This is a genomic window from Methanogenium sp. S4BF (genome assembly GCF_029633965.1).
Taxonomy (GTDB): domain Archaea; phylum Halobacteriota; class Methanomicrobia; order Methanomicrobiales; family Methanomicrobiaceae; genus Methanogenium.
The window spans coordinates 922,480-979,448 of sequence record NZ_CP091277.1 but is presented as its reverse complement, the minus strand read 5'-3'; the positions used below and the strand labels follow the sequence as shown (position 1 = coordinate 979,448).

The window sequence follows — 56,969 nt, the reverse complement described above, 5'->3', positions numbered from 1 at the left end:
TCCTGCCCACCGGGGTTCCCCGGGGAAAGCCCCGGAGGTTCGTATTGGTATGATGGAAGATGCCGGAAAGCTAAAAATTCCATTCACTACCGGGATATTAATCGGGATTGGTGAGAGCGCAGAAGATCGTATTGAATCACTGGAAGTAATACGGGATCTCCATAACCGATATGGCCATATTCAGGAGGTCATTATTCAGAATTTCTGTCCGAAAGAGGGTACTCCGATGGAATCTGCTTCGTATCCGGGAGTTGAAGAGATGTGCGGTATCATCCGTTCTGCGCGGGAGATCCTGCCGGACGATGTGATGGTCCAGATCCCTCCAAACCTTGCTGATGCCTCGTATCTTATTTCCTGTGGAGTTGATGATCTGGGTGGTGTTTCACCTGTCACCATTGATTATGTCAACCCGGAACATCCGTGGCCGCAGATTGATGAACTGAAAGAGATTGTCGGAGATAACATTCTGAAAGAACGTCTTTGCATCTATCAGCGGTTTGTTGACAGGGGATGGTATGATGACCGTCTGAATGAAATAATTCAAAGGCTTAGTAACATAATTGAGATACGGAATACAACAGAATTTGGAGATAATGAATTACATGGATGATGACCAGCTTGTCTATGAGGGAAAGGCAAAATCAGTTTTCCGGACGCCCGTTGCGGGAGAACTGAAAGTAGTATTCCGGGATGATATTACTGCATTCAATGGAGAGAAAAAGGATACACTCGCAGGAAAAGGAGAATATAATGCGCGTGTTTCTGCATTTTTCTTTGAATATCTTGAAAAGAACGGGATTCCAACACATTTCATCCGGATGCAGGACGAAAGAACCATGATTGTCCGGGAACTCACCATGATTCCCCTGGAAGTCATTGCACGGAATGTGGCCGCCGGTTCAATCGTTAAAAAATTCCCGTTTACAGAAGGGCAGCGCATTGAACCGCCTGTCATTGTCACAGACTATAAATCTGATGAACACGGGGACCCCTCGATAAATGACGACCTCATTCTCGCTCTTGGCTTCCTTTCGGCTGACGGTCTGCGGGAAGTCCGTGAGATGACACTGAGGATAAATGCACTCCTGAAAGAATTCTTTGCGAAAGCGGGGATTGAACTTGTGGATTTCAAGATTGAATTCGGCAGGTCCGGTGACACCATCTATCTGGGTGATGAGATAAGCATGGACTCGATGCGGTTATGGGATCTCGCAACCGGAGAATCACTGGATAAGGACGTATACCGGTTTGGAAAGGGCGATGTGCTTTCGGCATATGGCAAAGTTGTTGAAAAAATACTGCAGGAAAACTAAAGGTTGGAAATAGCATGACAATTACCGTAAAAATTACAATTTCACTGAAGGAAGGAATGCTGGACCCTGAGGCACGGGCGATTCAGCATGCACTGTCAAATTTGGGGTTTAAAACCGCTTCACTCTCGACAGCACGGGTATTTAATGTAGGGATTGATACAGACTCATCTGAAGAGGCTGTAAGTATGGCCGCTGAGATGTGTGATCGCCTCCTTGCAAATCCTGTCATCCACTCATATGAAATTGAGGCAGTTGAATGAGGTTCGCTGTTCTGCAGTTTGGCGGCAGTAACTGTGATCAGGATGCACACCATGTAATCGAAGATGTCTGCGGTGTTGACTGTGATCTGGTGTGGTACAAAGAAGGGTTTTCCCGTTCCTATGATGCAATCGTGATTCCCGGGGGTTTTTCATATGGCGATTACCTCCGTGCCGGCGCGATTGCAACACGAACGCCGGTGATGCAGGACGTCCGACAGCATGCAGCGGCCGGAGGTCTTGTGCTCGGTATCTGTAACGGAGCTCAAATAGGTGCGGAAAGCGGTCTGGTACCCGGGGTATTCACCACAAATGAGTATCCTAAGTTCATCTGCGAGTGGGTACATCTGAAAGTTGAAAATACCACCTCACCTTTTACCTCACGGTATACGAACGGTGAAGTTATCCGCATTCCTATTGCGCATAAGGAAGGGCGATACGTTGCACGTGAGGGAGTTGCACAACAGCTTCTGGATGAAGGCAGGGTGGCGTTCCGGTTCTGTGATGCGTCAGGCGCCTGCACTCCGGAGAGCAATCCAAACGGTTCAGCGTTAAATATCACCGGCGTGCTGAGTGAAGATCAGAATGTCCTTCTGATGATGCCTCATCCTGAACGGGCGGCTGAGTCTGTGCTTGGCTCAGAAGACGGTAAAAAGCTGTTTGATTCAATGATTGATTACTGTGAAAGGAGATAGTGAGATGACGGGGAACACTGATGCAGAGACTGAGGATCAGCTTCAGGAAGCGATTCTTGCATGGGCACGGAAGTATGCTGCTTCCCGCGACTGGATTGTAAATCCAAATGAAAAACAGCTTGGAGCTGTCGTTAAGGGGCTTGCGCGGAATACCATCAGGTTTGATGAGCAGTACTGCCCCTGCCGCATGAGAACCGGGGATCTTGAAAAGGATCGGGAAATCATCTGCCCCTGCATATACCATGAAGATGAAGTCAGAAATGATGGATACTGCCACTGCCGTCTGTTCTTTGGCAATGAGGAATAATTTTTTTAGGTTTATCCATGTCTGAATTCCGGCACATCGATGCATTAATTCCATTCAGACCGGTTAATCCGAAGACCCGTCTTTCCGGAGTGATGGACCAGGAAGAACGGGAAGCATTTGCCCGTGCCATGCTTGGGGATGTACTGTCTGTCCTTCAGGAGGCAGGCTGTTCCCCCCGTATCCTTTGTACGGTTCCGTTTGACTACCGTGATGTACGGACGCATATCGATAACCGGGATCTCAATGAGGCACTGAATGCATATCTTTCCCGGCAGGAGACACCGGTGCTGATAATTATGTCTGATCTCCCTCTTATAACACCGGATGCAATCAGGCGCCTTGTCGGATGCACTGCTGATATTGGTATTGTCCCCGGGCGAGGCGGCGGGACAAATGCTTTGTTCATCAGAAAGCCGCATGCATACCATGTTGATTATTATGGTGCATCATTCTGTGATCATGTCCGTATTGCAGAAGATGCCGGATTGAGTTACGAGGTCATCGACTCTTTTTTTATGTCAACAGATATCGATGAAAAAGAGGATCTGGTTGAGATCTTAATCCATGGAAATGGGCGGTCCCGCCGGTTTCTCAGAGAGATTGGAATTACACTATCACTTGAACAGGGCAGAGTTGGCATTCAGCGCAGCTCCCATGAATAAGCATTCTTCAGCAGCTATTTCCGGTATTCCGGATACTTCACATACTTTTAATGAGAGCCCCTGAATAACTGCGGCAGGGACGGCTTCATCTGCTTCACCCATCACCAGTTCAGCAGCGGAAGCGAGATTGTCTGCGACCGCCTTTTTGGTAACCATCAGTTTGCGTCCGAAGAGATCCTGCTTGCCGACCTCATCTTCCACTGCCAGGGTGCCTGCGCATCCTATTGCAACACCACTGCACCCCAGACGCATAGCATGCGTTCGTGAGTCTGCGATGATGACGATTATTCTGCATCCGGTTTTCTCAAGGATTCTGGCACGGATTGTCTCTGCACTTTTATTGGGGTTGCGCGGCAGGCAGACCACTGTTCCCGGGGGAGCATTTGATCCGTCAATACCTGCATTCGGGAGAAGTGTCCCGTTCTTCATGCAAAGAAGGAATCCGGGAATGCCGCCGATGATTGTATCACTTTCCTGAATGACTGCTTCTGCAAGATGAGGGTCCATCTGATAGGTTTCAGCGTATCTGACAGCCTCCGGCGAGGGTGTATTTTCTGAAAGGGTGACCAGCGCCCCTTCAGCAGTTGCGACAGCATTTTCTGCAATTACCATGACATCGCCGTCCTCCAGTGTCAGACCTGTCGTAAGGAGTGAATTCAGAAGGATCTCAGAGATATCGTCGCCTGGCACAACAATGCCTGTTTTCAGACCGGTTACGGTAAATTGTATGTCCATTGGATCAGATCCGTTGATTGAGTTTCTGGTGCACACGGATAATGTCTGCGGTCTCGCGGATGTCATGTGCGCGGATTAATGAGGCGCCTTTATCCATAAGGGTGCAGGTCACTGCCAGTGTCCCTGCAAGTCTGTCTTCAGGGCTTCTTCCGGTAAGGTCGCCAATGAATGACTTTCGTGAGACTGCCGCAAGAAGGGGCCGTTGTAATTCGTGAAAATCAGAAAAATGACGGCAGAGTTCCCAGTCGTCTTCGAAGGTACGCTCAGGAATCCATTTTCCTATTGCCGGATCAAGAATAAGCTCTTCAATCCCGTTTTTTTCTGCGCGCCCGATAACCGCAGAAAGGGCTGCCAGTGTGGCGTTCACGCCTTTGACATCACCGGGGACAATTTCTGAAGCCATGCTTATTACCGCCAGTCCGGAATCCCCTGCAATCCGGGCATATTCCGGATTTGCAAGTCCGTGGATATCGTTAATTGCAGCAATGTCATACCGGAGTGCTGCATTCAGGACTTCCGGGTGCATGGTGTCGAGTGAGACGGGAATTCCCGTTCCTTCAATCTGCGTTAGCACTTCTGTTACCCGTTCCCGTTCTGTGTGAACCGGGATCTGGGGTGAATTCGGTGCTGTGCTGCGTGCACCGATGTCAATGATATCTGCACCGTCCTCTGAAAATTTTTGAACGGTGTGTAATACTGACCCGGGTGGTACAAAAGATTTGGAAAAGAATGATTCCGGACTGGCATTAATGACCGCCATCAGCCGCACGGGGGCATCTTTTCCGACAGTGATATTTCCGATTCTGCAGGTCAGCATAAATGATTTTTCGCTGCTTTAAACGTATTTTCCATCAGGGTTGCGATTGTCATCGGACCAACGCCCCCGGGAACCGGTGTGATGGCAGATGCAATAGTACTGACGGTGTCAAAGTCAACATCGCCGCAGAGCTTGCCATTTTCGTCCTGGTTGATGCCAACGTCTATCACAACTGCTCCGGGAGACACCATATCCTTGGTGATGAAGCGGGCTCTGCCAATAGCACTGACAATGAGGTCAGCCCTTCGAACTTCCTCTGCAAGGTTTTTTGTTTTGGAGTGACAGATGGTCACGGTTGCATCGGCGTTCAGCAGAAGGGCGGCCATTGGCCGTCCTACATCAACACTTCTGCCAATGACGACTGCGTTCAGTCCTTTTGGCTCGATGCTGTATTCTTCAAGCAGAGTCATTATGCCGCCAGGTGTGCATGGCACAAAAGCAGGACGCCCTGAGAAGAGCGCTCCGATGTTTTCAGGGTGAAATCCATCAACATCTTTTTGCGGAGACACCGATTCAATGACCGCTTCCGTATCGATGTGGCCGGGGAGAGGAAGCTGGACGAGGATACCGTCCACGGATGCATCAACGTTTAGTGATTTGACATGTGCAATCACTTCATCCGTCGTTACATCTTCCTTTAGAACAACGCCAATTGAGCGTATGCCTACTTCATCGCATGCCTTGTGTTTCATCCTGACGTACATCTGTGAAGCAGGATCTTCACCGACGATTACCGTTGCAAGTCCGGGTGAGAGTCCGGAGTCTTTGATCTCACCTTTCAGATTCGCGAGACGCTCCTGTGAAACTTTTTTTCCATCAATCAGCATACTGCATCAGGGTAGAGAGGGTAGCCGGAAGCAAGTGCCTCCACTTCAGCCTTGACATCAGCCTTCAGCTGAACATTGTCCTTGTCTTTCAGAACACGGCCGATGAAGATGGCAATCTGCTTCATTTCGTCTTCCTTCATGCCGCGTGATGTTACAGCCGGTGTGCCTATCCGGAGACCACTGGTGACAAACGGACTGCGTGTTTCACGCGGAATGGTATTTTTATTGACGGTGATTCCTGCTTCTCCGAGTGCATTTTCGGCTTCGAGGCCGGTGATGCCGAGGTTTGTCAGATCAAGAAGAATCAGGTGGTTGTCGGTTCCGCCTGAAACAAGGTCGAATCCTTCTTCGAGCATTGTTTCTGCCATCGCACGTGAATTTTTCACAATCTGCTTTGCGTAGTCTTTAAACTCGGGTTTCAGTGCCTCCCCGAAACAGACTGCCTTTCCGGCAATCACATGCATCAGGGGGCCGCCCTGCATTCCTGGGAAGACAGACCGGTCTATGTCCTTTGCGTATTCCTCATTGCACATGATTGCGCCACCACGCGGACCACGAAGGGTTTTATGGGTGGTGGTGGTTGTGAAATCCGTTACCCCAACGGAGGTCGGATGTTCTCCTCCTGCAATCAGACCTGCAATGTGGGCAACATCTGCCATGCAGTAGGCACCCACTTCTTCAGCAATCTCCTTGAATGCCTTGAAGTCGATGGTGCGTGGATATGCGCTTGCGCCACAGACAATCATCTTCGGTTTCTGTTTACGAGCCTGTTCAGCAATGGCAGCATAATCAAGGGTTTCGGTTTCTGAGTCGACGCCATAATGTGAGACAGAATACCACTTGCCGGTGATATTTACCGGTGACCCGTGAGAAAGGTGGCCGCCCTGTGCGAGGTCCTGACTCATCATCAGATCGTTGTGCTGCATGTATGCGAAGTAGACCGCCTGATTGGCCTGGCTTCCTGAAACAGCCTGTACATTTGCATGTTCAGCGCCATACAGTTCGCAGAGACGGTCGCGCGCAAGGTTTTCAACCATGTCATGATATTTACAACCGCCATAATACCGCTTGCCGGGATATCCTTCGGCGTACTTGTTGGTCATAATAGAACCGACAGCTTCGAGAACCGCTCTTGATACTACATTTTCTGAAGCAATCAGCTCAAGACCATTGATCTGACGCGATCGCTCCATTTCAATAATATCATAGACCTCTGGATCAGATTCAGCCAGATAAGACATATGCAAAAATGTTGACCTGAAAAGAGTATATATGTTGTTACGATTGGCGCCTCTCACCAGAAATTTATCCTGATTTATGCGTTTTCCCGGAAACCTTTCATACATAACGGAACATAAGGGTTATTAGATTATCTGTGAAATGATTCACTTGGGAGAGGTTATGGCACAGAATCAGAGGGAGATTAATCGGCTCAGGCATATTATTGAAGAGAAGGACAGGGAGATTGAGATGCTCAGAGAAAATGAGGATGATTCTGGCAGGATGGATCCCGGAATCACAGAAGAGTTTTCCCAAAGGGTTCAGGAACTTGAGGGACTGGTTAAGGGACTGACAGAAGGTTCCGGCAGGATGGATACCCGAATCGCGCAGGGGTTTTCCCAAAGGGTTAATGAACTGGAAGGGATGGTTAAGGGGCTGACTGAAGAACTGCTTGATCTCAAGGCAGAGGTACGAAAACTTGGAAAGGTCCTTGAGGGCAAAGAGGAATTGAAGCCGAAACCTGAGGTCCGGCGGGCGCGTCCTGCCCCTGAAAAGATGGTGAAGAGGCCCGAAGAGTCATCCCAGCCTGCAATTCGGCCTGTGGAGCCGGAATTAGGGACTGCAACCATTATGCAGCCTGATGGTACCCTTGCACAGGAGCCACGAAGAAATGATGATCTCATCGTTGCCGGAAACCGTCCTGCAAATGTATATCAGTCTAAGGTCAACCGTGAATATCGTGGCAGAGAAGAAAAGAAGCCTCTCATCTATGCAGATGAAGATGACACTGTCGAAATAAAGAAGAAATAGTTGGGAGTCTGCTCTTTGTATATCACTGAACTTGAGATTGATAATTTCAAGTCTTTTGGGAAAAAGACCAGAATCCCCTTTTTTGAGGGTTTTACTGTCATATCAGGACCAAATGGTTCTGGGAAAAGTAATATAATCGATAGTATCCTGTTCTGTCTTGCACTCTCGAGTGCACGGGGGCTCCGCGCTGAGAAGCTGACGGATCTGCTCAATGTAAATACCGGAAAAAATACTGCTGAAGTCTCAATTACGTTTTCGGATAATACAAAAATTCGCAGGAAAATAAAAAAGACTGCGCATGGATATTACAGTTATAATTATCTCAATGACAGACTCTGCAAACAGGGGGAAATTGTTGATTTTCTGGCAAAATATGGGATAAAAGCGGAGGGTTATAATGTTGTTATGCAGGGGGATGTCACACGGATTACTGAGATGACCGACAATGAGCGGCGGAAAATTATCGATGAGATTGCCGGTGTTTCAGAGTTTGACAAGAAAAAAGAGCAGGCACTTGGTGAACTTGAGGTTGTCCGTGAAAGAATTGAGCGTGAAGAACTTGTTCTGACGGAACTGATTCGCCGCCTTGGTGAACTTGAAAGTGAACGGGAACAGGCAATAAAATACCGGGAATGGCAGACGAAACTGGATGAACTGAGGGAATGCCGGTCTGCCGCTCTTCTGAATGAACGTACGCGTGAATTAGTTTCTCTGAATGAGATTATTGCCAGCCATGAGGCTGATTTGGGGAAAGCGGGAGAGAAAAAAGGTCTTGCAATCGAAGATGGCACTGTTATTAAACAGAAAATTAATGCAGTATCTGAAGATATCAACCGAAAGACCGGCAGTGAATATTTAGAGATTCTTGAAAAGATTGAGGCGGCAAAAGGAAATATCCGTTCATTGAATGAATTCATTGAACGGAACAATGCTGAGAAAAAAGGAAACCTGGAATCGCTTCAATCGATTTATACGAATTCAAAACGGGCTGAAACAAGTATTAAAGAACGTTCTGATGAAATTCGCGCTCTCTCAATAGATAGATCTAATCTCAATATGGATCTGTCCCGGTTCAGAGAGGAACTCAGGAAAATTGAAGAGTCCCTCTCTGCTGAGAGTGATGAGGTGTCTGGTGCCCGGGACCAGTTGTTTGCGTTCCAGAATACGATTGCTGAATTAAAGGAGGGACGTTCAGATCTGATCGGGGAGCGGGACCGGATGATTGAGCGGAGCCGTTTCCGGACGTCTGAAAATGAACGTCTGAACAGGAGAGTCGAACAGATTAAAAGTGAACAGTATGACAAGGAGCAGCAGTGTTCTCAATATGAATCTCTGATTAAAAATCTCGAATCTCAGAAATCAGCAGTGCAGGAACGTATTGCACGGACGGAATCACTTCTCATGAAAAATCGTTCCGCACTGGATAAAGTCCGGCGGGATATCCAGTCAAAAGAACGGGACATGATGCGTATGGAGGCGCAGCAGCAGGCAGCCGGAGGTGCGGGCGGTCGTGCCCTTGAAGCTATTCTTGGAATGGATGGGGTGTATGGTACTGTTGCACAACTGGGAAAGGCTCCTCCGGAGTACGCCACAGCTCTTGATATCGCTGCAGGCGGGCGTCTCAATCATGTTGTTGTGGAGACGGATGCCGTTGCGTCTTCTGCCATTGCGTATCTCAAGGAAAACCGGTTGGGCAGGATGACATTTTTGCCCCTGAATAAGCTGAAACACCATTCACTGCCGCCATTAAGAGGGGCTTCTCCCGCTGTTATCGATTATGCTGAGAATCTTCTTGATTTTGACCCTCTGTTTGAACCGGTATTCCGGCAGGTATTCTCAGGTACGGTGGTTGTCGACCGTCTTGAAAATGCACGAAGGATGATTGGCACATACCGGATGGTTACCCTTGGGGGTGAACTTCTGGAAAAAGGGGGTGCCATGACCGGCGGGTCAATAAAACAGCGGTCCGGAGGCTTTGGCGTTGCCGTTGGTGATGAACTCCGGAAACTTGAAGCAGAGCTTATGGGTCTGCGTTCTGAATATCATGATCTTGAATCAGCTGTTGGCAGATATTCTGATGAAGCTGAGTCTGCACGTCGTGAGCGGAGCACAGCAGACGATGAACTTGCCCGCTATCGCATGCTCTATGATGAGTACAGAAACAGAATTGCGGCACTTGCTGATGAACTGAATGGGATTATCAAATCTCAGCAGGACTCTTCGGATACATCAACAAATGGTGGCCGGGTTCTGGCCGATGTCGAGGGCGAAATTGAGGAGATGAATGCCCGCATCTCTCAGGTTTCAGGTGACATTGAGGAGCTGAAAGCCCGACTGAACACAACGAATATTCCTGCTCTGTCAGAAAGCCGTGAACGTCTCTCGCGTGAATGCTCGGATCTTGAGCGCCGCCTCAAAAATAAGGAGGCGGATATCCATGATAAGCAGCTCGAGCGTCAACATTTCAAAAATCGTCTGGAGGAGTTTACCGGACAGCGTGAGACGATAGAGAAGCGGAACAAATGCATCGATGATGAAATTGCCAATGCAAATCTCAGCATAGAAGGCAAGACAGTCGAGATCACTTCACTTGAACAGCGAAAACAGTCGTTTTCGGATGAAATAAGTGAACTTCAAAAAGAGCATGACGCCCTGACCGAATCTCTTCATGATGTGGAGCGGCGGATTCTGGGAATCGATGCCGGGATCGAAAAAATAAGGCTGCAGATTTCATCTTTGAGTGAACGCAAACTCACGGTTCTTGAGGAAATTGAGAGTCTGAAAGAGGAGGTGGGTGATCGGCAGACAGAAATGACCCTCCTGGAGATTGAAAAGGGCATTGATTCTGCGGAAAGGGCACTGAAAAGAATTGGTGCTGTCAATATGCTTGCAATTGAAGAGTATGATCGGGTTGACAAACGTGTCCATGAACGAACAGAAAAAAAAGAGGTGCTTTCGAATGAACGCACTCTGTTGATTGAGCGCATTGAGCATTATGGAAAGATGAAGTATGATGCGTTTATGGAGGCGTACACGGCAATCGATCTGAACTTCAGGAGAATTTTTGCAGATTTGACCCGTGGCTCCGGTCAGCTTGTCCTTGATAATGAGGAGGATCCGTTTTCCGGCGGTATGACATTTGCTGTCCAGCCGCAGGGCAAAAAAGTTCATCTGCTGAATTCCCTCTCCGGGGGGGAGAAGTCACTTACCACGCTTTCGTTCATATTTTCCATTCAGCAGTATATGCCTGCGCCATTTTATGCGCTGGATGAAATTGACATGATGCTGGATGGTTCTAATGTGGAGCGAGTTTCAACGATGATTCAGGAATTATCGACCGGTGTGCAATCGATATGTGTATCTCTCCGAAAACCAACAATTGAACGGGCTGATCAAATTATCGGGGTGACTGCCCGTCCGGATAAATCAACGTATGTTACCGGTGTAAAAAGCAATGCATGAAGAGCCGGTTGAAATACTTGTTTCGATGGCGGAGTCCGGAGAAATTGATCCCTGGAATATTGATATCGTCGAAGTAACGGATCGGTTTCTGGGTGAACTAGAGCGGATGAAGACGCTGGACCTCAGGATATCCGGGCGGACCTTATTTTTTGCATCATTTCTTCTGAGAATGAAATCAGAGTATCTCGAAGAATCCGAGGAGGATGAATCTGATTTTATTGAAGATCCTTTGGATTTGCCAGATGACTTTGGGTATGCTCTGGATTTTTCATTCGATGATGGTTCTGAGCCCATTGAAAAGCTTGAACGTGAAATTAAAAGAAGGATTGGCAGAAAAGGAAAGCGGAAAAGTCCGGTTACCTTATATGAGCTCATAAAGGAACTGAAGACTGCTGAAAAGATGGAACGCAGGCGTTCGCGGAAAAAACGTGCGTTTCCGGATGTCATCTTTGATGCTGCCGACATTGTTTCTGTTGCGCATGAGGAGGATCTTCAGGATCTGGCGGTATCTGTCTATTCCTGTTTTGAGGATATGGAAAGCACGGGTGGGCCGATTACGCTTTCATCTTTGAGTTCCGCTATGGATGCGGATTACCGTGTGGTCTATCTTCCGTTATTGTTTCTGATGCTTGAAGGCAAATTGATCATATGGCAGGAAGAGTTTTTTGGGGATATCTACATTGAAAAGTGGCGCGCAGATGCATTTGCTGAATAATTATCCCTTTTTTTTGTGAATGGGGTGATATCTGCTCATATTGAAATTATTTTGGGCGTTTTGAATTGAAACGCGAGAAAGATTTTTTTTTGTTTTTGATTTCTGTGTGTGAGACAATGGAAATATTTCGGCATTGTATCTCATCAAAATATTGTTTTATTTTGGAATGGGTGGTTATTTGCCCTTTAATTGAATTGATCCGACTTTTGGGTTTCGTTTTTTGATTGTGTGAAATTTGAAAATTAAATAAATAGGTTTATCTCCGTGAAGGTGCCATGTTGTTAGGTCGATTGTTTGAGACATTCGAGGGCTGAACTGCCTTTGTTTGATCTGCTGACAATAAAAATATCCAAGGAATACAAATCTCTGGAGTCGTCCGGCAATCCGCCGGCTGCTGCAGGGATTTAACACAGGATTCCAATCGGAAATGCAAGGGTTTATAATCCTTCAATTCCTATATTGTAGTCCGAGATTTTGATGGAGAACCAAAATCGCTCGAATGGGAGTGTTGGTTCTGACGTTGGCACTGGCAATGCGGAAATTTGTTTAGTAACCGCTAATATCCTTTAAAAAATAAGCCGAAAGTAAGTGTGCTTTGATGAGTAAAACTGAGGTATCAGTTTGCCTACTTCAAGAAATTAATTCTGGTTGATCCTGCCAGAGGTCACTGCTATCGGGGTTCGATTAAGCCATGCGAGTCGAGAGGGTTCAGACCCTCGGCGGACTGCTCAGTAACACGTGGATAACCTGCCCTAAGGTGGAGGATAACCCCGGGAAACTGGGGATAATACTCCATAGATTAGAGATACTGGAATGTTCTTTAGTCGAAAGTTCCGGCGCCTTAGGATGGATCTGCGGTCGATTAGGTTGTTGTTGGGGTAACGGCCCAACAAGCCTGTAATCGATACGGGTTGTGGGAGCAAGAGCCCGGAGATGGAATCTGAGACACGATTCCAGGCCCTACGGGGCGCAGCAGGCGCGAAAACTTTACAATGCAGGAAACTGTGATAAGGGAACCCCGAGTGCCCGTATACGCGGGCTGTCCAGGTGTCTAAAAAGCATCTGAAGAAAGGGCCGGGCAAGACCGGTGCCAGCCGCCGCGGTAATACCGGCGGCTCGAGTGGTGGCCACTATTATTGGGCTTAAAGCGTCCGTAGCTGGACCGATAAGTCTCTTGGGAAATCCGCCGGCTTAACCGGCGGGCGTCTAAGAGATACTGTTGGTCTAGGGACCGGGAGAGGTGAGAGGTACTCCGGGGGTAGGAGTGAAATCCTGTAATCCCCGTGGGACCACCGATGGCGAAGGCATCTCACCAGAACGGCTCCGACAGTGAGGGACGAAAGCTGGGGGAGCGAACCGGATTAGATACCCGGGTAGTCCCAGCCGTAAACTATGCGCGTTAGGTGTACTGGTGACCACGAGTCACCGGGGTGCCGAAGGGAAACCGTGAAACGTGCCGCCTGGGAAGTACGGTCGCAAGGCTGAAACTTAAAGGAATTGGCGGGGGAGCACCACAACGGGTGGAGCCTGCGGTTTAATTGGACTCAACGCCGGAAAGCTCACCGGATAGGACAGCGGAATGATAACCGGGCTGAAGACTCTGTTTGACCAGCTGAGAGGAGGTGCATGGCCGTCGTCAGTTCGTACTGTGAAGCATCCTGTTAAGTCAGGCAACGAGCGAGACCCACGCCAACAGTTGCTAGCTTGTTCTCCGGAACGAAGAGGACACTGTTGGGACCGCCTCTGCTAAAGAGGAGGAAGGAATGGGCAACGGTAGGTCAGCATGCCCCGAATTATCCGGGCTACACGCGGGCTACAATGGGCAGGACAATGGGTATCGACACCGAAAGGTGAAGGCAATCTCTTAAACCTGTCCTAAGTTCGGATTGTGGGCTGTAACTCGCCCACATGAAGCTGGAATCCGTAGTAATCGCGTTTCAACATAGCGCGGTGAATGCGTCCCTGCTCCTTGCACACACCGCCCGTCAAACCATCCGAGTGAGGTTTGGATGAGCCTGTGGTTTTTGCCGCAGTCGAATCTAGGTTTCGCAAGGAGGGTTAAGTCGTAACAAGGTAGCCGTAGGGGAATCTGCGGCTGGATCACCTCCTAAAGAACTGGGTAAGCGGTTATTAAACAAAACGTAAAATTGTCGGTGTCAACAGGATATGGGCTTATAGCTCAGCTGGAAGAGCGCGGCGTTTGCAACGCCGAGGCCAGGGGTTCAAATCCCCTTAAGTCCATTGCCTGGTAATCAGAGTGGTTAGTAATAACCATTTAATCTGAAACACCAGGCTCCCATGCACCCGGAGACGTGAGTCATCGGGGAAGGGCCGAGAGTCTAACCGACTCTTTGAGGCTGTGTAAAGGTGTGCACATTGGACGTTAAATGAGTTTTAACGGACACAATCAAAAAAGACAAGCTGATACAAACCTGTCAGTGGATGGCTCGGTTCGAGTGCCGATGAAGGGCGTGCCAAGCTGCGATAAGCTCCGGGTAGGCGCATGGAACCTATGATCCGGAGATTCCCTAATGGGACCTCCTGCTTCTTTAAGAAGCGATCCGTAAGGATTGGGAACCCCCCGAATTGAAACATCTCAGTAGGGGGAGGAAGAGAAATCAAACGAGATGTCGTGAGTAAAAGCGATCGAAAACGACAGAGTTCAAACCGAATCCCTTCGGGGACATGTGGTGTTGTGAGCCTTCCGTTTAATCAAACATCCGAAGCGGAAATATTTCTGGAACGGTTTGCCACAGAGGGTGATAGCCCCGTACGCATACCGATGTTTGATGAGGAAGTGTCTCGAGTAGTGCGGGTTGGAATTCTCGCATGAACCTGGGGGTCATCAACCTCCAAAACTAAATACTCCTCGAAACCGATAGCGCATTAGTAGCGTGAGCGAAAGCTGAAAAGTAACCCTGGAAAGGTGGTTAAAAGTGCCTGAAACTGATAGGTGATAGTGTGTTATGGCATGCAAGGATCTTTACATCGAAAGAACCCGTCGCGAGGCGGTTGTATGAGGTGTACTGCCGGTGTCATAACGTACGTTTTGAAGAACGGGCCAGAGAGTTTATTCTGTTGGCGAGGTTAACCGGTAAGGGAAGCCGAAGCGAAAGCGACAAGTCCGTAGTTTCGACATGGGACGACGTATTAATAGTGCGTGTAGTCGACAGGATAAGACCCGAAGCCCAGTGATCTATGCGTGGGCAGGCTGAAGGGTGACGAAAGTTGCGTGGAGGGCCGTAGCGGTATTGATATGCAAATCATTCGTGTGACCTGCGTATAGGGGTGAAAGGCCAATCGAACTGGGCATCAGCTGGTTCCTCTCGAAACATGCCGTAGCATGACCTGGCTGGAGATAGACGGTGAGGTAGAGCACTGATTGGAGGAGTTGGGGAAGAAATTCCTCACCTTCCTGTCAAACTCCGAATTCCCCGTCGTCGTAGAAGGCTGGAAGTCCGCATTACGGGGTAAGCTTGTAATGCGTAAGGGAGACAACCCAGACTGTGGTTAATGTCCCTCAGTGTAGGTTAAGTGTCAACACTAAAAGATGTCCTAGGCCAAAGACAACTGGAAGGTGAGCTTAGAAGCAGCTACCCTTTAAAAAGTGCGTAACAGCTTACCAGTCGAGGTTTAGGGCGCTGAAAATGGACGGGGCTAAAACCTACCACAGATACCACAGACCACCGCAAGGTGATGGCGTAGAGAGGCGCTCTGCATGGGCGGAAGCAGGGGCGTAAGTTCCTGTGGACCGTGTAGAATTGAGAATTCTGGCATTAGTAGAAGCATAGTTAGGTGAGAATCCTAACCGCCGAAGGGGCTAGGTTTCCTCGGCAATGTTCGTCAGCCGAGGGTTAGTCGGTCCTAAGTTATACCGTAACTCGAGTATAGCGAAAGGGAAACAGGTTAATATTCCTGTACCATCTGATTGTAGTCTTCGGACCCCGACGTTTCTGGATATGCTTTGCAGGGCTGTCGCCCTGTCTAATCGTATAAGCTCTCGGAGAACCGTAATGGTGAGAATTGAGTGAAAGCGTGATGGAGTAATAAAGCAAATTCCTGGAACCCGTGAAAAGGGAATCAGATGTCCGTACCGAGATCTGACACAGGTGCCCCTAGCTGAGTAGGCTAAGGCGTGTCGGTTTAATTGTGTTTAGGGAATTCGGCAAAATGGCCCCGTAACTTTGGAATAAGGGGTGCCTGCCCGGAGATCGGGCAGGTCGCAGTGACCAGGGGGCTCCGACTGTCTAATAACAACATAGCAGACTGCAACTCCGTAAGGACTAGTATAGTCTGTGATTCCTGCCCAGTGCAGGTATCTGAAAACCGGGTTCAACCGGACGAAGGACCTGTAAACGGCGGGGGTAACTATGACCCTCTTAAGGTAGCGTAGTACCTTGTCGCTTAATTGGCGACTTGCATGAATGGATTAACGAGAGCCCTACTGTCCCAAACACAAGTCCGTTGAACATTTTATCCTAGTGCAAAGGCTAGGGACTCCAAATGGGAAGTGAAGACCCCGTGGAGCTTTACTGCAGCCTGTCGTTGTGTTACGGTATTCATTGCGCAGAGTAGATGGGAGATGTCGATCCAGCCCTCGTGGGGGCTGGTTAGTCACCAATGAGACACCATCCTTTGTATACTGTAACACTAACTCCTTGTGAGGACATCGGTAGGTAGGCAGTTTGGGTGGGGCGCCACACCCTCGAAAAGATATCAAGGGTGCCCCAAGGTCAACTCATGTGAGTCAGAAACTCACAGAAGAGTGTCAAGAGCAAAAGTTGGCCTGACGTGAACACGCATAGCAAGTGTTCACGAGAGGAAACTCGGGTCTAACGAACCAATACGCGCTTTTGATGAGTGCTATTGACGACAGAAAAGCTACCCCGGGGATAATTGAGTCGTCGCCGGCAAGAGCACATATCGACCCGGCGGCTTGCTACCTCGATGTCGGTTCTTTCCATCCTGGCTGTGCAGCAGCAGCCAAGGGTGAGGTTGTTCGCCTATTAAAGGGGATCGTGAGCTGGGTTTAGACCGTCGTGAGACAGGTCGGTTACTATCTATTTGGAGTGTTAGAGGTCTGAGGGTAAGACGGAAATAGTACGAGAGGAACTTTCCGTCGTCGCCACTGGTAGATCGGTTGTCCGACAGGGCAGTGCCGAGTGGCTACGCGATAATGGATAAAAGCTGAAAGCATCTAAGCTTGAAACCAGACCTAAAAAGAGACCTCGTCTGAGGGCATGGATAAAAGATCCGTTTGATAGGCTCGGGATGTACGCACGAAGGTAACGACGTGTTCAGTCCACGAGTACTAACGCCCGAATCAGCTAACACTGATTTACGTGTTCCGTTAAAACTCAGACGAAATCCAGTGTGCACACACGATACACAGCTTCTGTATTTGCGGCCATAGCAGCGGGGCAACACCCGGACCCATACCGAACCCGGAAGTTAAGCCCGTTCACGTAGTATGCTGTACTGAGTTACGCGAGTGCTCGGGAACCATACTTCGCTGCAAATGCTCTGCAAAAAAATGAGAAAATCTGTTCTGTAACTGTTATACCTGAGAGCCTAGGCTCTGCGGTTGATTCTTATCTGTAAACTGGTTCTAAGGGGTTATTCTGTTCTGTATATACGATACAAAAGAGCGTGAGTGCCCGGGAAGGATTCCTGTACCGCAGATGACTGCATGTGATTATTCTGTTCGGGAATGGGTATACAAAGGAGCGTGAGCTCTCGTGAAAATGGTTGAAAGGATATTCCGGAAAGATATCACACTGATGCAACTCTTCCTCTGAAAGGAAGTGAGTGAGCTTATGCATTGCCCTGAACTTATACCGATTTGCTTTTTCCCTCTCTTTCCCTCTCTTTTCGTTTCATCGCTGAATCAGCATTGAATATACACATCTGTATGGCGGGCTGGTTTTCGTCTGGTGCTTTATGCGTGATTTTCCTTTTCCTGCCAGAGAGTGGCCGCCATCTCTGGCAGCTGCACGGGGAGAAATATTGAAGCCGGCCGAATCCAGAAGAGAGATTCAAAGAGAATTATCTGCACTGTCAGCATACCATGTGTCCTTTTTCGGTAATACTGGCATCATTCCTGAACAGATATGGGCATATGGCCACATGAATAATCTTCATCGGAATTTTTCACGGATAAATAGCAGAAGCATTCATTCGAAATTGAATGGGTTTGAGACCCATCCCGAATTTAATTCCGTTTTTACTTTCACGGTCCCCATGGCTAGTCCTTATGTATTAATATTCTCAGGTTATTTTTGGGAGAATCATGCTGAAAAAAGCAGGATATGTGCAGGCGGGCCGCAGGATGGTGCGTGATTGTGACGGGCGGGAAAACAGCATTATTGAGGTGATCATTCACGGAACCAGATTTGGTGTCAGGCTGCCGGAATTGTATCAGGCCATGGCAGGTATCCGTTCCGGACGGATTGAACCTATCCGAAAGACTGCTGAATTGCATTTGTGTGGAACGGCAGGGATGGTATATATTTCATCGTCAGGGAAAGCAGTCAATATTGAACTAAATAATGGTGACCAGTTTACTGTTTCTGTGCGTTCCCTTCGGTCTGTCCTTGTGCAGTATGGTAGATACGCACCTTTGTATGGTATACCCCGTAACGGTCGGTCTGCTGCGCAAGGAATCTTTTCCCGGGACAATACGTCCGAACAAGTCTCTGTAATCTGCTGAATAATCAGTCGATAATTTTTGCTTTCTTATCCTGCTTTGGGGCAGGTATTTTCATACTGTCAGACAGCCTTTTTTCCGTCCGGAATGAATTCGGATATTCAACTTTTGAATGGGTATTTCCGGATGCCGGTTCGGGAGTCTGATGTATGTCTCTGAATAAGTCTCGTCGTGTACATATTATCGAAATCTTGGAGAAGATGACAATGATTATTAATCGTATGGTCAGTTCATTTGAAGTTCCATGCCAAAATTCAGGTGTAAGCGGTGGGTTTGCAGATTCATAAAACAATGTATTTATCCTAGTAGTGATAATATTGTTAGGCAACACGAATGCCAAGGTGGCGGAGCGGCCACGCGGCTGCCTGCAGAGCAGCTATACTCCAGTTCAAATCTGGACCTTGGCTTTTGAAATCCCTGAAAGGGATTTCGAACAGGGCAAAATCCTTTGTCCTGTATTTGCGGCCATAGCAGCGGGGCAACACCCGGACCCATACCGAACCCGGAAGTTAAGCCCGTTCACGTAGTATGCTGTACTGAGTTACGCGAGTGCTCGGGAACCATACTTCGCTGCAAATGCTCGTAAGAAGTCTTTTCTGACGTGACTTGTCATTTTCAAAAATGCCTTTTAATGTCATATTATGCATTTATAGAATTCAAAGGCGTGCGCGCATTTGAATTGAGTTGCGGTCGTACCATTTTGTATCCGTGTGACAAGGACATTTCAGGGCCCTGTCGTCATTATTCCGGATAATTCTGTACATAGGTAAACCTGGCTCGCTGAGTGTCGTTGTTTTTCTTTTTCTGTCTGCATTCGTTCTTTTGTTCTGAATAAATTGCTGCCAATTGTAGACCCTGATTGAGAGAATCTGTCGCACACAAAAAAAAGAAAATGTGTATGACTTTGGCGGTGGGAGGATCTATTCTTCCTGAGAAAAAAGAGAATAAAGATTTTGATTCAAGCAATCAGTTCTGATTGCGTTTCAGCCGTTTTAACTGCCGTAATATCATCTCTCTTCTGACAATGAGGACACTTGCAAGCACGCCGACAAATACGTTGAAATAATACAGGATAAGCCGCCAGAGGAGGACAAACACCCCTACAATCGACGACGGGACGAACAGGCCATAGAGTGATGTGGCGGTGATTTCTGCAACTCCTGAACTTCCCGGGGTAAGCGGGATCATCATGATGATTGCAATTATCAGCTGTACGATAAAGGATTCAATGAAGAATGGTTTTGATCCAATCGCTATCAGAATGAATGAGGCAATCAAAAATTCAAACGTCCAGTAGATGGTGGTCAGGATAAAGCCCCATATCAGTCCGGATTTTGCCTTGCTGACGAATTTTGCAAGTGCACGATTAAAGTTATCAACTTCGGAATCGATGGAGTTCATCAGTTTATCCACTTTTTCTGATTTCCACCGTTTTGTTAACCATCCGGACATTTTATACAGAATCTTTTTCAGAAATTCGGGGTGGCGGATGGAATAGACAAAGAGGGCCATGAAGCAAATGAGCATAACCCAGATGACCATCAAAGGAGTCGTAAGATTCACGTCCAGTGTTGCAACCTGGAATACCAGCAGGAAAAATGCCAATATCCCAATGAGTCCGAGTACAATACCATCAATAACCCGCTCCATGATCACAACAGCGGTTGCATCACCTACCGGCACATCTGCCCGATAGAGCTCATGAATTCTGACTGGTTCTCCTCCTGCCTGTGAGGGAGTGATGGCAGCAACCAGAAGATTTGCAAAGACTGCGTTTAGTGCATGGAGAAAGGGTACGTGATACCCCAGAGATTGCGACATCATCTTCAGTCTCATACCCCATGCCATCAATGCAAGGATGTGGAGAAACAATGCAAACAGTAAAAATGTGTAGTTGACGTCCTTAAGATAGGTGATGGTCTCATCATCTATGGTAAACCAAAGAACACCTATGAGTACAATTGTACTGAAACCAACAGAGAGGGCCAACCATTTCCATTGTGAACTTTCCATGAATTAATAATCTCCATTTCCGAAAGAATCGATGAATTATCTACGTTTTCCTGCCAAACTATAAACTCTTTTTACTTTAAATCGTGAATAATTCGTTATTTTTTACTACCCTCAGGATGCCTGTACGTACACCTGCATCAATCCATCCGTAGGCGTAACTGAGAAGGGCCAGTCCATCTGCAAGATTGTTGCGTTGTATTTCAGTTGTGCCTTCGTGATAATGGAGGTGTGCAATCCGGCAGAGTTCTTCTGCTGCCGAATAAAGGGGAAGTTCCGGTTCAGAATTTATGCAGACAGATGTTAATGCAGTGGTGAGCATTCTTTCGTATCTGAATGTCTTCTCCGACAGATGGTCCGAGAGGTTTTCCGGTATCTCCTCTGCACAGCCTGATGGGGGGATGCCCGTTGAAAGACTGGCGATGAGGCCTGCTTTTACGCCCGTATCCAGCCATCCGTTTCCATAGGCAAATGATGCAAGAGCATTTACCTCATCATGGTTCTTCAGAAATACAAATCCGTCTGAAGCGTATGCCTGCGCCATCTCAATAACATCTTCTGCCGCACTGAAAAGCCATGTATTCTGTGGAACAACAATTTTAGCTCTATCTGCCTTTTCGAAAAAGGTTTTGCCGTATGCCTCAATCATGGTAACCAGCAAATGTCCGGATATAATCCTCCTCGATTGGGTGAAGACTCGCCGGGACAATGAGCACATGGAGGGGCGGGCCAAAATCTGCATTTAAAAGGGCCTCTGCATTTCCGGCAATAACTGTAGGATTTTCGCTGCCCGCACGTGCAATGCCAATAAAAAGTCCCGGTAATTCTGCATTTTTCTTCTGCGCCATTGCAGATATCAGGCTGATTGCCTCAGGAACGGTCATATATCTGTCTGACTGGATATCCAGGTAGACCAGTGTGTGAAGATCTAATGCAAGGTTGGCTGAAATTGTTTCAAATGGTGTGATGGGAAACCAGTTTTCTGCAGGAAACGGAACCGAGCATGATTTTCCGAACCGATAATTCTGTAACCCTGAAAGGCCGCAGACGGCACTGATAATCGAAGATGAATGAATAATCTCTGTCTTTATCCCCCGTTCCGCTGCCCGTATACGAAGGTCGGCATGCGTGGTTGATACCATCGGATCCCCTCCGGTAAGAAATACCACCGGTCCTTCTTTAGCGTATTCAAGAACGGTATCCGGATGCTGTTCAACATCCTCCCGTCCCAGAATCGTTACTGTTTTTCCGTACTGGTCCTCCATCTCACAGATCTTTATACCCATCAGGCGGGATGTATATCCTTCCAGAAAGATATGGTCTGCTTCCTTTATTTTCCTGAGACCTTTTAGGGAGATGTCTTCCCCGTCATACAGACCAAGTCCAACGAATGAGAGCATTTTAATCACCTGTCTATTACTATGGGAGATTCAGTTTCAATAATGGTAATGATCTGATAAAGATTGGTGCCTCTGTTCCGGTCGTGATGCATGCCCTCAGATGTATTCTTCAGGTGCATCATTGACAGAATTGAATGATATTAATTACCTGTGATACAAAAGGTGTATACTATCTTATTGCTCTATGGGGTTGCCGGGGATGTTCTACTGTAGCAACCGGAGATGGGCTGCATTTCAATAAAATCGAAAATTCAGGTGTTGTATGATTCGGTATATCTATGAGAGGGTTCTGATCCGGGGATGTGTGGATGTTCCCGGTCATATCTGTATCATGCTCTCCGAGGATGAAGCGCGACGTGCACCGGAAAAAATCATCCAGGTTATCAACTGGAGTGGAGAATGTGGGTTGAAATCCCTCATTTTCCATATTGATACCGATAATCCTGATCCCCTGATCTCAGAAATAACCCGGTTTAAAGATTCCTTTGGTCCTGTCCGTGTAACCCTGTATTCACCCGGAGGGGTATCGGTGCTCCATGACGGGAGCCAGATTCCGGATACCATTATTGCAGTGGGCATGAGTGGCAGGGAAGAGATTGTCCGTTCTGTTCGTGAAATTGCAGAAAAAGGAATCGCACCGGATGAGATTGACGAAAAAATGCTCGAATCTCACCTGACATTTCATTATGAACCGGATTTTGTCATTAAAACCGGGGATAACCATCTGATGGATTTTATGATCTGGCAGTCAGTATATTCTGAACTGTTTTTCACTGATGTAAACTGGCAGACGTTTAGAAAAATTGATTTTTTCCGGGCAATACGGGATTATCAGCTCCGCAAAAGACGTTATGGGAGATAGCCGCTCTTAACCCGTTCGTCATACACGCGGATTCCCCTGAGCAGATCAATTTTTCTGAAGAGGGGCCAGTATGGTGCACAGAAGTAGACCGCTGATTCGTATCCGTTGGCAAACCACGGAAGAAAATTGGATGTCCGTTTCTCGTTTCCGGTACGGATGATCAGATCAACGGGGGGGAGATGCAGGTCTCCGCGGATCTTTTCGTCAAAGAGATCTTTGGTGATCATATCGGGTGTTATTCTGTTTGCTCTCAGATCTTTGATAATTTCCCGTGATGCAAGCACGATTTCATTTCTGCCCCCATATGCCAGGGCAATATTGAGGTGGAATTGTGTATAGTCTTTGGTTGCTTCCTCTGCTTCAACGATGGTTGCAAGAAGATTTTCCGGAATGAGGCTGCGGTCTCCTACTACCTGCAGGCGGATTTTATTTTTATGAATCCGTGGATCCGTTTTTACGGATCTGAATTTTTCAATAAAAAGTGAGAATAATTCATTCAGCTCTTCATCTGACCGGTTAAAATTTTCCGTGGAAAATGAGTATAATGTCACATTCCGGACGCCAATCTCCCGTGCCCATTCAAGCAGATCCTCTGAGGTCTGCGCACCTTTCCGGTGTCCGAAAGAGGTATTTTTCCCCTGTATCTTTGCATAACGGCGGTTTCCGTCCTGGATGATTGCAATATGATCCGGAACGTTCGTTATGCGTTTCATCAGATGACGCTCGTAGCATTGATTAAGAATATTCCTGAGTTTCAAAGCGGGATTACCTCCACTATTATCCCCCATCCGGGATATCGTTCAATGATATACTTTGTTCCGGGAAAGTCTTCCGGGTGTTCTGCAAGGATCCACCAGGCAGTCTCGATATTGCCGTCTCTCTCCTGCCACATTCCCTCTTCGATATCATGAGGCTGCCCGGCATATTCCCAGACGCCGTACATCAGAGTGCCGTCATCGGTGACCTCTTCAAATTCACGTGCAGTAATTTCTGCCGTGCGAATCAGTCTTTTTCTCAGCTGCACCGAGTCTTTGAAACCTGATGAACACCAGTGCACTTTTGGATTTTTGAGAATCTCTGCCGCCCAAATCCCTGCACCTCCGACGGCGTTATGGTAGCAGTCTTCAAGTGAGTGGCTCTTTCCTCTCATTGCGTCTGCGTTTGTTTCACTCCATTCCAGTTCATTAATATTGAACCAGTCAACGGTGTCAACGGCAGGGATAAGATGATGCAGTCCCGGTAATGACGGCACTTCAATGGTGACTTCAAATCCGAGTTCTTTTGCGGTGCGAATTGCCGCAGGAAATGGGGAATCCTGATAGGTTTCCCAGATTTCTTCCGGGAGATGAAACCGTATTTCATCCACGCAGTCGCTGAGAAGAATAAGAATGTCTTCATTCGGAGCAATGCCGGTGTACAGGTGGATATTGAATGCCTCTCCATATTCATTTTTCAGAAGAGTACAGTAGTGCTTTACCCGTTCAGGTACCAGAAGGGGTTCCCCTCCGGTTATCCCGGCACCCAGTGCTCCCATTGACCAGGCTTCCTCAAGGATGTCGTCATCGGTGAGAATGACCCGGTCATTTGCATAGGCGGTGTCTTTCCCTTTCTTCTCAGATGAAATCGGGCAGTACCAGCAGGTCCTGTTGCACCTTCCGGTAACAAACAGAACCATTTTTGCGCCTTCGTGGCAGAGTCTGCAGGCTGTACTAAGCACCGGCATTCACCGCATCAGTAATTCTCTGGGTCACAAATTCCTGTCCCAGGGCTTCAAGGAACCATCCAAGTCTGGGGCCCCGTTCTTTTCCGAGAATTGCGAGGTAGAGGGCAGTGAAAATTTTCTTTGCGTTCACCCCGGTATCCTCCCCCACTTTGTATACTGCATTGTGGATGGTCTCAGCCTTCCATTCATCCATTGCAATATATTGTGCGAGAAGGGCACTCAGTCCGTAGCGGTCATCTTCCGTAAATGCAAATACCGCAGAAGGCAATTCGGTCTGGACCGTGAATTTCACCATTTCTGGTGCGTATTTTTCAATCCATATTCGTGCACGTTCAGCACGTGCAAGCACTGCCTCTTTGTTTTCAACATTATATCCGCTCCGGGCAAGGATATCAAAAATGGTTTCCTTGTCCCGTGCAATCTGCACAACTGTTACCATATGGCGGAAGGGGATGTCAGTTGCAATTGACGATATTGCCGATAGTTCATATTCACGGCTGTTCTTGTCCTCTGCAAGGCGCGCATACTCATCAATAAGTGATAACAGTCCCATACCCGGGTCAAAGTTGATTGCCCGCTCGGGCCGGGTCCGGACAATCATATATCGCAGGACGTCAGGCGGAACGATGGAGAGCATCTCATTGATGGATATGGCAACACCGGTTGATGAAGCCATTGCTCCCTTTCCTTTCAGGCTGATCCATTCATACTGAACCGGGAACGGGGCGACTCCGCCGAATATCTTCTCCACGATCTCTTTACCGGTGTCGTATGAGCCTCCTGCTGCGGCATGGTCTTTTCCAAATGGTTCTACGGTGATGCCCATGTTGTACCACCGCATTGGCCAGTCAACACGCCAGACCAGTTTCCCTTCACCTTTTGAATAATCCGATACTCCTTCATGTCCACAGGGGCAACGGTATGCAACGGATGTCGTCTCCGGATCATGGGAGAGAATCTCTGCATTTGCAATTGTACCGCATTTGCTGCATATCGGATAATAGGGAACCCATGAATCCGGAAGTGATCGGCCTGAAACCCGTTCAAGAATCTCTTTTATGTCATCTGAACGGTTCAGCACGGTTGCGATTTCATCAGTATATCTGCCTGACCGGTAGAGTTCACTTGAACGAACGATGGTTGGGTGTACATCCATCTCGTCGATTGCCTGCAGAAACGGTTCAAGAAAATGTTCTGCATAATTTGCATGTTTGCCGCAGGGGCAGGGAATGTCGCATATGGGCATTCCGATATATTTTGCATATGAATCCGGGAGAAATGGATACACCTTGCGGAGTGGATCAAAATCATCAGCGATATAAATGAGTTCTGCTGAAAGTCCTCGTTCGACCATTGCTTTGTGCACAAGATCTCCGGTCAAAACTTCCCGCATATTGCCGAGATGGATCGGTCCGGATGGCGTAATCCCGGTGGCAATATAGTGGGTTTTTTCCTGATCAACCTGTGCTGCACAGACATCTGCCCAGTGTATTCGCTCCTGGGTTTCTCCTTCCTGTTGCTGCATTGGCTAATATTTGGCGTTTCAAGATTAACAATATATAGGTATTATCTGAATCTCAGGACCGTCTTTAGTACAAACAGGTATTTATTGTCACGGCGGTAAAACTCACGTATTTGTCTTATGAAGTCGTTTCAGAGTGATGAAGGGCTTTCAGAAGTGATCGGATTTATTCTTCTGATAGGCCTTCTGGTAGTATTTCTTGTGATGTATCAGACATATACGGTCCCTGTTCAGGGAAGGGATAATGAAATAAGCCATATGAATGACATCAAAGACACATTTGCGGCCTATAAAATTTCGCTGGACTCCCTCTGGGTGAATGAACGGGAGGGAACAACCCTTAGTACAACCCTTGATCTGGGAACCGGCGGGGGTTACAGTCAGGGAGGGATCGGTGATTTTGTGTTGCTGACACCGATCCCCTCCGGGGGCTCTGTCGGAATAAACCAACGTTCTGAAACCATTACAGTCACTGCCGGTTCGAATGCCGGGGGAGTGGTAACCATTGCTGACTATGAGATGGGTTCACTCGAATTTCAGTCAGATAATAACTACTGGATAGACCAGAATTACTATTATCAGCTGGGTGGCGTTTTCCTTGAACAGGATTCCGGTTCTACTGTCCGGGTCATGCCGCCCCTGACCATCGCACGATACGGGACTGGCGGAGGGTATACTGCCAAAGTCGATTTAACGATAATCCGGCTGAATGGTGAACAGCTGATAAGCGGCACCGGACCGGTGCGAATTGACACAAATCTGAATTCGAATGGCATTTCAGAAGTGTCCTATGACGCAATTACCAATGTTAGCATTGTGGTGGCATCAGACGACGTGAACACCCGCCGGATGTGGGAAGGGTCCTTCCGGGACGCACTGGCACGCTATGGGATTCCTGCATCCTGGTACACGCTGACCACAGACACAGATACGGTATCTCTTGAGGTTGTCGGAAATACAAGCATCGGTGTCTATGCCGATTTCATCCGGGCGAACTACACGGCAACGCTCCAGACGGTTGCATCAGGGATTGAGTGAGGGAGAGTACAATGAATGGCATGCGGACACAGATGACGAATGAAGATGCGGTATCCGAGACCATCGGTGTGGTCCTCCTTATCGGGCTGACCGTGGTAGCCATTACGCTCGTCGGGGTCTTTCTCTTCTCTCAGCCGATGGCAGAAGAGTTGCCGGCGGTAGATGTGCTCATCTCGAATAATGTGACACTTGTCCTTTTTCAGCACAATGGCGGGGACTCCCTGAATCCGGGAGATTTCGGGGTGTACGTCGATGGAGCCGCTGTTCCTGCGACCGCCCTGAACTTTACGTCCGGCGGTGCATGGCCCTGGTCGACGGGGGAGACCCTTACGTATACTGCCACGGGGACTGTCACCCCGCTCGAAGATCATATTCGCATCACCTACCTGGATAACTCAGGCATCTTCCGCCCGGCATATGTGGACGATGCGGGTGTGGCCGCAGACCTTGCTGATGTCTCGTCCGCACCTTTGCCTACCCTTGCTCCGGGTGGCGTCCCGGCGACTCCCGGTCCTGAGGTGGCCGGTGAGATTGTTGCTGAATCTGTTCTTAGGGATTCCCAGATCATTGCCGCCTTTGCGTCGTTAGAACAGACTGCTGTTGTGGAGGGCAGATATTTTAATTTCACGGTTGTTTCTCCGAACTCAACCGTTACTATTCAAGGAGAAGCCGGTGCCCGGAGCCTGAACACAGGAGATACACTTGTCATTCGTACCGGAAAAGATGAGGCTGCAGGGAATCGAATAAGCATCACAGGTGTAGGGAATACATTTTTCAGCCTCAGATTTGAGAGAGTCAATGTCTGGATTAATGGCGCACTGATTCCGGGAGGTGCAAGAGATGAGGTTGAAATTAAAAGTGCCTGGATCCCGGAATATGATAATCTGGAGTCTAATCTTGCGTTCAGGCTTGATCCGACGTATGAGCTGTATATAAATGGTGCACTTGATCCCCGGTCCGGAGGTGCGACTGTTATAACCCTGCTGAATGTCCGGCCAACGGATTCCGGGATGTTTGTCATAAATGCATGGAGTCCGACTGACAACGAGAATTCAGTCATTTTAGCAAAAGCAGATGGTATCTGACGCAGGGGGGAGAAGATGGGAAGATATAGCTGTAATAATCTACAGGAAGAGTCGTCTCATTTTCCTGTAAAAAACCATGATGACGCATCATCAGAGATGATCGGCTCGATTATTCTCATTGGCGTATTTGTCGCTGCATTTGGAGTGGTTCTTGTCATGCTCCTTTCTGCGCCATCTGCTTTTGTGGTGCCCGCTGTTTCTATAGATGCCCGTATTATTGAAGATGATGATACGTATGTTCTCGATCTTCGTGCAGGGGACACTCTTCAGAGGAATGAAACACGGATTCTTGTTGACGGAAGGGATGTGACAGCAAATTTCACCTCCACTATGGGTGGTTCCGATTGGGATCAGTGGGGTTCTGGCGATTCATTAACTCTTGATCTTACTGGTAATGAACCGCCCGAATCCGTTCAAATAATATATTACGATCCAAATGGGGGTGGCATCCTTCTTTGGGATGTCGGGACGAGCGCGACCGTGATTCCCCCGACCGGTCTAACGCCGGTGGCGGCATTCTCTGCGAATGTGACGGGTGGCATGGCTCCGCTGACAGTCCAATTCACGGATGCATCGTCCAATGACCCTTATGCATGGCAGTGGAGTTTTGGTGACGGAGGTTCATCATCGGCGCAGCATCCGGTGCATATCTATACCTCCCCCGGCGTGTACACGATTCAGCTGACTGCATACAACCCGGACGGTTCGGGGTCGGCTGTTAAAACCGGATATATCCAGGTATTTGCTATAGAACCCCTTTTCCCTGTTGCGTGGTGGCGGTTCGATGAAGCGTCCGGAAGCACTGCGGTTGATTCGTCCGGCAACGGCAACGACGGGATCATCGAGGGCGGTCCGGCGGACCGGCGGGCAGGTGCCTGCGGCACTGGTCTCTATTTCGACGGCACGACCACCTGGGTGAGCGTCCCGGACGATGATACACTCAGCTTCAATGACACATTCACGTTTGCCGGGTGGTTCAAACCTGAAGTGCCGGAATATGTTTCGGCCCCGGATTCCTATCGGAACTATACCCAGATCATCGGTAAAGGCTACGATGATTACCAGCGGAGCAAATACTCAAATAATTATGAAGTATTTCTCAAGATTGATAATGACGCTCTTCGATTCGAGGAAAACGGTGAACTTGACGCTGTGAATGCAGAGGGGGCCATATCGGATGTCACTGGCCTGCCACTTTCTTATGACGAGTGGTTCCATATTGCGGTCGTGGTTGACGGCGGAACGGGAACCGTATATGTCGACGGTCAGGAAGAAGGGACCTTCAGCGTCACGCGGACACCGCTTCAGGAAAATACGGAACCGGTCAGTATTGGCAGGCAGATGGTCACGAAATATGACTGGGCCAATTTCTTCTACAAAGGAATGATGGATGAGCTGTATCTCTATGGAACGGCGCTCACAGCAGATGAGGTTGCAACTTTGGCAGATGCATGCTCACCACCCTCCGGGGATGCACCTGTGGTGTCCTTCACTGGGACGCCGGTGACAGGGGATGCCCCGCTTGCTGTGCAGTTCACCTCAACCGTGACGGGGACCACACCCTTCACGTATCTGTGGAGCTTTGGTGACGGTACAACATCCTCGGATCTGAATCCATTGCACACCTATACTGATGCCGGGACGTATGATGTGAACCTCACGGTGACGAATGGATATGGTACGGATACCCTTGAGCGTACGGCATACATTAATGCAACTGAGGGCGTGAGCGCATTTGCGCAGTATGTTGTCAATGAGAATGTCTTTGTATACGGGCAGGAACTCTCATTTGCCGGAGACGCTGTCACTGGACCGGGAGCGACGATTCATATCACCGGTAGTGAACTGAATACGGCTGACCTTAATGGTGGAACCTCTCTTGCTGTTTCAAATATAAATGTGGATGGAACAATCTCACTGGATGGGGGGAGTGCAGCATTAGGATCGGAGGTATCTCCGGGCTCTATCTATGTGAATGGTGACCTGTATCTCGGAATTGGAGCGAGAGACATTTACGGCGATGTCTATGTCAATGGTAACTGCTACCTAAAGGATCCGGTAATTCATGGGACGATGTATGTCGATGGGGAACTGGGGCTTGGCTGGACACCGGATCTCACTGATGCAAATATCTTCTATACCGGGAAGTTTAGTCACCCTCCGCATATGGACCGTTCGATTCTGGACAAATGTTCAAAATTGAAATCAGTGCCAGGATTTACGATTCCTGCTGTTGAGATGCCTTCTGCAAGGAGTGATGCATGGTACTCTTCCCGTGGATATGTATCCGGGGGCGCCCTTGCAGACAATATAAGGATATGTGCCGATAGTTATACTGCCGTTAATGACTGGCCTGCTCCAAGTACGGCTGAAGATGTAATAATCGTTGCAAAATCAGGCGATATCAGACTAACAGGCATGGGAAACAGGATTGTCACCGGTGTGTTATTTGCCCCGAATGGGGAAGTGGTGTTTGAAGGAAGTTTATTTGAGGGACTGGTCATCGCTCAGGATGGGTTCCGGGTAACAAGCGGAGGTACAGCCGTCACCTTCAAAAATATGAACGAATATATCAGCGATCCTGCTGATTATCCGTTTTAATTTTTATGTGGCCAGACATAGGTTGGTAACGGTAATATAACCTGAGACCTGCATGCATTAGACCGGATTTACTTCCTGAAGTGATCTATCCGAATATATATGGGTGATAATATCCTTTCCCGACGGTGTTTCCTTGCATATTCACTCGCATAGCATGGTGCGGGCATCAATCCTTGTGAGAACCGGATGGTAAATCTCCTCTGCATCCGGATGGGAGATTCCGGGACGATGAACCTGAATGTGCAAGGCTCTGAAGTATATTTTCCGGGAGGAGTTGAAGAATATCAGATATTGTAAAAAGAGATATTACCGTTTTTTATCCGGTTTTTTCTTCGGTTTCGATTTAGAACTTTTCCCCATCGAATGAATATCAACCATATACCGGTCATCGTTCCCCATTCTGATAACCAGTTCATCACTTTCCGCGAGCTTCTCCAGATTGAGTTCATAGGAGCCGGGATTGATGACCGTGATGCTTTCGATTCTGTCATACATCTCCACATGTTTGGAGGTGCTGGCAGTCTCCGGTCTCTGTTTCTCTTCCTTTATCTCCAGAAACTGTTCCTTTGTCTCTTCTGCGATCTGTTTTATGCTCTTTTCCTCAAGCACATCCTTGTGCATATCCTGTGGGCGGATGAAGAGAAATTTTTTTCCGCCACAGCTGGGGCATCCCTTGAGGATAACATTTGATCCGTCCTGAAATTCCCGTCCGCATTGTGTGCACTTATGTGCCATCGCACTCACCGTGATGATACCCAGGCGCTTATGAGGTCTTTGTCCTTCTTTATTGTTTTCATCTGGTTGGCAGGGCCGATAACGGTCATGCGTGTTCCGGGACCCTTCTTTCCCAGAAGTTTTCCGAACAGTCCTCCTGAAGAACCAGAATCCTTTGCTGCATAGGTTTCCATCTCAATTCCTGAAAATCCGTCAGGAGTAATTTCAAGCATGGTAATTTCAATTAGCCTGCTCTGTTCATCCGGGGTAAGCCCTTTTTCCAGAACAACGATGTTCCCTTCCATGACATCATCAAGGATTAGACGAATCTTTTCCATGGTTGTCATTTTTTCAAGCCTGTCTGCTGAAATCAGGTCTATCTGAACTCCCTGTATCATCTGGAATCACCCGAAATACTCGAGCATTTTTTCATAGAGCTCTTCCATGTTGTTTCCTTCAAGACCGGAGACCGGAATCACAGGGTGCTGGGGAAATGCCTTCCGGATGGCAGATGCAGATGCATCAGGCAGATCAATTTTATTTGCGACAATGATTACTGGTAAATTTCTGCTTTCAATGATACCGACCAGCATGATATTTACCTGGGTAAACGGGTCGAGTGTTGAATCAAGCATATAAATGACGCCGTCGATGTCCTCACGAAGCCAGTGCATTGCTTCAGCAACCCCCTCTGTAGCTTCACGGGCACGCTTTACTGCATCATCCTTTTCCATTCCGTATTCAATGAACTCCTGATAATCAATTTTTGTTGTTACACCCGGGGTGTCCACAATATCAATGGTTACCGTGTTTCCATTCTGGTTTGAGATGGTTATGCCCTCTTTGCGTCGTGCACGTCTGGTTTCATGAGGTATCTCACTGACAGGGCCCAATGCATCTCCTGTCCAGTCCCGCACAATTCGGTTTGACAGTGTGGTTTTTCCTGCGTTTGGCGGTCCATAGATGCCTATTCGTGACTGACGCTTCTTAAAAAATGCATTTAAAAACCTTGAAAGTCGTTTTTTTGTCCGTATAAAAAGATTCATGAGTCCCTCCTGAAAGCAGATTATTCCTATTCAGATATCTGCTTCCCTCATAATATAGATTTATTCTTGCACGTGGGAAGGCAAAAGAAATTATCATGATTAATCTGCGTATCTTCACTATTCTTTTATACGAATACGGCATAATAGCCCACTATACCACATCTGCTTAATTATTTAATGCAGAATAAACGGTGATCTGAGTGAGTGATAACAGGATGAACCAAATGCGGTTTGAAACGCGTATCCTTCTCAAAGAAGTGATCCGGTTTCGTCCCACAACAATAGACTCGGGATCAACGGTTGCACATGCCGCAGAGAAGATGTGCCGTGATGAAGTTGGCAGTTGTATAGTGCTGAAGAAAAACGCCCCTGTCGGTATTGTTACTGAACAGGATATCAATTGCAAGGTTGTTGCCAAGAACAGAGTGCCGGGTGACGTGTTCGTTCATGAAGTGATGAGCACACCGCTGATTACCATAGGCGTTGATAAAACCATAGAGGATGCTGCCAATATAATGATGAAGAATAAAGTCCGGAGAATCCCGGTTGTTGAGGATTCACGGGTTGTCGGTATCGTTACGGTACGCGACATTCTGGCAGTATCCAATGAAATGAACGGGATTATGTCCAATCTTATCGAAATAAACCGGTTTGATGAGCTTGTGGACGGTATCTGTGATGAATGCGGCTGCATGTCAGATGATCTGGTGAATGTTGACGGAAACATGCGGTGCCCCGAATGTCGAGGAGAGGATGAACCGTTATGATGGTCGTATCCGACCTGATGCGCGAAATACCTGTCTTATATCCCGATGATCTGATCACAAAGGCGAGAAAGCATCTTCGGGAGGATTCATTCAGAGAAATTTTTGTCAGAAACCGGGACGGGAGTCTGGCAGGGTCTGTTGACCTTTCAGACGTGATCCTTGTAAATGAGACGAAATCAAATCTGGAGATTCAAACCTTTCTCCGTGAGGCACCGTCTGTGCAATCCGGGGATTCAATCGAAGATGCCCTTGTGCAGATCAGAAATGCGCAGACAGACAGTGTGGCGGTCTGCTCTCATGCAGGAGAGCTTATCGGAGCGGTGCAGCTGGCTGCACTCTTTCCGGTAATCATGTCCCGGCAGCATCCGGAAGGGCTGGTGGATGACTATATGACCCGGCAGGTGGTTACGTGCCATCCTGATGATCCACTGCATGCGGTCTATTCAAAGATCACGGAGAGCGGGTATGACGCGCTTCCTGTTGAAGAGGAGAATCGAATTCTGGGCATGATATCCAGAAAAGATCTGATCACACACGGGCATATACGCCGCTCAATTGAAGCAAAACATCGAACACCGGTTGAATATGTAATGGTTACCCCTGCCATTATTACATTCAGGAATGATACAATAGGGGACGCAGCACAGGCAATGATGCAGTATGATGTCAGCCGACTTCCGGTTATTGAACCGGATGGACAGATCGCAGGCATTGTATCGCGTCAGGACATTCTCAATGCTCTTGAATTACCCGGAGTCGTACATGCGCAGAAATCTGAAGAATACGAAACCAGCTGATGAAATAAGAACAAATCCCGGAAAGATGAATGGACGCCCTGTAGAATTTTCAACCAATAAGCCCGGGCATCCTTCTGAGATACTGGCTATTGGAACGAGTGACGTTTATTCCGTTCCCCAGACGATGCAGATTATCCGTGCTGTCGAGGCCATGAGTACGAAGGGGTTCCGCAGGTTGCCGGTAACAGACCCGGGTACAGGAAGGCTGTATGGTCTTGTGACAGCAGGTGATGTGGTTGACCTTATGGGCGGAGGATCGAAGTATAACCTTGTTAAGGTTAAACATCGTGGACAGTTGCTCTCGGCAATCAATGAACCGGTAAAGGAAATTATGTCAACAAAACTGGAAACGGTTCATCCCGGTGATGAACTTCCGGATGTTGTCGACAGGATAGTAATGACCAAAACCGGCGGCCTCCCTATCGTCAATGGTGATGACCGGCTTATGGGTATCATCACTGAGCGTGATGTACTGCAGGTGCTCACCTCATACCAGAGTGTCAGTCTTGTTGAAGATGTGATGACGGCATCTCCGCAGGTCATCACGCCGGACGAAACCATTCGGAGTGCAGCCAGAGAGATGACACGCCGCAAATTCAGACGCCTGCCTGTTGTCAGTAATGATGTCCTTTTCGGCATTGTGACGGCTATGGATATTATGAAATATGTCGGGGATGGTACTATCTTTGAGAAGATGACAACCGGTTCAACGGATGATGTTCTCGAAATTTCCGTCCGCTCTTTGATGACGGGTGATCTTATGACGACAAATCCTTCCGCGAATGTAGGTGATGCGGCACGGTATATGCTGGCAAAAGGTGTTGGTGCATTGCCGGTTATCGAAGATTCCCGTCTGGTTGGCATAATTACAGAGTATGATCTGGTCCGGGCTCTTCAGAATGAGCTGTAATAGTATTGCATTCAGTACATGATCAGGATTAAAACAAAAAGCATGAAAAATGACAGTAATGCTTTTCCGGCATCTTTCCTCTGTGGTACATGGAGGATGCCTGATGAACAGGTCAGTGAAAATTAGCCTTTATCCTGTAAAGATAAACAGGATTCTGAATAGGATATGTATCCAGGAAGTGGCATAATGAGTCAGGAAATATTTGTCAAAGATGTGATGTCCAAGTCGATTACCATCGCAAAATCTGCTCCAATTACCGAAGCGCTTGATAAAATGCTCGCAGATGGTGTAGACCCTCTGATAGTTACAAACAATGGTTCAGTAATGGGAACAATTTCCCGGGCAGCTATTGCGGAAACTCTTGGCAGCAAGAAGACGTCCACTCTGTCACCTACGCAGATTCATGTAGCAAACCAAACGGATGAAAATTTCACATCAGTCTACGGGGATGAAGAGGCAGATATACTAATTCCGCTTCTCCAGGAATATAAATTAGCAGTTGTGCTTGACAGTGAGCATAAACTCGTTGGGAAGGTTGATGCAACTGATCTTCTTAGAGTGATGGTACCCGACACAACAACGGAAAATCTGATCCAGAATGCAGCCGTAATTGGCCTGGATGAGAGGGTTATCCATCTGCGCAGGCGCATGCTTGATGAGGATGTGACCAAATTTGTTGTTATGGATGATGGCGCCATTGCCGGCATTGTCACAGAAACTGATGTAGCACGCGCAATGCGTGATTTCCGGACAAAGGTGGACGGAAAACATCAGGACAACCAGATAAAAAATCTCTTCGTAAGGGATATTATGACTGCACCGGCGCTCGCTCTTGAAGAAAGCGCGGCTGTTGCTGAATTTGCTGAATTGATTGTATCAAAAGGGATAAGTTCCGTTCCTGTCACAAAAGATGGGAAACTCAGAGGAATTATCTCTAAGGATTCAATGCTTATCGCACTATAATACTCCCTTTTTTTTGTATCGAATGGTACTCTATTTCTCATTATAATTCCCTGATATTACTATGAAACCGATCACTCCTGTACAACCTGTGCGAGAAATTGACAGGCTTCTGCAGAACATGGGGAATGGCGGATTCCAGGGGGGGAGGCTTGGCGAATCCCTGAATGTCTGGAAAAAGATGATCGAAGATCCTGACTGTACAATATTTCTGGGGCTTTCCGGTGCGATGATTCCTGCGGGCATGCAGGCATGTCTTACAGAACTTGTTGAACGCAGATATGTGGATGCCATCGTCTCAACCGGTGCAAATATTTTTCACGACATCTGTGAACATCAGGGTGTGCGCCATTATCGTGGACACCACCATGTGGATGATGCAGAACTCTTCAGTAAGGGGATTGACAGGATTTATGATGTTTTTGCGTATGAGGGTGAATTCAGGAATGTTGACCGGCTGATAGCTGAGTATGCCCGTTCAATCTCTCCCTATTCCGGCTCATCCCGTGAATTCATCGGAAAACTGGCCGGTCAGCTGCAGGAGAGGTGGCCTTCGGGACGTTCTCTGGTCTCTGCATGTGCAGATGCGGGAGTGCCAATATTTATTCCTGCATTATCTGACTCATCGATTGGCATCGCTCTATTAATGGCACGGAGGGGTGGCGCTGACATTAGTATTGACCAGCTGAAGGATGCAGATGAAATTACCCGGATGGTTGAAAATTCTGTGAAGACCGGGGTTATCTATGTCGGGGGCGGTGTCCCGAAAAATTTCATTCAACAGACACAGGTCATCGCCTCAATCCATGATAACGACTGCGGAGGTCATGCGTATGCTATCCAGTATACAACAGATGCTCCACACTGGGGTGGTCTTTCCGGCTGCACCTTTGAAGAGGCCATCAGCTGGGGGAAGGAAGCTGTGACCTCTCCGCAGGTACAGGTGTTCTGTGATGCGACAATTGCACTGCCCCTTATTGTTTCCGGGTTGAAAAGTCTGGGTCTGGAGAGGGCTGCACCTCCGGGACTGTATTAATACCGGAACGTTTAATACCATTCTTTTACCATACAATAAGGTAACATTCATGGAGCAACAACGTTTGTTCGTGTTGCGAGTGTCGTAATGATGCGAGATTATCTCTGTTGAGGTAGCCAAGCCAGGCATGGCGCGGGGTTGCTAACCCCGTGTCCCTTGGGACTCGGGGGTTCAAATCCCTCCCTCAACGCTTTAAAGAGTATATATCTCAATGTGAGGCTGACTGAATGGAAGAGCAAGAGATCAACTACTTCGTCAGGATTGAGAACACTGACCTTGACGGTACTAAAGCGGTTCAGATTGCATTAACCGGACTTGCGGGTATCGGTATGCATACATCATCTGTAATTTCAAAACTTGCAGATGTTGACCCGCGGGCAACACTGGGTCTTCTTGAAGACGAACCGGTGGACCGTATTCGTGCGGTTGTAGCCAGCTACAAGGATCATGTACCAACCTGGATGCTTAATCGGCAGAAAGATGTCTACACCGGAGAGGCAAAACAGCTTCTCGGTCAGGACTTGAGAATGGCAATAGAGGACGATGTCAACCGGATGCGAAAGATTCGCAGTTACCGGGGTATTCGTCACGAAACCGGTCAGAAAGTGCGCGGACAGCGTACAAAGTCGACAGGCCGTACTGGCACCACTGTTGGTGTGAGAAGGAAGAAGAACTGAGGTTTCTGATATGGGTTATCCAGGAAAGAACCACAAAACGTACGAGACTCCAAAACGGCGGTTTGAAAAGAGCCGTATTGAAGACGAAAACCGGCTGGTTATAGAATATGGTCTCCGCAACAAGCGTGAGCTCTGGAAAACGCGCAGTACTCTCAGAAATTACCGTCGTGCTGCACGTGAACTTCTTGCACTGAAATCATCTTCAACAAATGAAGCGCTGATTGCACGGAAAGAAGAGGAGCTTCTCGGCCATCTGTTCCGGTTCGGATTACTCGGTGAAAATGCAGGCATCAGTGATGTTCTTGCAATGAAAGCCGAAAATGCACTTGAACGCCGCCTTCAGACGATGGTTTACCGGCAGGGTCTTGCACGGTCACCAAAGCAGGCGCGCCAGTTCATCACGCACGGGCACGTTGCTATTGGCGGAAGAAAGGTAACTATCCCCAGCTATCACGTTAAACGCGGCGAAGATGGTGGTATTTCCTACTATGGTCCGTCCCCATTAACGAATGATGTCCATCCTGAGCGTGAACGAATTATCAAAGGAGGACGACAGTAATGGCAGCACCTGATGAGAAATGGGGCATTGCGCATATCTTTGCTTCATTTAATAATACGGTCATCACCGTCACCGACCTCTCCGGCGCTGAGACTGTAACAAAGTCCAGTGGCGGAATGGTTGTAAAGCAGGCCCGGAATGAGAGTTCACCCTATGCTGCAATGCAGATGGCAACGAATGTTGCACAGCAGGCGAGGGAGAAAGGCATCGTCGGTGTTCACGTCAGAGTTCGTGCGCCAGGCCGCGGTAAGCAGCGCAGCCCGGGACCCGGAGCTCAGGCAGCAATTCGCGCACTTGCTCGTGCAGGTATGCGTATCGGACGTATCGAGGATGTCACCCCTGTACCCCACGACAGCATTCGTGCAAAAGGTGGAAGAAGGGGCAGGAGAGTCTGATAGATGCACCTTTCATTCAGCAGGTTTGATGATGACGTCGCCCGTTTTGTCATTTCAGGCTTTTCCTCGGCATTTGTAAATGCACTCAGAAGAACAATGATCGGGGAAGTTCCCACACTTGCCATCGAAGATGTGCTCATATATGACAATAACAGCGCACTCTTTGATGAGATGCTTGCTCACCGCCTGGGGCTCATTCCCCTGAGGACAGATCTGAGTGAATATGTGTTCACAAAGGACTGCTCCTGTAATGGTGAGGGGTGTTCAGCATGCACATCTGTCTATACACTGAGTGTAGAAGGGCCGAGGGTTGTATATTCCCGTGACCTGATTCCCCAGAATCCACGTGCTGCACCGGTTGAAGAGAACATTCCCCTGGTCAAAATTGAAAGAGATCAGAAGATTGTTCTTGAAGCGCGTGCTGTGCTTGGACGGGGTGTTGACCATGCGAAATGGCAACCTACACTCGCCTGTGGATATAAGGCATATCCGCGGATTGTGTTTGACAGCAAGTGTGACGGCTGTGGCATGTGTGTGGATGAATGTCCACGTGATGTGCTTGAAATAAAGGGAAAGAGTGCAGCAGTCGTTGAAGGCAAAATTGAGGACTGCACACTGTGCAAGCTTTGTGAGAGAATCTGTATTGCGAATGCAGATACCTGGGACCGCCCCGCAATCTCTATTCAGACAGAGACTGATATGTTCATCTTTGTTGTAGAGGGTGATGGTTCGATTCCGGTGCGTCAGATTCTTGAACGAGCTGCAAAAGAGATTCAGACGAAATCAGACAGCCTGGTGGATGTTCTTTGCGATATATCCGGAGGGAATGTAAATGACTAAAACAACGACGAAGACAAATCCGCGTTATTCTGCCCTCATATCTACTCTTAAAGAGACATCTCGGGCAAATGGTGCAAATGTCTGGCGCGACATTGCAAAGCGGCTTGAAGCACCCTGCAATAATTACGCTGAAGTCAATATCAGCAAAATTAACAGGTATGCACAGGATGGGGATACCGTACTGGTTCCGGGGAAGGTCCTCGGAAGTGGTGTGTTGAACCAGAAGGTATCTGTTGCTGCGATCCAGTTCAGTGGGGCAGCAGAAGAAAAGATTACTGGCGCAGAAGGGGTCTGTATGACGATTGAGGAACTTGTCAGGCAGAATCCTGAAGGCAAAAAAGTAAGGATTCTGAGGTGAAGTGCATGGTTACAATTATTGATGCAACAGGACTTCGCCTGGGACGGCTTGCCAGTATTGTTGCAAAGCGGTCGCTTGAAGGAGAGGAAATTGCCATTGTAAATGCAGAGCAGTGTGTAGTTTCCGGAGGCAGGGCTCGTATATTAGCAGATTATGATCACAAGAGAAAGCGTGGCTCCCGTGAGGGTGGTCCATTCTATCCACGCCGGCCGGATCATATTCTCAAGCGTACGATACGTGGAATGGTCCCATACAAACGCAAGCGTGGTGCAGAGGCACTTCGCCGTGTGATTGTTCATGTGGGTATTCCTGATGAATTTGAGGGAGCAGAGCTTGAGATCCTTGAAGAGGCACACATTGACGGACTTTCAACCCCGAAATTTGTGACTCTGGGTGAGATCAGCACAATACTTGGAGCAAAATTCTGAGTGGTGAAATCAGATGACGAAAGTAATTAATACAAGCGGAAAGCGGAAAACTGCAATTGCACGTGCTACTCTTCGTGAAGGAGTTGGGCGTGTGCGCATTAATTCTGTACCCCTTGAGATATACGGCACTGAGATGCTCAGAATGAAAATTTCTGAGCCGCTCCTTCTGGTTCCGGGCGTTCTGAATGATGTTGATGTTTCTATTGATGTCAAGGGCGGCGGATTCATGGGACAGGCCGAAGCGGTCAGAACCGCTCTGGCTCGTGGCATTGTGAAGTGGAGTAACGATCCAAAGATTAAGGATACCTACCTTGTCTATGACCGTACTCTCCTGGTAAATGACTCGCGCCAGAAAGAAGCAAAGAAGCCACACGGCCGTGGTGCACGTGCGAAATTCCAAAAGTCTTATCGTTAGATAACAATAATAGATATAGAGATCGTTTGCATGATACCAATCCGATGTTTTACATGTGGGAAAGTCATTTCGACAGCCTGGGAAGAGTTCAGGCAGCGGAGGAGTGCAGGCGAGGATCCTAAAGTGATCCTCGACGATCTCGGACTTTCGCGCTATTGCTGCAGGCGCATGATTTTAGCGCACAAAGAGATTATTGATGATCTCAATCCGTATCAATGAGAGACTGACTATGCGGGGTCGTGGGGTAGCCTGGAATCCTATGGCGTTCGGGATGCTGTAACCTGAGTTCGAATCTCAGCGACCCCATTTTTGATTATATTTTTGTGGAGACTACATGAAATCCGAAGACGTGGAATCTTTTACCCGTTATGAAAAAGCGCGAATAGTTGGTGCACGTTCATTGCAGATTTCAATGGGCGCTCCTCTTCTGATAGAGACCAATTCAATTGATCCGCTGGAAATAGCCGATGAAGAGTTCAGAAAACAGAAAATACCCATTACGGTAAAACGGGTGCAGTGATTATTATGGCACAAATTACGAAAATTCAGCTCAGGACGATTCTTGACAGCAGAGGTAACCCTACTGTTGAGGCCGATATTTACACTGAGAACGGGTTTGGAAGGGCAGCGGCACCATCCGGTGCAAGCACCGGTATGTACGAAGCAAAGGCCCTGCCTGCGCGTGAGGCAACTGACGCCGCGCGTGAGGTGGTGCTTCCTGCGCTTTCCGGATTTGAAACCACCGACCAGACCGGGTTTGACTATCTCCTCCGGGAGATTGACGGGACTGAGGATTTTTCGTCAATTGGTGCAAATGTGGCGGTTGCGCTGTCTCTTGCGAATGCAAAAGCAGCAGCATCTTCCCTTTCATTGCCGCTGTTTCGGTATCTCGGCGGTGCTTTTGCAGCGCGCACCCCTTATCCTCTTGGGAATGTTATCGGGGGAGGCGCCCATGCGGCACATGCAACAGATATTCAGGAATTCCTTGTGGTGCCAACCGGTGCACTCGATGCAGATGAAGCAATTTTTGCCAATGCAGCGGTGCACAAAAAGATCAAAGAGCTGTTAGTATCCGGTGGTAATGCATGCGGAAAAGGTGATGAGGGTGCATGGGCACCGTCAATCACTGATATTGAAGCCTTTGATCTGGTGCAGGAGGCCATTAATGCCGTTTCTGATGATCTTATGATTGAGATCAGAATGGGTATTGATGTTGCCGCCAGTGAACTCTGGAAAGACGGAGTGTACAGGTATAGTGACGCAGAACGCAGCACTGAAGATCAGGTGGCCTATATGGCTGAACTGGTTGACCGCTACGAACTTGCGTATGTTGAAGATCCTATTGTAGAGGAGGACTTTGAAGGATTCTCCGCGTTAACGGACCTGGTGGGTGATGGCTGCCTGGTTTGCGGAGATGACCTCTACGTCACGAATGTTGAGCGCATTGAAATGGGCATTGACGCCTGCGCCACGAACTGTGTCTTAATTAAACCGAATCAGATTGGCACCCTTTCCGACACATTTGAAGCTATTCGTATGGCGCATTCATGTGGCATGGAAACGGTGATGAGCCACCGGTCCGGGGAGACCACAGACGAGACAATTGCCCATCTTGCAACTGCCTTTGAGTGTATCTATCTTAAGACAGGTGTTGTCGGCGGTGAGCGCATCGCAAAACTCAACGAACTCGTGAGAATTGAAGAGATGATCCAATGAATACAAATGAAATAGAAATCGAACTGAAAGAATCACTCGTCCCTGTGGAGGAGTACCTTGCTGCCGGAGTACACATCGGAACGCAGCAGAAGAGTAAGGACATGAAAAAATTCATCTACCGCGTACGCGGAGATGGTTTGTACATTCTTGACATCCAGGAAACAGACAGCAGAATTAAAACTGCTGCTGAATTCATCGCAAAATATGATGCACCAAAGGTGCTCGTTGTAACCTCCCGTCAGTATGGTCAGTACCCTGCCAAGAAATTTGCAACCGCTATCGGCGGAACCTATAAGGTTGGCAGATTCATTCCGGGAATGATGACGAACCAGAATATACCCAATTATATCGAACCTGATGTTGTTGTCGTGACCGACCCCATTGGTGATGCTCAGGCAATCAAAGAGGCTGTTCAGAGTGGTATTCCGGTTGTTGCACTCTGTGATACCAACAATATGACTAAATACATTGACCTCGTAATCCCGACCAATAACAAAGGTCGAAAAGCACTTTCAATGGTCTACTTCCTCTTAACAAGGGAAATTCTGAAGGCACGTGGCATTGCAACGTCACTGACTCAGGAAGACTTTGAAATCGATCTGTAAGGTTATTTATGTGAAGGAGAAGGGAGGGATGATAAATGGGTGTCAGAAAACCCACGCTTGCGGGACTATGGTATCCGGATGATCCAGTCATTCTTTCTTCTTTATTAACCTCTTTTTTTACCAAAGCGACCGGTTTGCCTGACTGTTTTGGTGTTGTGTCTCCCCATGCGGGGTATACGTATTCCGGGCAGGTGATGGCGACATCGTATTCGTGCTTCGACAGGCATTTTGCCGGTACATTCCTGGTAATCGCACCAAGCCACCGGGGTATCGGACCATATACATCAGAATTGGACTGGGATACACCGCTTGGAACGGTTGCCTGCAACAAGGTACTTGCCCGTTCTCTTGGGGTCCCTCTTTCTGACAGGGCAATACAGGCTGAGGAGAACTCGCTGGAACTTCAGATGCCGTTTATCAAACACCGTTTCCCTGATGCACACGTTGTTCCGGTGCTCATGGGCCCCCAGGATTATGCACATTCCCTCTCGCTTGCAGAAACCATCTGGAATTCTGCCGCTCTCTCTGCAGGAGATGTACGCATTGTCGCTTCCAGTGATTTTTCCCATTATGTCCCGGCAGATGTTGCAAAAAAGAATGATGCCTATGCAATTGAGGGACTTTATGACCTTGACATCAGTTCTTTTTATCAGCGGCTGCGTGAATATAATGTTAGTGCATGTGGATACGGGCCAATTTCTGTAATGGCAACTCTGACCCGTCACATGGGGGCTACGCACGGAGCATTAATACAATACATGACAAGCGGTGATACAACCGGCGATATGGCGCAGGTTGTTGGATACGCATCAATAGCGGCGGTATAATTTTGGCAGTATGGAGCGCACCTGGCAAGGTATTTTTATTTGGTGAGCACGCGGTTGTCTACGGCAAGTCAGGGATTGCAATGGCAATTAAACCGCGGGTGTATGTGACAGTTCGAAAAACACGGCACCCTCCCCGGGTGAAATCACCATATCTCGAAAAATGTTTTGAATTAATGGGAGTCAACGGAAGTGTGTATATTCATTCCCAGCTTCCCAGTTCTTCCGGTCTGGGCTCTTCTGCGGCAGTCACCGTTGCAACCCTTTCAGCAATCAGCGATGAATTTGATCTGGGATATGGAAAACCCGATATTGCAGCGATGGCGCATTCTGTTGAAAAAAGTGTGCAGAAAGGGCGTGCAAGTCCTACTGACACCTACGTTTCAACTTTTGGAGGTGTCCTCCTGATTCAGGGAGATATTAAACGGCGACTTCCGCCGGAAGATTTCCATCTGGTGATTGGGAATACCATGGTGTCGCATTCGACAGCCCGGATGGTGGAGCAGGTTAGTAAATTCCGTGCGGCAGATCCGGATATTGTGAATCCCATACTTGATGCCATTGAGGCTGTCACCATGCGTTCACTGCATGTTTTTCAGGATCAGCGGGCTCTGGGGAGATATATGGACATCAACCATGAACTTCTTGAAGCACTCGGTGTGGGTCATCCTGCGCTGACCCGTCTTGTGACAGCAGCACGTGCAGCGGGTGCCTATGGCGCAAAGATTACCGGGGCAGGTGGCGGAGGGTCGATGGTGGCTCTCTGTCCGAAACGATCAAAATCCAAAATAGCCGGTGCCATCGAAGGATGCGACGGCAGGGCAATTATTACAACAATCGATAATGAAGGCGCACGCAAGGAGAAGGAAGATGAAAGAAACCGTATTGATAAAACTGGGCGGTAGCGTAATCACCGATAAGAGTGGTGACTGCACTGTTCATACCGAAAATCTTGAACACATTTCCCGGGTTATTTCCAGCCATCCCGGCATACAGTTTCTTATCGTTCATGGCGCAGGATCCTGTGGTCATCCTGAGGCGAAACGCCATCACCTTGATAAAGGGTTAGACCCTAATAATAAATCAGGTATATTTATCACACACAGTGCAGTTTTAAAACTGAACACTGCGGTGGTAAACGCGCTTCGTGCCAACGGTGTGGAAGCAGTAGGCATTCACCCGCTTGATGCATGTACTGCGAAAAACGGACGTCTTGAATCATTCAGCCATCAGCCGGTTGCGATGCTGGTGCACCAGGGAATTGTGCCTGTCCTCCACGGAGATGTGGTGATGGACAGTGTACGGGGAGCCTGCATTGTATCCGGTGATCAACTGGTACGGGAAATCCCGGCGAGGATACATGTTGACCGCATTGGGCTTGCTACCGATGTGGCCGGTGTACTCTGTAATGGGAAAGTAGTTCCTCTGATTAACCGGGAGACGGTGGCTGAGATTGAAATCGGAGAGTCGGACAATACAGATGTGACCGGAGGCATGATTGGAAAGCTGACGGAGCTTCTGAGGCTTTCGGATGAAGGAACAGAATCGACAATCTTTCATCTGTCCAGACTGGAAGATTATCTCGACGGGCGCGAACATGGTGGAACCGTGGTTACCGGAAACAGGGTATAGATACGCGAACGTTTCCGCTGCGAAGGAAGGAAAATGCAGTGACCTGAATATTTGCTGATGTGAATATTCTATAAAACCCCAATGGGGGGATAACAATAAAAAACAGGATGATAACATCCTCTCGGAAAAAAGAGCATCTGGATATCTGCTGCAATGAGAATATTGTAGCCGGGAGGGCCGGATTTGATGATGTCCGCCTGGTTCATAATGCGCTTCCGGAGTGTAATATGGATGCAGTGGATCTCGGTGTACGATTCCTGGATCACCAGCTGAAGGCGCCAGTCTTTATTGCTGCAATGACAGGGGGGCATCCCGATACGAAGCAGGTGAATGCCACTCTTGCAACAGCTGCAGAGGAATTCGGCCTTGCCATGGGTGTTGGATCGCAGCGCGCTGCCCTTGAAAATCCTGAGATGGAAGACAGCTTTACCATTGTCCGTGAACGGGCACCCCATGCATTCCTGTGCGGAAATCTGGGTATTATCCAGCTGAGGGATAAAGGCGCCGAATGGGCGGATAAGGCAGTTGAGATGATTGACGCTCAGGCACTCTGCATACACTTAAACCCCCTCCAGGAGGCCATTCAGCCGGAAGGCGATCATGATTCTGCCGGATGTCTGGACGCACTGCGTGAACTCTGTTCATCATGCCGGTACCCGGTCATTGTAAAAGAGACCGGCTGCGGCATATCACGGGAATGTGCCAGGCAGGTTTTGGCTGCCGGTGCATCTGCGATTGATGTAGGCGGTCTTGGCGGCACGTCGTGGGCAGCGGTGGAACAGTTTCGCGCAGAAAATCCGATGCAGCAGGCACTGGGCCTGCATTTTGCAGACTGGGGCATACCTACAGCAGTCAGCGTATCAGAAGCATCCCGGGCAGGTGGTCCGGTCATTGCAACCGGTGGGCTGAATTCAGGTACAGATATTGCCAAAGCAATCGCTCTCGGGGCCAGTCTGGGAGGAATGGCGCTTGCCCTTCTGCAGCCGGCAATGGATGGATATGAGAGTCTGTGTGACAAAATCCACCAAATTCAGACAGAGATTCGGGTGTCGTGTTATCTGACAGGTTCCAGGAACCCCTCCGAATTAAAGAACGTACGAAAATATATCACCGGAATTACGGGTGAAATGCTACAATATGAGGAATGAAATATGAAAGTTGAAGTAATTGCTGTCGGCGGGTATAACGAAGTCGGCAGAAATATGACTGCCGTGCGGTGCGGCAAAGAGATTGTCATTTTTGACATGGGACTCCGCCTCGATCAGATAATGATTCATGAGGATGCCGAAGTTGAAAATCTGCATTCTCTTGATTTAATTGAGATGAAGGCAATCCCTGACGATACCATAATGAATACCGTTGAGGGCACTGTTAAGGCGATTGTCTGTACGCATGGCCATCTGGACCATATCGGTGCCATACCGAAACTTGCACACCGGTATGATGCTCCGATCATCGGGACGCCATATACTGCAGCCCTAATCAGGCAGCAGATTGAGGGGGAAAAGCGATTTGTTGTCAATAATCCGGTTTTTGATCTGCCCGCGGGGAAGAAATACCGGTATGAAATCTCACAGAATCTGTCCCTTGAATTCATCACCGTACAGCATTCTATCATTGACACCGTAATGGCTGTGCTGCACACCCCGCGTGGTGCCATAGTATATGCCAATGATTTCAAGCTGGACCGGACACCGGTGCTTGGAGACCCCCCCAACATTGCACGCATGCGTGAGGTTGGAAAAGAGGGAGTGCTTGCGCTCATTACCGAGAGTGTGAATGTGAACATGCCCGGCCGCTGCCCCAGCGAACGCATTGCCCAGCGCCTTGTCAGGGATGTAATGACCTGCTATGAGGATGAAAAATCTGCGATGTTTGTGGGCACATTTGCCTCCAATATTGCACGGGTCAAAATGATTGCCGAGTGTGCACATGAGATTGGTCGCAAACCGGTGCTTCTTGGCCGTTCGATGGAGCGGTATTCATCCACTGCAGAACAGATGAAACTTGTCGGATTTCCCCGCGGTATGACAATGCGGGGCAACCGTCGTACGGTTGACAAGATGTTCCGCACCATTATGAAAGAAGGGAAAGACCAGTATGTCCCGATTGTCACCGGCAGTCAGGGTGAACCGGGTGCAATTCTTACCCGTCTTGCTTCCGGACAGACACCGTTTAAGATTGAGAAAGGGGATAAGATTCTCTATAGTGCAAAGGTTATCCCCAACCCGATGAATTACGGGCAGCGCCATACACAGGAAGTGCTTCTCCGTATGAAAGGTGCACGTCTGTTTTCTGACCTGCATGTCAGTGGGCATGCATACCGTGAAGAACATTATGAAGTGCTTCATCTGTTCAATCCACAGCATGTTATCCCGTCTCACGGTGATATTGATATGACCGGAGGATATCTGAAACTTGCAGAGGACTGCGGTTATACCCTGAACAACGATGCCCACATACTGAGAAACGGGCAGAAATTACTCATAAATTAGGTGAAATAAATGGATCTTGGTGCATATCTGGAAGGTGTTGCTGAACAAATAGATATTGTTCTGGACCGTGAATTCGGCACATTGCCGGGAGAACTGAACAAGGCAAGCGCCCACCTCCTTCTTGCCGGAGGGAAGCGCCTGCGGCCTGCTGTCGTCATGCTTGCTGCAGACCTTGTGCAGAAAGGCCGATCACAGGACATCCTGCCTGCAGCGCTTGCGCTCGAAGTCACTCACACCTTCACTCTTGTTCATGATGATATCATGGACGGAGATGCGGTACGCCGTGGTGTTCCGACCGTGCATACAAAATGGGACGAACCTACGGCAATTCTTGCAGGTGATGTGCTCTATGCACATGCCTTTGAGCTGATATGCGCCGCAATTGCATCTGACATTGCAAAGGTCAGATCGGTGAATGCCCTTGCAAAGGCATGTGCGGATCTCTGTGAGGGACAGCATATGGATATTCATTTCGAAAACAGGGATGATGTTGACGAGATTGAATATATTGAGATGGTCTCCAAAAAAACCGGGATCCTATATGCGGCTGCAGCAGCAATCGGCGCAACGCTTGCCGGCGGCAATGTTCAGCAGGTTAATTCCCTCTATGAATGGGGCCTGAACAGCGGGGTCGCATTTCAGATTCAGGATGACCTGATCGATCTGATGGCTGACGCTGCAACCAGTGGCAAGGACCGTGCATCTGATCTTCGTGAAGGGAAACAGACGCTTGTGGCAATTCTGGCAAGAGACAGGGGAATTGATCTTACGAAGTACCGGAAACCCATTCTGAGTGACGCTGAAATTGATGAGGCCATCGGTCTTCTCGAAGAGGCGGGTGTCATTGCTGACGTCAGGAATGAAGCTCTTGGCCGTGTTGAACGGGCAAAGAAGATGCTTGCTCTTTTCCCTGACTGCAATGAAAAAGACATTCTTCTCCAGATAACTGATTATTTTGTTTCCAGAGGCTATTAAACAATGAATGGAGATACTCGCGATTTTCTATATAAATATGCCCTCCAGAACGCGGTGATGCACAGCAATGTTCCGAAAGCCGGTGCTGTTCTTGGCGCCCTTATGGGGAAACATCCTGAACTTCGGCCTCATGCACGGGAATATTCTGCACTTCTGAGTGAAATTCTGGCCGAAATCGGAGCGATGGATGCTGATGAACGCCGTGCTCGTCTGGAGTCGCTTGCTCCGGAAATGCTGGAAAAAAAGGAGAAGCAGAAGAGAGATACCGGTCTTCGTCCCCTGGAAAATGTCGGGGACGAGGGTGTTGTCATGCGCTTTGCCCCGAATCCTTCCGGTCCTCTTCATCTCGGTCATTCCCGTGCTGCATACCTGAATGATTACTATATCAGAAAGTATGGCGGCAAATATATTCTCCGGATTGAAGATACGGACCCGAAACGGGTGAGCGAAGAGAATTATCAGCTGCTCCTTTCAGATGTGGACTGGCTCGGTATCGAGGTGAGTGAAATTGTGTATCAGAGCGACCGGATGGATATCTATTATGCATACTGCGAGCAGCTGATTGCAATGGGCGGTGCGTATTTGTGCACCTGTGATGCAGAGATATTCAGGGATCTCAAGAACAACAAAACAGCATGTCCATGCAGAGATCAGACCGTTGAGCAGAATCTTGCGCTCTGGAAGGATATGCTCGCAGGGAGTTTTGAAGAAGGGCAGATCACCGTCCGGGTGAAGACCGATATCGCTCATCCCGACCCGGCAATGCGTGAGTTCTCCATCTTCAGAATTGTGGCAAGCCCCCCACATCCCCGGTGCGATGCACGGGTATACCCTCTGATGAACTTCTCTGTTGCAGTGGACGATCATCTCCTGGGCATGACCCATGTCATACGGGGGAAAGACCATATCGCAAATACCCGCAGACAGAAGTACATCTATGATTATTTTGGGTGGGAGCAGCCGACCTATTTCCATTATGGCCGGATGTCCATTGAAGAGATTGTGCTTTCCACGTCCGCAATGAAGGCAGGTATTGCCTCCGGGGAGTACACCGGCTGGGATGACATTCATCTTGGCACGCTGAAGGCAATCGCACGGAGAGGTTTTTCCCCGGAAGCAGTCCGGAATGCAATGATCGACATCGGCATCGGACAGACGGATATCAATTTCTCCTGGGACAATCTCTATGCAGCCAATAAAGCGATTGTTGATCCGATAGCAAAACGGTATTTCTTTGTTCCAAACCCGGTATTATGCCATATTCCCGATGTGTCAGAGCGGGTTGCACGCCCGTTGATAAACCCCAATGATGAAGCACAGGGTACCCGTTCGCTGCGGTTCACCGGTGCTGTTTACCTGCCGGGTGATGAACTTGAGGATGGCAGGATGCTCAGGCTCAAAGATCTCTTTAATGTCCGGGTAACGAAGTCTGATGATGGGTTTTCCCTGGAATATTCCGGTGATTCTCTGGATGAGGCACGGGCGGAACATGCACAGATTGTTCAGTGGCTCCCTCAGGATCAGGCTTTCGGATGTATGCTTCATACACCTGAGGGCATCATCGAGGGGTTCTGTGAACCTGAAGTCACCGGCGAACTGAATGCGGTTGTTCAGTTTGAGCGGGTAGGATTTGCACGGATAGACCGTGCGTCTGAAACGGACGTTTCAGCATATTTTGCCCACAAATAATTATTGGTAATCCAAAGACTCATCTCCCTTAAATTCCCATATTTTAGCACTATGCCGAATCTAAATATCGTCATGCTCGGACCTCATGGGTATGCAAAAAATATCGGTAAATCTGGCACAGAATCTGATATTACATTTATAAATCTGAAAAAAGATGATGACACGGTAACGATTATCGAACCAACACGGTATCCTGACCGGCTGGCTCCCCTTTATTATGCCGTTGCGATGTCTGATTCTGCATTAGTGGTGATTGATGCGATTACTCCTGTGCTGGGTGAAATGGTCATCATGCTGGATGTCATGGGGATTGAGTCCGGCATGATCGTGCTGCAGAATTACCTCGATAAATCACAGATTGCACCCCTGATCCGTGGCACGGTTCTCGAAGGGTATGAGTTTGTGGAAGACAACCCAATCGAGCTTCGTGAACGGTTCCTTTCCATGGCAGGAGAGATTACGTATCCGGATCCCATTCCGGGGACCGGGTTTGTGATGATTGATCATGCCTTTAATGTGAAGGGAATCGGTACGGTTGTGCTTGGCAGTGTCGAGAAAGGAACCATCCATCAGCATGATATGGTCACGGTGCTGCCCGGAGAGATGACGTGCCAGATTCGTTCGATTCAGAAACATGATGCTGATGCCAAAGAGGCGTATCAGACAGACAGGGTTGGACTGGCCTTAAAAAATATCAGTGCTGAGGAGCTTGAGCGCGGCATGGTGCTGACGACGGACCCCTCGATAAAAGTGACCTCAGAGGTAAGCGGTACAGCAAAAGTCGTCCGGTTCTGGCCTGAACCGCTGCGCGAGGGTCTTGTCGTGCATATCGGCCTGTGGACACAGTTTGTTACCGGGCGGATTACCTCCGTTACCAATGAGGCTGACTGGCATTCCTGCTCTGTTGTGATTGAACTGGACAAGGAAATTGCATATCTCCCGGGAGAGAAGGCCGTTATTCATTATCTGGATGGCGGAAAACTCAGAATTGCCGGGTCTGTTATTCTGAACTGAGAATCCCCAAACCGAAAAATCGGGTGATTTTTCGGTTTTTTTCTCTTTTAGTACCGGACGGTCGTTCATCTCCTTCATGATGATATCACTGCCCGCCTTTTTCGCCTGCTGTTTTCCTCTGCGTTCGACGATATGATGGAAAAATGGCTATCATAACCTGATGCGGGTCAGTAGTGTCTGCTCGATCAGGAAAGCCTGCAATGGCTCCCGGGATGCCTTTGTATTTTGGTGATGTGGATTTCAGGGGCTGAAATTACCCTGCAGGAATGGTACTTGTGGTGCAGATCATCACTTTGGTCACCTGGCAGATGTACACATCCAAAAATCCAAAAACGGGCCGGCGGCAGATCTCTCCCACTGCATTATTGAGCCACGATGAGTCATTGATGTGCACCTGGTGCGATGCAGGTATGAATATGATGCGGGTAGTACTGGTGCAGCGACAGCACGGAATGCCCTTTCATCTGATATCTCCGCCGTCATCGTATCCGTGTTGAAATCTTCTTCATTTCGTTGATCGCAGAAATATTCTGTGGCAGGCTTCAGGTATTTCATCGTCATCCCTGGGATGCATGCCCCTTGTATTTTTAGAAGTGACAGGTTTGCACCTCTTTTTATCAGAGCTCATGTGCCAAAAACAGGCACTGTGGTGAAAGCCACTCATCAGAAATCGTTTTTGTGAACAGCAGGGAGGTATGTTAAGCATTTACCTGTTGGGAGTACAATACATGGGTATGACTTCCCAATCGGCGATAGAATCGGATCAGATTCTTGCAAAGAAAAATGCCGGATATTTTGCTGCAGAACTGGTTGAAGACGGAATGGTTGTTGGACTTGGCACCGGGTCAACGGTATTTTATGCAATGGAGATACTGGCTGAAAAGATCCGGAATGGGATGAAGATTGTCGGAATTCCGACATCATATCAGGCAGAGTGCCGGGCGCGTGAATATGGGATTCCTCTTGCGACCCTGCATGACTACTCAGAACTGGATATTGCCATTGACGGAGCTGATCAGATAGACCCCAAAGGGAATCTGATAAAGGGGAGGGGTGCTGCCCAGACTCAGGAACGGTGCGTCGCTTCTGCATCACGCCTCTTTGTTGTTGTAGCAGATGCAAGCAAGAAAACCGCAAGGTTAACTGCACCCGTGCCTGTTGAGGTCATCCCGTCTGCTGCTTCACTTGCGGCAAAACAGCTGCGTGAAATGGGGGGCAATCCCCAGGTGCGCGAGGGTGTGAAAAAAGATGGTCCTGTCATTACAGACAATGGAAACTGGATTATTGACTGTACGTTCTCAGAAATTACCGATCCACTGGCGCTCGAGATTCAGATAAACAATATCCCTGGTGTTCTGTCCTGTGGCATATTCGCTGAGTTTATTGGGAAATCAAAAATAGTAATTGGAAACAGGGAATCAGCTGAGATTCTTTTAATTTGAAATAGTCTGCTGATTCTGAAGGTGAATCCGTATCTTCTGAATCAGCTTCAATTGATTTTCAACTTCTTCTCGTTTGTTTTTCTCAATCATATCCATTATTTCGGTAATTGGTTTTGACAGGCAGTATATTTTCACCGGCCGTCCCTTACTCTCTGCTTTTGATTCCCGGCTTTCAATCCATTCGTTCTCTTTTAAGGTACGCATCGCAATGCTGACTTCCGGCTGGCGAAGATCACTGCTTCGCTCTATCTCCCGTGAGGTTGCTTCTTCTGTCATTGCAAGATAAATAAGAACCTTGGCAACATTCCGTTTCAACCCTATTTCAGTAAGAAGATTTGAAAATTCTTCGTCTTCTTCGGTGAAGACCATAACTTTTTCCATTCTCATATTTATCACCGAGAATACAACTTTAATTATTCAAAATACTATAAATACATTGTTGTATGTATCATTGAGACTAATATTGGTGAAGAAAATGAAAAAAGAAGAATATTCGAGCCTAAATCAGGCCCAGGTTTGTAAGGTCAGATAATATTTTATTTACTGCCATTTTGGCGTCTTCTGTTACTTTTCCGCCGGTGATAATCAGTTTTCCTGATCCAAACAGGAGAACGACCACCTTTGGTTCTTCAAGCCGGTAGACCAGTCCGGGGAATTGCTCCGGTTCGTATTCGATCCGGTCAAGATTGAATCCAACGGCGATTTTGTTCAGGTTAATCGGTGTTCCAAGATCTGCTGATGTTACAATATTCTGAACTTTATATTCCAGTTCATCTGCAATATCAATTTTCAGCTCCCTCAGTCTGTCTCCAAGTATTTCAAGACCTCTTGAGAGGCTGTCCAAACTCTTTGCACCGGTAAGCACGACTTTGCCGGAACCAAAGACAAGCGCTGCTATCTTTGGATCCTGCATCCGGAGAACAACGCCGGGAAACCGTTTTTTATTGTATTCAGCATCTTTAATCTGAGATGAAATCACCTGAAGATCAAGAGATTCTGCTACTTTTGCAGACGCGACGATATTTTCTATTTTCAGAGAGTCCTCTGGATTGCCCTTCATGTATTATATAAAAGGATTTAAAAAGTATATAAATGGTTGCCTGATTACTCATCCAGTGTTGAGATGTCTCCCGGATCTATTCCCATTTCCTTTGCTTTCAGGACACGACGCATAATTTTACCGCTTCTGGTCTTCGGTAATGAATCAACAAATTCAATTGCAGAAGGCACTGCAATCGGCCCCAGTGTCTGCCTGACATGATACTTGAGATCATGAACCAGCTTCTCTGTGACGACCGTCCCTTCAATAAGTATGACAAATACCTTCACCAGGTTTCCTTTCACCGGGTCGGGTTTTCCGATGGCTGCTGCTTCAGCTACTGCATGATGGGATATCAGTGCACTTTCTACCTCGGCTGTTCCGATATTATGCCCGCTTACGATAATAAGATCATCTGACCGTCCGAGGATCATGATGTATCCGTCGTCATCTTTTATGGCGAGGTCGTTTGTGCTGTAATACTGGTGGTTTCCTGAATTCCAGTATGTCAGATAGCGTTCGGCGTCATTGTGGACCTGACGCATCATTGATGGCCAGGGATATGTGATTGCAAGATATCCTGCCTGGTGGGGAGGTACAGGGTTTCCTTCTTTATCGACCACATCTGCCTTGATTCCCGGTATCGGTTTTCCTGCATATCCGGGTTTCATCTCCTCTCCGGCAAGCGTGGTGATCATATGACTTCCGGTTTCTGTCTGCCACCATGTATCAATGATGGGGCATCTCTGTTTGCCGATCACATTATAATACCACTCAAATGCTTCAGGATTGAGGGGTTCACCGACTGATGCAAGGATTCTGAGAGAGCTGAGATCATATTTATTTGGCCACTCCTCACCATATCGCATAAACATCCGGATGGCGGTCGGTGCAGTATAGAGGACATTAATCCCGTATGATTCAATCAGGTGCCACCATATGCCGACATCGGGATAGTCCGGTGTATTTTCCGTCATGAATATCGTTGAGCCCAGAAGGAGGGGCCCGTATATGGCATATGTGTGTCCGGTAATCCATCCCGGGTCTGCGGTGCACCAGTATACGTCGTTATCCTTGACATTCAGGACATATTTGGTGGTGTAATACGCACCGACCATATACCCTCCGCAGGTGTGGACAATCCCTTTTGGCGCACCGGTTGTGCCTGATGTGTAGAGAATGAAGAGGGTATCCTCAGCATCCATCTCTTCAGGCGGGCAGTTCTTCTCTGCCTTTTTCATGATCTCGTAGAAATCGACCTCAAAATCATCGAGAAGACATGTCGGAGGATCCTGGATGCGGAGGACTACCACCCGTTCGACACTGGGTGCATGAATGAGTGCCTCTTCGACAATCGGCTTAAGCGGAATGCTTTTTCCCCTGCGCATGGAAGCGTCTGCAGTAATGACCACCTTTGCACCTGAACCGACAATTCGCTGGTTCAGTGCCGACGCGCCATATCCGGCGAATACGACGGTATGTACCGCGCCGATACGTGCACAGGCAAGCATTGCTATGACCTGTTCGGGAACTGTCGGCATGTAAATGCATACAACATCCCCCTTCCCGACACCAAGGTTCTTTAATGCACTTGCAAACTGCATGACTGCTTTGTGCAGCCGGTCATAGGTGTAGATTTTCTCTGTTCCGTCTTCTCCGTGCCAGAACAACGCTACTTTATTTCGCCGGTTGTTCTTCAGATGACGTTCCAGACAGTTGTAGGTGATGTTGCATTTTGCATTCACAAACCATTTTGCATGGGGATATTCCCATTCCTGGACCTTGTCCCATGGTCTGAACCAGAGCAGGTCTGAGGCAACGCGCCTCCAGAAATCCTCAGGATCTTTCTCAAAGTTTGCATATGACAGGGCGTAGTCTTTAATTCTTGCGTCGTTTCGATATTCCGGGGCCGGTTTATACACTTTTTGGGTGAATCCGGGAGTTTCCGTAGAATTTGTCATGAATTATCACGCTTCTGAAACACTACTCAATTTCTTCCAATGATTAAAGTCATTTTGTTTTGTCCCGAATTTCAGGATTTATCATGATTAACTATTACAAACATATATGTATGAGCCGATCAAACAAAATGATAGAAACGTGACGAAGTTGGATTCGTCATTTGTTGTAATGATTCCCTGAAAATCAGTGTTATATTCTGATACGTGAGGATGGCATAAATGAAGGAATGGATGTTAAGTGAAGCAGAAGGGTATGAGATCCTTGGAAAGTATGGTGTTCCTGTACCTGCGTTTAAGATCGTAACCACTGCAGAAGAAGCAGGAGATGTTGCAGAAAGTATTGGATTCCCTGTTGTGATGAAGATTGTTTCACCACAGATTATTCATAAGAGTGATTCCGGAGGTGTTGTCACCAGTATCGGAACAAAAGAAGGTGCTCAGGCTGCTTTTAACCGGATTGTGACAAGTGTCAAGGAATATAACCCGAAGGCGAAAATTGAAGGGGTTATCATCGAAGAACAGGCAAAACCCGGTCTTGAGCTGATCATCGGCGGAAAAACCGATCCAACCTTCGGCAAGGTCATTACCTTTGGCGCAGGCGGCACGCTTGTTGAGCTGATGAAGGATGTGACCCTCAGGATTCTTCCGACAACCGAGGAGGATGTGAGGGCGATGGTTAAAGAGATCAGAAGTTATCCCCTGATCTCCGGATACCGTGGTTCAAAACCAAAAGATGAAGAGACACTGGTAAATGCAATTATGAATGTCTGCCGGTTCTTTGAGGAGAATGAGCAGGTAAAGGAATTTGACATCAACCCATTACGTCTGTATGAATCCGGCGCCTGTGCTGTCGATTCACGTGTTATCATGACGGATGGCAAGGCCGTGGAGAAAAAGGCAGAACGTC

General features: G+C 48.1%; 56 protein-coding genes, 4 tRNA genes and 4 rRNA genes (2 of these 64 only partly in view). 48 read left to right on the top strand and 16 right to left on the bottom strand.

Annotated features, from left to right (window positions below; all coding sequences use genetic code 11):
- The 6 genes in view from cofG to cofC are tightly spaced (at most 17 nt apart) and all read left to right on the top strand, a layout consistent with a single transcriptional unit that may run on beyond the window.
- Positions 1–610 carry the 3' portion of a 7,8-didemethyl-8-hydroxy-5-deazariboflavin synthase subunit CofG gene (gene cofG, locus L1S32_RS04805; protein WP_278157037.1) on the top strand. It extends 404 nt beyond the left edge of the window, so only the last 610 of its 1,014 coding nucleotides appear in the window; the start codon falls outside the window, past its left edge; it ends in the stop codon at positions 608–610.
- Positions 603–1,313 (top strand): phosphoribosylaminoimidazolesuccinocarboxamide synthase, encoded by a 711-nt coding sequence (gene purC / locus L1S32_RS04800; protein ID WP_278157035.1) that lies wholly within the window; start codon positions 603–605, stop codon positions 1,311–1,313. Before cofG ends, purC begins: the two co-directional genes overlap by 8 nt.
- Before the next feature lie 14 nt (positions 1,314–1,327).
- A complete protein-coding gene (purS, locus tag L1S32_RS04795) occupies positions 1,328–1,573 on the top strand; it encodes a phosphoribosylformylglycinamidine synthase subunit PurS (protein ID WP_278156602.1) in 246 nt (81 codons plus the stop codon).
- The gene (purQ, locus tag L1S32_RS04790) at positions 1,570–2,265 is read left to right on the top strand and encodes a phosphoribosylformylglycinamidine synthase subunit PurQ (protein WP_278156601.1); all 696 of its coding nucleotides are present in this window, start codon (positions 1,570–1,572) and stop codon (positions 2,263–2,265) included. Before purS ends, purQ begins: the two co-directional genes overlap by 4 nt.
- A gap of 4 nt (positions 2,266–2,269) precedes the next feature.
- Positions 2,270–2,572: a ferredoxin-thioredoxin reductase catalytic domain-containing protein gene (locus L1S32_RS04785; RefSeq protein WP_278156599.1), complete on the top strand. Its 303-nt coding sequence runs from the start codon at positions 2,270–2,272 to the stop codon at positions 2,570–2,572.
- A 17-nt stretch (positions 2,573–2,589) separates the two neighbouring features.
- Positions 2,590–3,234 carry a 2-phospho-L-lactate guanylyltransferase gene (gene cofC / locus L1S32_RS04780; RefSeq protein WP_278156597.1) on the top strand — a complete coding sequence of 215 codons (645 nt, stop codon included), beginning with the start codon at positions 2,590–2,592 and terminating at the stop codon, positions 3,232–3,234.
- Here the strand turns inward: cofC and cofE are convergent.
- The 4 genes from cofE to glyA are packed head-to-tail and all read right to left on the bottom strand — an operon-like array spanning position 3,187 to position 6,854.
- Positions 3,187–3,969 carry a coenzyme F420-0:L-glutamate ligase gene (gene cofE, locus L1S32_RS04775; RefSeq protein WP_278156595.1) on the bottom strand — a complete coding sequence of 261 codons (783 nt, stop codon included), beginning with the start codon at positions 3,967–3,969 and terminating at the stop codon, positions 3,187–3,189. The two genes, cofC and cofE, sit on opposite strands and share 48 nt — an antisense overlap.
- Positions 3,970–3,973: 4 nt before the next feature.
- On the bottom strand, positions 3,974–4,786 hold the full coding sequence (gene folP, locus L1S32_RS04770; RefSeq protein ID WP_278156593.1) for a dihydropteroate synthase: 813 nt from the start codon (positions 4,784–4,786) through the stop codon (positions 3,974–3,976).
- Complete coding sequence (gene folD / locus L1S32_RS04765) at positions 4,780–5,613, bottom strand: bifunctional methylenetetrahydrofolate dehydrogenase/methenyltetrahydrofolate cyclohydrolase FolD (protein ID WP_278156590.1); 834 nt, start codon at positions 5,611–5,613, stop codon at positions 4,780–4,782. The genes folP and folD overlap by 7 nt, the downstream gene beginning before the upstream one ends.
- Positions 5,607–6,854 carry a serine hydroxymethyltransferase gene (glyA, locus tag L1S32_RS04760; RefSeq protein WP_278156588.1) on the bottom strand — a complete coding sequence of 416 codons (1,248 nt, stop codon included), beginning with the start codon at positions 6,852–6,854 and terminating at the stop codon, positions 5,607–5,609. Before glyA ends, folD begins: the two co-directional genes overlap by 7 nt.
- A 160-nt stretch (positions 6,855–7,014) precedes the next feature.
- Between glyA and L1S32_RS04755 the strand changes: the two genes are divergently transcribed.
- The 10 genes from L1S32_RS04755 to rrf (L1S32_RS04710) all read left to right on the top strand — a co-directional run bounded on the left by L1S32_RS04755 (position 7,015) and on the right by rrf (L1S32_RS04710) (position 19,106).
- Entirely contained in the window at positions 7,015–7,644 is a 630-nt protein-coding gene (locus tag L1S32_RS04755; protein WP_278156586.1) for a hypothetical protein, read from the top strand.
- The gene (gene smc, locus L1S32_RS04750; RefSeq protein WP_347403366.1) at positions 7,645–11,106 is read left to right on the top strand and encodes a chromosome segregation protein SMC; all 3,462 of its coding nucleotides are present in this window, start codon (positions 7,645–7,647) and stop codon (positions 11,104–11,106) included.
- The gene (locus tag L1S32_RS04745; RefSeq protein WP_278156581.1) at positions 11,099–11,821 is read left to right on the top strand and encodes a ScpA family protein; all 723 of its coding nucleotides are present in this window, start codon (positions 11,099–11,101) and stop codon (positions 11,819–11,821) included. The genes smc and L1S32_RS04745 overlap by 8 nt, the downstream gene beginning before the upstream one ends.
- A 641-nt stretch (positions 11,822–12,462) precedes the next feature.
- Positions 12,463–13,930, top strand: a 16S ribosomal RNA gene (locus L1S32_RS04740).
- Positions 13,931–13,989: 59 nt separating this feature from the next.
- Positions 13,990–14,062: transfer RNA gene (locus L1S32_RS04735), tRNA-Ala, on the top strand.
- A 173-nt stretch (positions 14,063–14,235) separates the two neighbouring features.
- Positions 14,236–17,155, top strand: a 23S ribosomal RNA gene (locus L1S32_RS04730).
- 65 nt (positions 17,156–17,220) lie between these two features.
- Positions 17,221–17,342 (top strand): 5S ribosomal RNA (rrf, locus tag L1S32_RS04725).
- A 768-nt stretch (positions 17,343–18,110) separates the two neighbouring features.
- Positions 18,111–18,530: a hypothetical protein gene (locus L1S32_RS04720; RefSeq protein ID WP_278156579.1), complete on the top strand. Its 420-nt coding sequence runs from the start codon at positions 18,111–18,113 to the stop codon at positions 18,528–18,530.
- A 332-nt stretch (positions 18,531–18,862) separates the two neighbouring features.
- Positions 18,863–18,934 (top strand) — tRNA-Cys (locus L1S32_RS04715).
- Between the two features lie 50 nt (positions 18,935–18,984).
- Positions 18,985–19,106, top strand: a 5S ribosomal RNA gene (gene rrf, locus L1S32_RS04710).
- The 16S, 23S and 5S rRNA genes sit together here with 2 tRNA genes alongside, the layout of an rRNA operon.
- Positions 19,107–19,493: 387 nt before the next feature.
- Here rrf (L1S32_RS04710) and L1S32_RS04705 read toward each other — a convergent pair.
- From L1S32_RS04705 to dph5, 3 genes are all read right to left on the bottom strand, one after another.
- Complete coding sequence (locus L1S32_RS04705) at positions 19,494–20,540, bottom strand: flippase-like domain-containing protein (protein WP_278156577.1); 1,047 nt, start codon at positions 20,538–20,540, stop codon at positions 19,494–19,496.
- Positions 20,541–20,616: 76 nt separating this feature from the next.
- Positions 20,617–21,186 carry a DUF357 domain-containing protein gene (locus L1S32_RS04700; RefSeq protein WP_278156575.1) on the bottom strand — a complete coding sequence of 190 codons (570 nt, stop codon included), beginning with the start codon at positions 21,184–21,186 and terminating at the stop codon, positions 20,617–20,619.
- A complete protein-coding gene (gene dph5, locus L1S32_RS04695) occupies positions 21,179–21,937 on the bottom strand; it encodes a diphthine synthase (RefSeq protein WP_278156573.1) in 759 nt (252 codons plus the stop codon). Before dph5 ends, L1S32_RS04700 begins: the two co-directional genes overlap by 8 nt.
- Before the next feature lie 262 nt (positions 21,938–22,199).
- On the opposite strand from dph5, the gene L1S32_RS04690 reads away from it, so the two are divergent.
- Complete coding sequence (locus L1S32_RS04690; RefSeq protein WP_278156570.1) at positions 22,200–22,799, top strand: undecaprenyl diphosphate synthase family protein; 600 nt, start codon at positions 22,200–22,202, stop codon at positions 22,797–22,799.
- Here L1S32_RS04690 and uppS read toward each other — a convergent pair.
- From uppS to lysS, 3 genes are read right to left on the bottom strand one after another with little or no spacing between them, the layout of a single operon-like run.
- A complete protein-coding gene (gene uppS / locus L1S32_RS04685; protein WP_278156569.1) occupies positions 22,787–23,512 on the bottom strand; it encodes a polyprenyl diphosphate synthase in 726 nt (241 codons plus the stop codon). The two genes, L1S32_RS04690 and uppS, sit on opposite strands and share 13 nt — an antisense overlap.
- Positions 23,513–23,553: 41 nt before the next feature.
- Positions 23,554–24,522, bottom strand: coding sequence for a radical SAM protein (locus L1S32_RS04680; RefSeq protein ID WP_278156566.1), 969 nt, complete (start codon positions 24,520–24,522; stop codon positions 23,554–23,556).
- On the bottom strand, positions 24,509–26,047 hold the full coding sequence (gene lysS, locus L1S32_RS04675; protein ID WP_278156564.1) for a lysine--tRNA ligase: 1,539 nt from the start codon (positions 26,045–26,047) through the stop codon (positions 24,509–24,511). The genes L1S32_RS04680 and lysS overlap by 14 nt, the downstream gene beginning before the upstream one ends.
- A 117-nt stretch (positions 26,048–26,164) precedes the next feature.
- On the opposite strand from lysS, the gene L1S32_RS04670 reads away from it, so the two are divergent.
- From L1S32_RS04670 to L1S32_RS04660, 3 genes are read left to right on the top strand one after another with little or no spacing between them, the layout of a single operon-like run.
- Positions 26,165–27,082: a hypothetical protein gene (locus L1S32_RS04670; protein WP_278156562.1), complete on the top strand. Its 918-nt coding sequence runs from the start codon at positions 26,165–26,167 to the stop codon at positions 27,080–27,082.
- 11 nt (positions 27,083–27,093) lie between these two features.
- Entirely contained in the window at positions 27,094–28,167 is a 1,074-nt protein-coding gene (locus L1S32_RS04665) for a type IV pilin N-terminal domain-containing protein (protein WP_278156561.1), read from the top strand.
- A 15-nt stretch (positions 28,168–28,182) separates the two neighbouring features.
- Entirely contained in the window at positions 28,183–30,768 is a 2,586-nt protein-coding gene (locus L1S32_RS04660) for a PKD domain-containing protein (protein WP_278156559.1), read from the top strand.
- A 306-nt stretch (positions 30,769–31,074) separates the two neighbouring features.
- On the opposite strand, the gene L1S32_RS04655 is transcribed toward L1S32_RS04660, so the two are convergent.
- Genes L1S32_RS04655 through L1S32_RS04645 form a run of 3 tightly spaced genes read right to left on the bottom strand, consistent with a single transcriptional unit; the run spans position 31,075 to position 32,528 of the window.
- Entirely contained in the window at positions 31,075–31,503 is a 429-nt protein-coding gene (locus L1S32_RS04655) for a Zn-ribbon domain-containing protein (protein ID WP_278156557.1), read from the bottom strand.
- 5 nt (positions 31,504–31,508) lie between these two features.
- On the bottom strand, positions 31,509–31,880 hold the full coding sequence (locus L1S32_RS04650) for a DUF2073 domain-containing protein (protein ID WP_278156555.1): 372 nt from the start codon (positions 31,878–31,880) through the stop codon (positions 31,509–31,511).
- Positions 31,881–31,886: 6 nt separating this feature from the next.
- On the bottom strand, positions 31,887–32,528 hold the full coding sequence (locus L1S32_RS04645) for an Era-like GTP-binding protein (protein WP_278156553.1): 642 nt from the start codon (positions 32,526–32,528) through the stop codon (positions 31,887–31,889).
- A 215-nt stretch (positions 32,529–32,743) separates the two neighbouring features.
- On the opposite strand from L1S32_RS04645, the gene L1S32_RS04640 reads away from it, so the two are divergent.
- The 27 genes from L1S32_RS04640 to rpiA all read left to right on the top strand — a co-directional run bounded on the left by L1S32_RS04640 (position 32,744) and on the right by rpiA (position 53,062).
- Positions 32,744–33,295: a CBS domain-containing protein gene (locus L1S32_RS04640; RefSeq protein ID WP_278156551.1), complete on the top strand. Its 552-nt coding sequence runs from the start codon at positions 32,744–32,746 to the stop codon at positions 33,293–33,295.
- Positions 33,292–34,092, top strand: coding sequence for a CBS domain-containing protein (locus L1S32_RS04635; RefSeq protein ID WP_278156549.1), 801 nt, complete (start codon positions 33,292–33,294; stop codon positions 34,090–34,092). The genes L1S32_RS04640 and L1S32_RS04635 overlap by 4 nt, the downstream gene beginning before the upstream one ends.
- Complete coding sequence (locus L1S32_RS04630; protein WP_278156545.1) at positions 34,058–35,002, top strand: CBS domain-containing protein; 945 nt, start codon at positions 34,058–34,060, stop codon at positions 35,000–35,002. The genes L1S32_RS04635 and L1S32_RS04630 overlap by 35 nt, the downstream gene beginning before the upstream one ends.
- Positions 35,003–35,188: 186 nt before the next feature.
- Positions 35,189–35,965: a CBS domain-containing protein gene (locus tag L1S32_RS04625; protein ID WP_278156543.1), complete on the top strand. Its 777-nt coding sequence runs from the start codon at positions 35,189–35,191 to the stop codon at positions 35,963–35,965.
- Between the two features lie 61 nt (positions 35,966–36,026).
- Positions 36,027–36,998, top strand: a complete 972-nt coding sequence (locus tag L1S32_RS04620) for a deoxyhypusine synthase (protein WP_278156542.1) — start codon at positions 36,027–36,029, stop codon at positions 36,996–36,998.
- Positions 36,999–37,104: 106 nt separating this feature from the next.
- Positions 37,105–37,188 (top strand) — tRNA-Ser (locus L1S32_RS04615).
- Between the two features lie 37 nt (positions 37,189–37,225).
- Entirely contained in the window at positions 37,226–37,675 is a 450-nt protein-coding gene (locus L1S32_RS04610) for a 30S ribosomal protein S13 (RefSeq protein WP_278156540.1), read from the top strand.
- A 10-nt stretch (positions 37,676–37,685) separates the two neighbouring features.
- The gene (locus tag L1S32_RS04605) at positions 37,686–38,234 is read left to right on the top strand and encodes a 30S ribosomal protein S4 (protein ID WP_278156538.1); all 549 of its coding nucleotides are present in this window, start codon (positions 37,686–37,688) and stop codon (positions 38,232–38,234) included.
- Positions 38,234–38,629, top strand: a complete 396-nt coding sequence (locus tag L1S32_RS04600; RefSeq protein WP_278156536.1) for a 30S ribosomal protein S11 — start codon at positions 38,234–38,236, stop codon at positions 38,627–38,629. The genes L1S32_RS04605 and L1S32_RS04600 overlap by 1 nt, the downstream gene beginning before the upstream one ends.
- A gap of 3 nt (positions 38,630–38,632) precedes the next feature.
- A complete protein-coding gene (locus L1S32_RS04595; protein WP_278156534.1) occupies positions 38,633–39,469 on the top strand; it encodes a DNA-directed RNA polymerase subunit D in 837 nt (278 codons plus the stop codon).
- A complete protein-coding gene (locus L1S32_RS04590; protein ID WP_278156532.1) occupies positions 39,462–39,827 on the top strand; it encodes a 50S ribosomal protein L18e in 366 nt (121 codons plus the stop codon). Before L1S32_RS04595 ends, L1S32_RS04590 begins: the two co-directional genes overlap by 8 nt.
- Positions 39,828–39,832: 5 nt before the next feature.
- Positions 39,833–40,255: a 50S ribosomal protein L13 gene (locus tag L1S32_RS04585; protein ID WP_278156530.1), complete on the top strand. Its 423-nt coding sequence runs from the start codon at positions 39,833–39,835 to the stop codon at positions 40,253–40,255.
- Positions 40,256–40,268: 13 nt separating this feature from the next.
- Positions 40,269–40,670, top strand: coding sequence for a 30S ribosomal protein S9 (locus L1S32_RS04580; RefSeq protein WP_278156527.1), 402 nt, complete (start codon positions 40,269–40,271; stop codon positions 40,668–40,670).
- Between the two features lie 30 nt (positions 40,671–40,700).
- Positions 40,701–40,889 (top strand): DNA-directed RNA polymerase subunit N, encoded by a 189-nt coding sequence (locus tag L1S32_RS04575; RefSeq protein ID WP_278156526.1) that lies wholly within the window; start codon positions 40,701–40,703, stop codon positions 40,887–40,889.
- Between the two features lie 14 nt (positions 40,890–40,903).
- Positions 40,904–40,976: transfer RNA gene (locus L1S32_RS04570), tRNA-Pro, on the top strand.
- 28 nt (positions 40,977–41,004) lie between these two features.
- Positions 41,005–41,190, top strand: a complete 186-nt coding sequence (locus L1S32_RS04565) for a DNA-directed RNA polymerase subunit K (protein WP_278156524.1) — start codon at positions 41,005–41,007, stop codon at positions 41,188–41,190.
- A 5-nt stretch (positions 41,191–41,195) separates the two neighbouring features.
- Complete coding sequence (gene eno, locus L1S32_RS04560; RefSeq protein WP_278156521.1) at positions 41,196–42,386, top strand: phosphopyruvate hydratase; 1,191 nt, start codon at positions 41,196–41,198, stop codon at positions 42,384–42,386.
- Positions 42,383–42,991 carry a 30S ribosomal protein S2 gene (gene rpsB / locus L1S32_RS04555; protein ID WP_278156519.1) on the top strand — a complete coding sequence of 203 codons (609 nt, stop codon included), beginning with the start codon at positions 42,383–42,385 and terminating at the stop codon, positions 42,989–42,991. The genes eno and rpsB overlap by 4 nt, the downstream gene beginning before the upstream one ends.
- 35 nt (positions 42,992–43,026) lie before the next feature.
- Entirely contained in the window at positions 43,027–43,818 is a 792-nt protein-coding gene (gene amrB / locus L1S32_RS04550; RefSeq protein WP_278156518.1) for an AmmeMemoRadiSam system protein B, read from the top strand.
- Between the two features lie 2 nt (positions 43,819–43,820).
- Positions 43,821–44,720: a mevalonate kinase gene (gene mvk, locus L1S32_RS04545; protein WP_278156515.1), complete on the top strand. Its 900-nt coding sequence runs from the start codon at positions 43,821–43,823 to the stop codon at positions 44,718–44,720.
- Entirely contained in the window at positions 44,686–45,447 is a 762-nt protein-coding gene (locus L1S32_RS04540) for an isopentenyl phosphate kinase (RefSeq protein WP_278156513.1), read from the top strand. The genes mvk and L1S32_RS04540 overlap by 35 nt, the downstream gene beginning before the upstream one ends.
- A gap of 107 nt (positions 45,448–45,554) precedes the next feature.
- Positions 45,555–46,595 (top strand): type 2 isopentenyl-diphosphate Delta-isomerase, encoded by a 1,041-nt coding sequence (fni, locus tag L1S32_RS04535; RefSeq protein ID WP_278156511.1) that lies wholly within the window; start codon positions 45,555–45,557, stop codon positions 46,593–46,595.
- 3 nt (positions 46,596–46,598) lie between these two features.
- Complete coding sequence (locus L1S32_RS04530; RefSeq protein WP_278156509.1) at positions 46,599–47,942, top strand: RNase J family beta-CASP ribonuclease; 1,344 nt, start codon at positions 46,599–46,601, stop codon at positions 47,940–47,942.
- A gap of 9 nt (positions 47,943–47,951) precedes the next feature.
- On the top strand, positions 47,952–48,917 hold the full coding sequence (locus L1S32_RS04525; RefSeq protein WP_278156507.1) for a polyprenyl synthetase family protein: 966 nt from the start codon (positions 47,952–47,954) through the stop codon (positions 48,915–48,917).
- Between the two features lie 3 nt (positions 48,918–48,920).
- The gene (locus L1S32_RS04520; RefSeq protein WP_278156505.1) at positions 48,921–50,606 is read left to right on the top strand and encodes a glutamate--tRNA ligase; all 1,686 of its coding nucleotides are present in this window, start codon (positions 48,921–48,923) and stop codon (positions 50,604–50,606) included.
- 72 nt (positions 50,607–50,678) lie between these two features.
- Entirely contained in the window at positions 50,679–51,620 is a 942-nt protein-coding gene (locus tag L1S32_RS04515) for an EF-Tu/IF-2/RF-3 family GTPase (protein WP_278156503.1), read from the top strand.
- 728 nt (positions 51,621–52,348) lie between these two features.
- Positions 52,349–53,062, top strand: coding sequence for a ribose-5-phosphate isomerase RpiA (gene rpiA / locus L1S32_RS04510; RefSeq protein WP_278156502.1), 714 nt, complete (start codon positions 52,349–52,351; stop codon positions 53,060–53,062).
- On the opposite strand, the gene L1S32_RS04505 is transcribed toward rpiA, so the two are convergent.
- The 3 genes from L1S32_RS04505 to acs form a co-directional block, all read right to left on the bottom strand.
- Positions 53,054–53,449, bottom strand: coding sequence for a helix-turn-helix domain-containing protein (locus L1S32_RS04505; RefSeq protein WP_278156500.1), 396 nt, complete (start codon positions 53,447–53,449; stop codon positions 53,054–53,056). The two genes, rpiA and L1S32_RS04505, sit on opposite strands and share 9 nt — an antisense overlap.
- Positions 53,450–53,561: 112 nt before the next feature.
- The gene (locus L1S32_RS04500) at positions 53,562–54,122 is read right to left on the bottom strand and encodes a TATA-box-binding protein (RefSeq protein ID WP_278156498.1); all 561 of its coding nucleotides are present in this window, start codon (positions 54,120–54,122) and stop codon (positions 53,562–53,564) included.
- 44 nt (positions 54,123–54,166) lie between these two features.
- Positions 54,167–56,062, bottom strand: a complete 1,896-nt coding sequence (gene acs / locus L1S32_RS04495) for an acetate--CoA ligase (protein WP_278156496.1) — start codon at positions 56,060–56,062, stop codon at positions 54,167–54,169.
- 219 nt (positions 56,063–56,281) lie between these two features.
- Here acs and L1S32_RS04490 point away from each other — a divergent pair, with 219 nt between their 5' ends.
- Positions 56,282–56,969: the 5' end (the start) of an acetate--CoA ligase family protein gene (locus L1S32_RS04490; RefSeq protein WP_278156494.1), read on the top strand. Its footprint extends 1,376 nt past the window's final position; only the first 688 of its 2,064 coding nucleotides appear in the window; it begins with the start codon at positions 56,282–56,284; its stop codon lies beyond the right edge, outside the window.

What these genes read in the sequence shown, in the direction of transcription:
- L1S32_RS04645 (WP_278156553.1), bottom strand. Translation starts at nt 32,528, where the DNA reads ATGAATCTTTTTATACGGACAAAAAAACGACTTTCAAGGTTTTTAAAT.
- purQ (WP_278156601.1), top strand. Translation starts at nt 1,570, where the DNA reads ATGAGGTTCGCTGTTCTGCAGTTTGGCGGCAGTAACTGTGATCAGGAT.
- dph5 (WP_278156573.1), bottom strand. Translation starts at nt 21,937, where the DNA reads ATGCTCTCATTCGTTGGACTTGGTCTGTATGACGGGGAAGACATCTCC.
- purS (WP_278156602.1), top strand. Translation starts at nt 1,328, where the DNA reads ATGACAATTACCGTAAAAATTACAATTTCACTGAAGGAAGGAATGCTG.
- L1S32_RS04665 (WP_278156561.1), top strand. Translation starts at nt 27,094, where the DNA reads ATGAATGGCATGCGGACACAGATGACGAATGAAGATGCGGTATCCGAG.
- L1S32_RS04620 (WP_278156542.1), top strand. Translation starts at nt 36,027, where the DNA reads ATGAAACCGATCACTCCTGTACAACCTGTGCGAGAAATTGACAGGCTT.
- L1S32_RS04700 (WP_278156575.1), bottom strand. Translation starts at nt 21,186, where the DNA reads ATGATTGAGGCATACGGCAAAACCTTTTTCGAAAAGGCAGATAGAGCT.
- L1S32_RS04500 (WP_278156498.1), bottom strand. Translation starts at nt 54,122, where the DNA reads ATGAAGGGCAATCCAGAGGACTCTCTGAAAATAGAAAATATCGTCGCG.
- L1S32_RS04605 (WP_278156538.1), top strand. Translation starts at nt 37,686, where the DNA reads ATGGGTTATCCAGGAAAGAACCACAAAACGTACGAGACTCCAAAACGG.
- L1S32_RS04520 (WP_278156505.1), top strand. Translation starts at nt 48,921, where the DNA reads ATGAATGGAGATACTCGCGATTTTCTATATAAATATGCCCTCCAGAAC.
- folP (WP_278156593.1), bottom strand. Translation starts at nt 4,786, where the DNA reads ATGCTGACCTGCAGAATCGGAAATATCACTGTCGGAAAAGATGCCCCC.
- glyA (WP_278156588.1), bottom strand. Translation starts at nt 6,854, where the DNA reads ATGTCTTATCTGGCTGAATCTGATCCAGAGGTCTATGATATTATTGAA.
- L1S32_RS04600 (WP_278156536.1), top strand. Translation starts at nt 38,234, where the DNA reads ATGGCAGCACCTGATGAGAAATGGGGCATTGCGCATATCTTTGCTTCA.
- L1S32_RS04660 (WP_278156559.1), top strand. Translation starts at nt 28,183, where the DNA reads ATGGGAAGATATAGCTGTAATAATCTACAGGAAGAGTCGTCTCATTTT.
- L1S32_RS04590 (WP_278156532.1), top strand. Translation starts at nt 39,462, where the DNA reads ATGACTAAAACAACGACGAAGACAAATCCGCGTTATTCTGCCCTCATA.
- L1S32_RS04610 (WP_278156540.1), top strand. Translation starts at nt 37,226, where the DNA reads ATGGAAGAGCAAGAGATCAACTACTTCGTCAGGATTGAGAACACTGAC.
- L1S32_RS04595 (WP_278156534.1), top strand. Translation starts at nt 38,633, where the DNA reads ATGCACCTTTCATTCAGCAGGTTTGATGATGACGTCGCCCGTTTTGTC.
- L1S32_RS04580 (WP_278156527.1), top strand. Translation starts at nt 40,269, where the DNA reads ATGACGAAAGTAATTAATACAAGCGGAAAGCGGAAAACTGCAATTGCA.
- L1S32_RS04745 (WP_278156581.1), top strand. Translation starts at nt 11,099, where the DNA reads ATGCATGAAGAGCCGGTTGAAATACTTGTTTCGATGGCGGAGTCCGGA.
- L1S32_RS04525 (WP_278156507.1), top strand. Translation starts at nt 47,952, where the DNA reads ATGGATCTTGGTGCATATCTGGAAGGTGTTGCTGAACAAATAGATATT.
- L1S32_RS04640 (WP_278156551.1), top strand. Translation starts at nt 32,744, where the DNA reads ATGAACCAAATGCGGTTTGAAACGCGTATCCTTCTCAAAGAAGTGATC.
- rpsB (WP_278156519.1), top strand. Translation starts at nt 42,383, where the DNA reads ATGAATACAAATGAAATAGAAATCGAACTGAAAGAATCACTCGTCCCT.
- L1S32_RS04585 (WP_278156530.1), top strand. Translation starts at nt 39,833, where the DNA reads ATGGTTACAATTATTGATGCAACAGGACTTCGCCTGGGACGGCTTGCC.
- L1S32_RS04690 (WP_278156570.1), top strand. Translation starts at nt 22,200, where the DNA reads ATGATTCGGTATATCTATGAGAGGGTTCTGATCCGGGGATGTGTGGAT.
- L1S32_RS04505 (WP_278156500.1), bottom strand. Translation starts at nt 53,449, where the DNA reads ATGAGAATGGAAAAAGTTATGGTCTTCACCGAAGAAGACGAAGAATTT.
- L1S32_RS04625 (WP_278156543.1), top strand. Translation starts at nt 35,189, where the DNA reads ATGAGTCAGGAAATATTTGTCAAAGATGTGATGTCCAAGTCGATTACC.
- fni (WP_278156511.1), top strand. Translation starts at nt 45,555, where the DNA reads ATGATAACATCCTCTCGGAAAAAAGAGCATCTGGATATCTGCTGCAAT.
- cofC (WP_278156597.1), top strand. Translation starts at nt 2,590, where the DNA reads ATGTCTGAATTCCGGCACATCGATGCATTAATTCCATTCAGACCGGTT.
- L1S32_RS04635 (WP_278156549.1), top strand. Translation starts at nt 33,292, where the DNA reads ATGATGGTCGTATCCGACCTGATGCGCGAAATACCTGTCTTATATCCC.
- L1S32_RS04530 (WP_278156509.1), top strand. Translation starts at nt 46,599, where the DNA reads ATGAAAGTTGAAGTAATTGCTGTCGGCGGGTATAACGAAGTCGGCAGA.
- cofE (WP_278156595.1), bottom strand. Translation starts at nt 3,969, where the DNA reads ATGGACATACAATTTACCGTAACCGGTCTGAAAACAGGCATTGTTGTG.
- L1S32_RS04655 (WP_278156557.1), bottom strand. Translation starts at nt 31,503, where the DNA reads ATGGCACATAAGTGCACACAATGCGGACGGGAATTTCAGGACGGATCA.
- acs (WP_278156496.1), bottom strand. Translation starts at nt 56,062, where the DNA reads ATGACAAATTCTACGGAAACTCCCGGATTCACCCAAAAAGTGTATAAA.
- L1S32_RS04680 (WP_278156566.1), bottom strand. Translation starts at nt 24,522, where the DNA reads ATGCCGGTGCTTAGTACAGCCTGCAGACTCTGCCACGAAGGCGCAAAA.
- rpiA (WP_278156502.1), top strand. Translation starts at nt 52,349, where the DNA reads ATGGGTATGACTTCCCAATCGGCGATAGAATCGGATCAGATTCTTGCA.
- amrB (WP_278156518.1), top strand. Translation starts at nt 43,027, where the DNA reads ATGGGTGTCAGAAAACCCACGCTTGCGGGACTATGGTATCCGGATGAT.
- L1S32_RS04720 (WP_278156579.1), top strand. Translation starts at nt 18,111, where the DNA reads ATGCTGAAAAAAGCAGGATATGTGCAGGCGGGCCGCAGGATGGTGCGT.
- L1S32_RS04540 (WP_278156513.1), top strand. Translation starts at nt 44,686, where the DNA reads ATGAAAGAAACCGTATTGATAAAACTGGGCGGTAGCGTAATCACCGAT.
- L1S32_RS04670 (WP_278156562.1), top strand. Translation starts at nt 26,165, where the DNA reads ATGAAGTCGTTTCAGAGTGATGAAGGGCTTTCAGAAGTGATCGGATTT.
- folD (WP_278156590.1), bottom strand. Translation starts at nt 5,613, where the DNA reads ATGCTGATTGATGGAAAAAAAGTTTCACAGGAGCGTCTCGCGAATCTG.
- L1S32_RS04515 (WP_278156503.1), top strand. Translation starts at nt 50,679, where the DNA reads ATGCTCGGACCTCATGGGTATGCAAAAAATATCGGTAAATCTGGCACA.
- L1S32_RS04705 (WP_278156577.1), bottom strand. Translation starts at nt 20,540, where the DNA reads ATGGAAAGTTCACAATGGAAATGGTTGGCCCTCTCTGTTGGTTTCAGT.
- L1S32_RS04650 (WP_278156555.1), bottom strand. Translation starts at nt 31,880, where the DNA reads ATGATACAGGGAGTTCAGATAGACCTGATTTCAGCAGACAGGCTTGAA.
- L1S32_RS04755 (WP_278156586.1), top strand. Translation starts at nt 7,015, where the DNA reads ATGGCACAGAATCAGAGGGAGATTAATCGGCTCAGGCATATTATTGAA.
- eno (WP_278156521.1), top strand. Translation starts at nt 41,196, where the DNA reads ATGGCACAAATTACGAAAATTCAGCTCAGGACGATTCTTGACAGCAGA.
- purC (WP_278157035.1), top strand. Translation starts at nt 603, where the DNA reads ATGGATGATGACCAGCTTGTCTATGAGGGAAAGGCAAAATCAGTTTTC.
- L1S32_RS04785 (WP_278156599.1), top strand. Translation starts at nt 2,270, where the DNA reads ATGACGGGGAACACTGATGCAGAGACTGAGGATCAGCTTCAGGAAGCG.
- uppS (WP_278156569.1), bottom strand. Translation starts at nt 23,512, where the DNA reads ATGAAACGCATAACGAACGTTCCGGATCATATTGCAATCATCCAGGAC.
- L1S32_RS04630 (WP_278156545.1), top strand. Translation starts at nt 34,058, where the DNA reads ATGCGCAGAAATCTGAAGAATACGAAACCAGCTGATGAAATAAGAACA.
- L1S32_RS04575 (WP_278156526.1), top strand. Translation starts at nt 40,701, where the DNA reads ATGATACCAATCCGATGTTTTACATGTGGGAAAGTCATTTCGACAGCC.
- L1S32_RS04565 (WP_278156524.1), top strand. Translation starts at nt 41,005, where the DNA reads ATGAAATCCGAAGACGTGGAATCTTTTACCCGTTATGAAAAAGCGCGA.
- lysS (WP_278156564.1), bottom strand. Translation starts at nt 26,047, where the DNA reads ATGCAGCAACAGGAAGGAGAAACCCAGGAGCGAATACACTGGGCAGAT.